Source organism: Variovorax restrictus (genome assembly GCF_051216715.1).
Classification (GTDB): Bacteria; Pseudomonadota; Gammaproteobacteria; order Burkholderiales; family Burkholderiaceae_C; genus Variovorax.
In genome coordinates, this window is record NZ_JBPJZH010000002.1 from 333,711 (window position 1) to 387,998 (window position 54,288).

At 67.2% G+C, this 54,288-nt stretch carries 57 protein-coding genes and 1 tRNA gene (1 of these 58 cut by a window edge); 27 read left to right on the forward strand and 31 right to left on the reverse strand.

What is annotated here, in order from left to right:
• Window positions 1-687, forward strand: the 3' portion of a protein-coding gene (gene selD, locus ACSFA0_RS16150) for a selenide, water dikinase SelD (protein ID WP_435451284.1). Its footprint begins 381 nt before the window's first position; 687 of the gene's 1,068 nt are visible here — the last part of the coding sequence; its start codon lies off the left edge, out of view; its stop codon occupies window positions 685-687.
• 509 nt (window positions 688-1,196) lie between these two features.
• Here selD and ACSFA0_RS16155 read toward each other — a convergent pair.
• The 5 genes from ACSFA0_RS16155 to ACSFA0_RS16175 form a co-directional block, all read right to left on the reverse strand.
• The gene (locus ACSFA0_RS16155; protein WP_435451285.1) at window positions 1,197-1,475 is read right to left on the reverse strand and encodes a TIGR02450 family Trp-rich protein; all 279 of its coding nucleotides are present in this window, start codon (window positions 1,473-1,475) and stop codon (window positions 1,197-1,199) included.
• 166 nt (window positions 1,476-1,641) lie between these two features.
• Complete coding sequence (locus tag ACSFA0_RS16160; RefSeq protein WP_435451286.1) at window positions 1,642-2,427, reverse strand: class II aldolase/adducin family protein; 786 nt, start codon at window positions 2,425-2,427, stop codon at window positions 1,642-1,644.
• 293 nt (window positions 2,428-2,720) lie between these two features.
• Entirely contained in the window at window positions 2,721-3,923 is a 1,203-nt protein-coding gene (locus ACSFA0_RS16165) for a CaiB/BaiF CoA transferase family protein (RefSeq protein ID WP_435451287.1), read from the reverse strand.
• Window positions 3,920-4,750: an HTD2 family dehydratase gene (locus ACSFA0_RS16170; protein ID WP_435451288.1), complete on the reverse strand. Its 831-nt coding sequence runs from the start codon at window positions 4,748-4,750 to the stop codon at window positions 3,920-3,922. The genes ACSFA0_RS16165 and ACSFA0_RS16170 overlap by 4 nt, the downstream gene beginning before the upstream one ends.
• A 70-nt stretch (window positions 4,751-4,820) precedes the next feature.
• Window positions 4,821-5,819 (reverse strand): Bug family tripartite tricarboxylate transporter substrate binding protein, encoded by a 999-nt coding sequence (locus ACSFA0_RS16175; protein ID WP_435451289.1) that lies wholly within the window; start codon window positions 5,817-5,819, stop codon window positions 4,821-4,823.
• Window positions 5,820-5,959: 140 nt separating this feature from the next.
• Between ACSFA0_RS16175 and ACSFA0_RS16180 the strand changes: the two genes are divergently transcribed.
• Entirely contained in the window at window positions 5,960-6,919 is a 960-nt protein-coding gene (locus tag ACSFA0_RS16180; protein WP_435451290.1) for a LysR family transcriptional regulator, read from the forward strand.
• Between the two features lie 118 nt (window positions 6,920-7,037).
• Here ACSFA0_RS16180 and ACSFA0_RS16185 read toward each other — a convergent pair whose 3' ends face one another.
• The 6 genes from ACSFA0_RS16185 to ACSFA0_RS16210 all read right to left on the reverse strand — a co-directional run bounded on the left by ACSFA0_RS16185 (window position 7,038) and on the right by ACSFA0_RS16210 (window position 10,393).
• The gene (locus ACSFA0_RS16185) at window positions 7,038-7,349 is read right to left on the reverse strand and encodes a P-II family nitrogen regulator (protein ID WP_435451291.1); all 312 of its coding nucleotides are present in this window, start codon (window positions 7,347-7,349) and stop codon (window positions 7,038-7,040) included.
• 7 nt (window positions 7,350-7,356) lie between these two features.
• A complete protein-coding gene (locus ACSFA0_RS16190) occupies window positions 7,357-8,295 on the reverse strand; it encodes a sodium-dependent bicarbonate transport family permease (protein WP_435451292.1) in 939 nt (312 codons plus the stop codon).
• Window positions 8,296-8,331: 36 nt separating this feature from the next.
• Window positions 8,332-8,595 (reverse strand): universal stress protein, encoded by a 264-nt coding sequence (locus tag ACSFA0_RS16195; RefSeq protein ID WP_435451293.1) that lies wholly within the window; start codon window positions 8,593-8,595, stop codon window positions 8,332-8,334.
• A gap of 25 nt (window positions 8,596-8,620) precedes the next feature.
• Window positions 8,621-9,124 (reverse strand): TerB family tellurite resistance protein, encoded by a 504-nt coding sequence (locus ACSFA0_RS16200; protein ID WP_435451294.1) that lies wholly within the window; start codon window positions 9,122-9,124, stop codon window positions 8,621-8,623.
• A gap of 266 nt (window positions 9,125-9,390) precedes the next feature.
• Window positions 9,391-9,897 (reverse strand): universal stress protein, encoded by a 507-nt coding sequence (locus ACSFA0_RS16205; RefSeq protein WP_435451295.1) that lies wholly within the window; start codon window positions 9,895-9,897, stop codon window positions 9,391-9,393.
• Between the two features lie 103 nt (window positions 9,898-10,000).
• The gene (locus tag ACSFA0_RS16210) at window positions 10,001-10,393 is read right to left on the reverse strand and encodes an HPF/RaiA family ribosome-associated protein (protein ID WP_435451296.1); all 393 of its coding nucleotides are present in this window, start codon (window positions 10,391-10,393) and stop codon (window positions 10,001-10,003) included.
• A 146-nt stretch (window positions 10,394-10,539) separates the two neighbouring features.
• Between ACSFA0_RS16210 and nhaR the strand changes: the two genes are divergently transcribed.
• The gene (gene nhaR, locus ACSFA0_RS16215) at window positions 10,540-11,466 is read left to right on the forward strand and encodes a transcriptional activator NhaR (RefSeq protein WP_435451297.1); all 927 of its coding nucleotides are present in this window, start codon (window positions 10,540-10,542) and stop codon (window positions 11,464-11,466) included.
• A 60-nt stretch (window positions 11,467-11,526) separates the two neighbouring features.
• Here nhaR and ACSFA0_RS16220 read toward each other — a convergent pair whose 3' ends face one another.
• A complete protein-coding gene (locus ACSFA0_RS16220; protein ID WP_435451298.1) occupies window positions 11,527-12,537 on the reverse strand; it encodes a TerC family protein in 1,011 nt (336 codons plus the stop codon).
• Window positions 12,538-13,293: 756 nt separating this feature from the next.
• Between ACSFA0_RS16220 and ACSFA0_RS16225 the strand changes: the two genes are divergently transcribed.
• Window positions 13,294-13,713 (forward strand): hypothetical protein, encoded by a 420-nt coding sequence (locus ACSFA0_RS16225; RefSeq protein ID WP_435451299.1) that lies wholly within the window; start codon window positions 13,294-13,296, stop codon window positions 13,711-13,713.
• 135 nt (window positions 13,714-13,848) lie between these two features.
• On the opposite strand, the gene ACSFA0_RS16230 is transcribed toward ACSFA0_RS16225, so the two are convergent.
• From ACSFA0_RS16230 to ACSFA0_RS16240, 3 genes are read right to left on the reverse strand one after another with little or no spacing between them, the layout of a single operon-like run.
• Window positions 13,849-14,193: a hypothetical protein gene (locus ACSFA0_RS16230; protein ID WP_435451300.1), complete on the reverse strand. Its 345-nt coding sequence runs from the start codon at window positions 14,191-14,193 to the stop codon at window positions 13,849-13,851.
• The gene (locus ACSFA0_RS16235) at window positions 14,190-14,504 is read right to left on the reverse strand and encodes a DUF3253 domain-containing protein (protein WP_435451301.1); all 315 of its coding nucleotides are present in this window, start codon (window positions 14,502-14,504) and stop codon (window positions 14,190-14,192) included. The genes ACSFA0_RS16230 and ACSFA0_RS16235 overlap by 4 nt, the downstream gene beginning before the upstream one ends.
• Window positions 14,505-14,531: 27 nt before the next feature.
• Entirely contained in the window at window positions 14,532-14,801 is a 270-nt protein-coding gene (locus tag ACSFA0_RS16240; RefSeq protein ID WP_435451302.1) for an SDR family oxidoreductase, read from the reverse strand.
• A 74-nt stretch (window positions 14,802-14,875) separates the two neighbouring features.
• On the opposite strand from ACSFA0_RS16240, the gene ACSFA0_RS16245 reads away from it, so the two are divergent.
• The gene (locus ACSFA0_RS16245; RefSeq protein ID WP_435451303.1) at window positions 14,876-17,392 is read left to right on the forward strand and encodes an ABC transporter permease; all 2,517 of its coding nucleotides are present in this window, start codon (window positions 14,876-14,878) and stop codon (window positions 17,390-17,392) included.
• Between the two features lie 18 nt (window positions 17,393-17,410).
• Here ACSFA0_RS16245 and ACSFA0_RS16250 read toward each other — a convergent pair whose 3' ends face one another.
• Entirely contained in the window at window positions 17,411-18,511 is a 1,101-nt protein-coding gene (locus ACSFA0_RS16250; protein ID WP_435451304.1) for a substrate-binding domain-containing protein, read from the reverse strand.
• A 115-nt stretch (window positions 18,512-18,626) separates the two neighbouring features.
• Here ACSFA0_RS16250 and ACSFA0_RS16255 point away from each other — a divergent pair, with 115 nt between their 5' ends.
• The 5 genes from ACSFA0_RS16255 (at window position 18,627) to ACSFA0_RS16275 (ending at window position 21,971) form a co-directional block, all read left to right on the forward strand.
• Window positions 18,627-19,367, forward strand: a complete 741-nt coding sequence (locus tag ACSFA0_RS16255; protein WP_435451305.1) for an ABC transporter permease — start codon at window positions 18,627-18,629, stop codon at window positions 19,365-19,367.
• The gene (locus ACSFA0_RS16260) at window positions 19,364-20,056 is read left to right on the forward strand and encodes an ABC transporter ATP-binding protein (RefSeq protein WP_435451306.1); all 693 of its coding nucleotides are present in this window, start codon (window positions 19,364-19,366) and stop codon (window positions 20,054-20,056) included. Before ACSFA0_RS16255 ends, ACSFA0_RS16260 begins: the two co-directional genes overlap by 4 nt.
• The gene (locus ACSFA0_RS16265; RefSeq protein ID WP_435451307.1) at window positions 20,053-20,895 is read left to right on the forward strand and encodes an ABC transporter substrate-binding protein; all 843 of its coding nucleotides are present in this window, start codon (window positions 20,053-20,055) and stop codon (window positions 20,893-20,895) included. Before ACSFA0_RS16260 ends, ACSFA0_RS16265 begins: the two co-directional genes overlap by 4 nt.
• Before the next feature lie 29 nt (window positions 20,896-20,924).
• Window positions 20,925-21,335, forward strand: a complete 411-nt coding sequence (locus tag ACSFA0_RS16270; protein ID WP_435451308.1) for a group II truncated hemoglobin — start codon at window positions 20,925-20,927, stop codon at window positions 21,333-21,335.
• Window positions 21,336-21,599: 264 nt separating this feature from the next.
• Window positions 21,600-21,971 carry a hypothetical protein gene (locus ACSFA0_RS16275; protein WP_435451309.1) on the forward strand — a complete coding sequence of 124 codons (372 nt, stop codon included), beginning with the start codon at window positions 21,600-21,602 and terminating at the stop codon, window positions 21,969-21,971.
• A 90-nt stretch (window positions 21,972-22,061) separates the two neighbouring features.
• Here the strand turns inward: ACSFA0_RS16275 and ACSFA0_RS16280 are convergent, their stop codons facing one another.
• The 3 genes from ACSFA0_RS16280 to ACSFA0_RS16290 all read right to left on the reverse strand — a co-directional run bounded on the left by ACSFA0_RS16280 (window position 22,062) and on the right by ACSFA0_RS16290 (window position 23,887).
• Window positions 22,062-22,721 carry a Smr/MutS family protein gene (locus ACSFA0_RS16280; RefSeq protein WP_435451310.1) on the reverse strand — a complete coding sequence of 220 codons (660 nt, stop codon included), beginning with the start codon at window positions 22,719-22,721 and terminating at the stop codon, window positions 22,062-22,064.
• A 103-nt stretch (window positions 22,722-22,824) separates the two neighbouring features.
• A complete protein-coding gene (gene radC / locus ACSFA0_RS16285) occupies window positions 22,825-23,505 on the reverse strand; it encodes a RadC family protein (protein WP_435451912.1) in 681 nt (226 codons plus the stop codon).
• A 19-nt stretch (window positions 23,506-23,524) separates the two neighbouring features.
• Window positions 23,525-23,887: a hypothetical protein gene (locus ACSFA0_RS16290; protein WP_435451311.1), complete on the reverse strand. Its 363-nt coding sequence runs from the start codon at window positions 23,885-23,887 to the stop codon at window positions 23,525-23,527.
• Window positions 23,888-24,015: 128 nt separating this feature from the next.
• Here ACSFA0_RS16290 and ACSFA0_RS16295 point away from each other — a divergent pair, with 128 nt between their 5' ends.
• The 6 genes from ACSFA0_RS16295 to shkS all read left to right on the forward strand — a co-directional run bounded on the left by ACSFA0_RS16295 (window position 24,016) and on the right by shkS (window position 29,495).
• A complete protein-coding gene (locus ACSFA0_RS16295) occupies window positions 24,016-24,453 on the forward strand; it encodes an FKBP-type peptidyl-prolyl cis-trans isomerase (protein WP_435451312.1) in 438 nt (145 codons plus the stop codon).
• Window positions 24,454-24,461: 8 nt separating this feature from the next.
• Entirely contained in the window at window positions 24,462-25,421 is a 960-nt protein-coding gene (gene ispH / locus ACSFA0_RS16300) for a 4-hydroxy-3-methylbut-2-enyl diphosphate reductase (RefSeq protein WP_435451313.1), read from the forward strand.
• Complete coding sequence (locus ACSFA0_RS16305; RefSeq protein WP_435451314.1) at window positions 25,418-26,392, forward strand: threonine/serine dehydratase; 975 nt, start codon at window positions 25,418-25,420, stop codon at window positions 26,390-26,392. Before ispH ends, ACSFA0_RS16305 begins: the two co-directional genes overlap by 4 nt.
• A gap of 50 nt (window positions 26,393-26,442) precedes the next feature.
• Window positions 26,443-27,774 carry a serine--tRNA ligase gene (serS, locus tag ACSFA0_RS16310; RefSeq protein WP_435451315.1) on the forward strand — a complete coding sequence of 444 codons (1,332 nt, stop codon included), beginning with the start codon at window positions 26,443-26,445 and terminating at the stop codon, window positions 27,772-27,774.
• Window positions 27,775-27,833: 59 nt separating this feature from the next.
• Window positions 27,834-27,921, forward strand: a tRNA-Ser gene (locus ACSFA0_RS16315).
• Between the two features lie 137 nt (window positions 27,922-28,058).
• The gene (gene shkS, locus ACSFA0_RS16320; protein WP_435451316.1) at window positions 28,059-29,495 is read left to right on the forward strand and encodes a surface-behavior sensor histidine kinase ShkS; all 1,437 of its coding nucleotides are present in this window, start codon (window positions 28,059-28,061) and stop codon (window positions 29,493-29,495) included.
• Window positions 29,496-29,541: 46 nt separating this feature from the next.
• On the opposite strand, the gene ACSFA0_RS16325 is transcribed toward shkS, so the two are convergent.
• From ACSFA0_RS16325 to ACSFA0_RS16350, 6 genes are all read right to left on the reverse strand, one after another.
• Window positions 29,542-30,156, reverse strand: a complete 615-nt coding sequence (locus ACSFA0_RS16325) for a response regulator transcription factor (RefSeq protein WP_435451317.1) — start codon at window positions 30,154-30,156, stop codon at window positions 29,542-29,544.
• A 59-nt stretch (window positions 30,157-30,215) separates the two neighbouring features.
• A complete protein-coding gene (locus ACSFA0_RS16330) occupies window positions 30,216-31,538 on the reverse strand; it encodes a tryptophan--tRNA ligase (protein ID WP_435451318.1) in 1,323 nt (440 codons plus the stop codon).
• Window positions 31,539-31,626: 88 nt separating this feature from the next.
• The gene (locus tag ACSFA0_RS16335; protein ID WP_435451319.1) at window positions 31,627-32,262 is read right to left on the reverse strand and encodes an L-threonylcarbamoyladenylate synthase; all 636 of its coding nucleotides are present in this window, start codon (window positions 32,260-32,262) and stop codon (window positions 31,627-31,629) included.
• Between the two features lie 3 nt (window positions 32,263-32,265).
• The gene (locus ACSFA0_RS16340; protein ID WP_435451320.1) at window positions 32,266-33,186 is read right to left on the reverse strand and encodes a DMT family transporter; all 921 of its coding nucleotides are present in this window, start codon (window positions 33,184-33,186) and stop codon (window positions 32,266-32,268) included.
• Window positions 33,183-34,037, reverse strand: coding sequence for a 3',5'-nucleoside bisphosphate phosphatase (locus ACSFA0_RS16345; RefSeq protein ID WP_435451321.1), 855 nt, complete (start codon window positions 34,035-34,037; stop codon window positions 33,183-33,185). The genes ACSFA0_RS16340 and ACSFA0_RS16345 overlap by 4 nt, the downstream gene beginning before the upstream one ends.
• A gap of 61 nt (window positions 34,038-34,098) precedes the next feature.
• On the reverse strand, window positions 34,099-35,109 hold the full coding sequence (locus ACSFA0_RS16350) for a transporter (RefSeq protein ID WP_435451322.1): 1,011 nt from the start codon (window positions 35,107-35,109) through the stop codon (window positions 34,099-34,101).
• Window positions 35,110-35,259: 150 nt separating this feature from the next.
• On the opposite strand from ACSFA0_RS16350, the gene ppk2 reads away from it, so the two are divergent.
• The 5 genes from ppk2 (at window position 35,260) to ACSFA0_RS16375 (ending at window position 40,633) form a co-directional block, all read left to right on the forward strand.
• Window positions 35,260-36,177: a polyphosphate kinase 2 gene (gene ppk2, locus ACSFA0_RS16355; RefSeq protein ID WP_435451913.1), complete on the forward strand. Its 918-nt coding sequence runs from the start codon at window positions 35,260-35,262 to the stop codon at window positions 36,175-36,177.
• Between the two features lie 40 nt (window positions 36,178-36,217).
• A complete protein-coding gene (locus ACSFA0_RS16360; RefSeq protein ID WP_435451323.1) occupies window positions 36,218-37,252 on the forward strand; it encodes an extracellular catalytic domain type 1 short-chain-length polyhydroxyalkanoate depolymerase in 1,035 nt (344 codons plus the stop codon).
• Window positions 37,249-38,160: a LysR family transcriptional regulator gene (locus ACSFA0_RS16365; RefSeq protein WP_435451324.1), complete on the forward strand. Its 912-nt coding sequence runs from the start codon at window positions 37,249-37,251 to the stop codon at window positions 38,158-38,160. Before ACSFA0_RS16360 ends, ACSFA0_RS16365 begins: the two co-directional genes overlap by 4 nt.
• Before the next feature lie 132 nt (window positions 38,161-38,292).
• Entirely contained in the window at window positions 38,293-39,615 is a 1,323-nt protein-coding gene (locus ACSFA0_RS16370; RefSeq protein WP_435451325.1) for an arylsulfatase, read from the forward strand.
• Window positions 39,616-39,655: 40 nt separating this feature from the next.
• Window positions 39,656-40,633, forward strand: a complete 978-nt coding sequence (locus ACSFA0_RS16375; protein WP_435451326.1) for a Bug family tripartite tricarboxylate transporter substrate binding protein — start codon at window positions 39,656-39,658, stop codon at window positions 40,631-40,633.
• A 19-nt stretch (window positions 40,634-40,652) separates the two neighbouring features.
• On the opposite strand, the gene ACSFA0_RS16380 is transcribed toward ACSFA0_RS16375, so the two are convergent.
• From ACSFA0_RS16380 to ACSFA0_RS16405, 6 genes are read right to left on the reverse strand one after another with little or no spacing between them, the layout of a single operon-like run.
• The gene (locus tag ACSFA0_RS16380; RefSeq protein ID WP_435451327.1) at window positions 40,653-42,026 is read right to left on the reverse strand and encodes an amidase; all 1,374 of its coding nucleotides are present in this window, start codon (window positions 42,024-42,026) and stop codon (window positions 40,653-40,655) included.
• Window positions 41,995-42,681, reverse strand: a complete 687-nt coding sequence (locus ACSFA0_RS16385; RefSeq protein WP_435451328.1) for a DUF2848 domain-containing protein — start codon at window positions 42,679-42,681, stop codon at window positions 41,995-41,997. Before ACSFA0_RS16385 ends, ACSFA0_RS16380 begins: the two co-directional genes overlap by 32 nt.
• Before the next feature lie 37 nt (window positions 42,682-42,718).
• The gene (locus ACSFA0_RS16390) at window positions 42,719-44,002 is read right to left on the reverse strand and encodes a TRAP transporter large permease (RefSeq protein ID WP_435451329.1); all 1,284 of its coding nucleotides are present in this window, start codon (window positions 44,000-44,002) and stop codon (window positions 42,719-42,721) included.
• A complete protein-coding gene (locus ACSFA0_RS16395) occupies window positions 43,999-44,637 on the reverse strand; it encodes a TRAP transporter small permease subunit (protein WP_435451330.1) in 639 nt (212 codons plus the stop codon). Before ACSFA0_RS16395 ends, ACSFA0_RS16390 begins: the two co-directional genes overlap by 4 nt.
• Before the next feature lie 7 nt (window positions 44,638-44,644).
• Window positions 44,645-45,694, reverse strand: a complete 1,050-nt coding sequence (locus ACSFA0_RS16400; protein WP_435451331.1) for a TRAP transporter substrate-binding protein — start codon at window positions 45,692-45,694, stop codon at window positions 44,645-44,647.
• Between the two features lie 59 nt (window positions 45,695-45,753).
• Window positions 45,754-46,944: a M24 family metallopeptidase gene (locus ACSFA0_RS16405; RefSeq protein ID WP_435451332.1), complete on the reverse strand. Its 1,191-nt coding sequence runs from the start codon at window positions 46,942-46,944 to the stop codon at window positions 45,754-45,756.
• A gap of 193 nt (window positions 46,945-47,137) precedes the next feature.
• Between ACSFA0_RS16405 and ACSFA0_RS16410 the strand changes: the two genes are divergently transcribed.
• From ACSFA0_RS16410 to urtD, 6 genes are all read left to right on the forward strand, one after another.
• Complete coding sequence (locus ACSFA0_RS16410) at window positions 47,138-47,770, forward strand: GntR family transcriptional regulator (RefSeq protein ID WP_435451333.1); 633 nt, start codon at window positions 47,138-47,140, stop codon at window positions 47,768-47,770.
• Window positions 47,771-47,829: 59 nt separating this feature from the next.
• Window positions 47,830-48,648 (forward strand): putative hydro-lyase, encoded by an 819-nt coding sequence (locus ACSFA0_RS16415; protein WP_435451334.1) that lies wholly within the window; start codon window positions 47,830-47,832, stop codon window positions 48,646-48,648.
• A gap of 414 nt (window positions 48,649-49,062) precedes the next feature.
• Entirely contained in the window at window positions 49,063-50,331 is a 1,269-nt protein-coding gene (gene urtA, locus ACSFA0_RS16420) for an urea ABC transporter substrate-binding protein (RefSeq protein WP_435451335.1), read from the forward strand.
• Window positions 50,332-50,465: 134 nt separating this feature from the next.
• Window positions 50,466-52,055 (forward strand): urea ABC transporter permease subunit UrtB, encoded by a 1,590-nt coding sequence (urtB, locus tag ACSFA0_RS16425; RefSeq protein WP_435451914.1) that lies wholly within the window; start codon window positions 50,466-50,468, stop codon window positions 52,053-52,055.
• Complete coding sequence (gene urtC / locus ACSFA0_RS16430; protein ID WP_435451336.1) at window positions 52,052-53,266, forward strand: urea ABC transporter permease subunit UrtC; 1,215 nt, start codon at window positions 52,052-52,054, stop codon at window positions 53,264-53,266. The genes urtB and urtC overlap by 4 nt, the downstream gene beginning before the upstream one ends.
• Window positions 53,263-54,138 (forward strand): urea ABC transporter ATP-binding protein UrtD, encoded by an 876-nt coding sequence (gene urtD, locus ACSFA0_RS16435; RefSeq protein WP_435451337.1) that lies wholly within the window; start codon window positions 53,263-53,265, stop codon window positions 54,136-54,138. The genes urtC and urtD overlap by 4 nt, the downstream gene beginning before the upstream one ends.
• Window positions 54,139-54,288: the final 150 nt, after the last annotated feature.

Genomic DNA, 54,288 nt, shown 5'->3' on the forward strand with positions numbered 1-54,288 from the left:
GTGCGCGGCGGCCAGGACGTGTGCCGCGCCGCCGGCATCCCCATTGCGGGCGGCCACACCATCGACTCCGTCGAACCCATCTACGGCCTCGTCGTGATGGGCCTGGTGCACCCCGACCGCGTGCGCCGCAACGCCGGTGCCCAACCCGGCGACGTGCTCATCCTCGGCAAGCCGCTCGGCGTCGGCGTGCTCTCGGCCGCGCTGAAGAAGGAACAACTGAGCGAGGCCGGCTACCGCCAACTGATCGACACCACCACGAAGCTCAACACCCCCGGCATTGCGCTGGCGCAACTCGACGGCGTGCACGCCCTGACCGACGTCACCGGCTTTGGCCTGGCCGGCCATGCGCTGGAACTGGCGCGCGGCGCGGGGCTGACGGCCGTGATCGAGTGGTCGAAGGTGCCGCTGCTGGACGGCGTGGAAGCGATGGTGGCCGAAGGGTTCGTCACCGGGGCTTCGGGGCGGAACTGGGCGGGCTATGGGGCCGATGTCGAACTGGCCGAAGGCTTGCCGTCGACGGCGCAGAGCCTGTTGAGCGATCCGCAGACTTCGGGGGGGCTGTTGGTGAGTTGCTCAGCCGACGCGGTCGATGCGGTGCTGGAAATTTTCAGGGGGGAAGGGTTTGGGGGCGCGAAGGTGATCGGGCGCGCGGAAGCAGGATTGCCGGGGCTGAACGTGCTGCTCTGAATGGACGTCTTCGCGTAAACGGACGTCGGCTTCAGAATGAATGCGGCTATTCGAAGGTGGTGGACAGAGGTCGGCTGTCGCCGAAACCTGCCGCTCGGAGCTGGTCAGGCGGTTGAGCGCCCTCTGTATTGAGCTGTAGATGCCGTAGCCGGACTCTTCCCGCAGCGATTGGCAGCGATGCACGTTCGCGAAGCCGGACTGCAGCTACCGTTGAGCGATCAGGCGAGCACGCCGAAGGGCAGCTGCCGGGTTTCGCGTCGAACCCATCGTTCCGACTTCGAAGCGGATGCCGATGGCCGTCCGGCTCAGGCGTTCGAAGGCATCCCGCGGAACACCCAGCGGGGCATCGGTACTTGATCTGGTGATCAACGACATTCCGTTTGCAGAGTCTGAAGTGTTGCGGGAATGCTGGCTCACCTGGGGCAAATGTCCAAGCTTCCGGCGTGCACCACGCCAGACAACACCCTGTCTTACAAGGAGGTCAGCGGCCGTCGCCTTCAGCCTGCAGGTCAGACCCAACCTTGGCGCCATAGCGTGGCGTCAGTCAGCTCGCGCCATTGCAGCAGATACACCTGCTTGGAATGCACGGCCTCCAGTTCGACCTGCTCGACGCGCATCGACGGCGGATCGGGCTCGATAACCCGCAGCACCACGAAATGCTTCTCGCTATTGCGCGGCGTCACCGCCGTCCACTTTGTCAGCAAAAGCTTTTTGGGGCTGAGCGGATTCTTTCGCGCGCAGTGATCGGGCGCTGGCGCAGCCGCCCCGGGTTCAGGAATCGATCTCATAGCGGGTGATGATGGGCCACGGTCAGTCTCTTTCCAAAGGGTCGGCAGCCAGTTCGATCTATTCACCAGCGCGCATTCGATAGGCCTTTGATGCGGAACGTGTCTGGCCGCGATTGGCCTGCATTCCAGGCCGTTCGCCGTCAGCAATGCCTGCATTCACCTTGGTTCACTCGGCATATCCTGGGTTGACCCGATCGAGAACTCGCATCATCGCCGCGAAGTAAAGCTGCTCGCGCTCCGATCGGGAGTGGCGGTCCTTCGGGTTTGGCGTGTCGACACGTTTCACCAGCTCATCGGACAGCAGGGCCAGCGGTCGCCCGGTCGACAGGGCCAGTACCTGCGCCTTGCAGACCTTCTCAAGCTTATACAGACGTCGATATGCCTGCGCGACCGTCTCTCCAACGACCAGCACGCCGTGATTTTTCATGAAGAGGATCTGCTTGTCGCCCAGGATCGCGGCGAGGCGCTCGCCCTCACTCAGCTGCGCCGCCAAGCCCGTGTAGCCGTCGTCGTAGGCCACGTTGCGGGCGAAGAACGCTGCGGTCTGGCTCCCTGGCAACAACCGATTGTCCTCAAGCATGTTCAACGCCAGGGCCCAGGTCTGGTGCGTGTGCAAGACGACCTTGGCCCCGGTGATTCTGTGTAAGGGGGCGTGTATGCAGAACGCGCTCAACTCCAGGTCGCCCTCGCCGACGAGCACCTTGCCCGTCTCGTCGAACACGATCAGGTCGCTCGCCCGGGCCTCCGACCAGTGCCTGCCGAAGGGCAGCACCATGAACCGATCGTCCCGCCCCGGTAAGGTCATCGTGAAATGGTTATCGATACCCTCCTCCAACTCGTCGTAAACCGCCAAGCGATTCGCGGCCGCCAGGTGGACGCGGGCGCGCCAGATTTCGTCCGAAGCGTCCAGGTCGGGTGAATCGAGGGCGTGAATCGATACGAGTGGGGACATCGCAAATTGCTCCGGTGAATGACTTGGATTCTTTACTGTAGCGACTGGAGAGGATCCGACCGCTTGCGCGGCCTGAAAAGGTCAGCGACACCAAGCTTTCAAGCTGTCGACGCTGACCAACCCTCCGCTCGGATCGACCGTCGGCATTCGCTGCAAAGCGGACATCCGTACCGGCCCTCACGTGGCGCTGGAGACCGCGCTCAGCAGCGGAGTCACCCGCACCGAAGTCACCCCGCCCGCACTCATAGTGCGCACGCCGTTCGGTAGTCGGCCTCGAAGATCGTCTGCTGCCCCTAGTTCGTTTGCGGGGCGGTCGCAATACCCATCATCCGCTCGATGCTTTCATCGGGTAGGCCAAGCTCCGAGAGAACGGCCGCGGTCTCCCAGCCGCGAGGTTGTGCGGGGCCGCGCAGCGGCAGGTAAGCGTCATCGACTCTTATCGACGCGCGAAGGACCTTCGTCATCCCCTCTGTGGGATGCTGCTCCTCCTGCAACAGTCCAACCGCCTGCAAATGGGGATCGCTCTGCAGTGATTCGAGGGTATGGCAGGGCTGCGCCGCGATGTCGGCGTCCTGCAGAAGTCTCAGCCACTCGTCGCTGCTTTTGTGGGTGAGCGGCGCGCCTCGGACCTCGAACCACTCGGCCACATGGCGTGCACGACCTGACACGCTGTCAAATCGCGGATCGTCCAGAAGCGCATGCCGCTCGGTGACGGCCAGGAAGGCACGCACCTGCGCGTCGGTGTTGACGGTGAACGATATCCATCCATCTGCCGTTGCAACGGGCTTGTTGTGCGGGCTGAGCAATCGGAGGTCTCCCGCCGGCCCTACCGGCGGATCGAAGGTGGCCTGCGCCAGGTGCTCCTGAAGTACGAACGCGGCCATGGTCTCGAACATGGGCACCTCGATGCTGCAGCCATTGCCTGTCTCGCCGCGTTCCACCAGCGCGGCAAGGATGGCCCCTGCGGCGATCTCGCCGGCCACGTGATCGCAGATGAGCATCGGCACGTAGGCAGGTGCACCGTCACGCCGCATCGCCAAGCCGGCCATCCCCGTTGCACCCTGGATGACGCTGTCGTAGGTGGGCTGCCCGGCGTAGGGGCCGTTGGTACCATAGCCAGTGATGAGGCAGTAGATCTTGTCCGGGTAACGCGCCCGTACCGTGGCCGGGTCCAGCCCCAGCCGCGCGAGCGCCTCCGGCCGCATGTTCGCGACAACGACATCCGCAGTGACCAACAGGCGGTCCAGCGCCTCCCGTGCATCCGGTGCCTTCAGGTCCAGGCACACGTTGCGCTTGCCCCGGTTGAGATGCAGGTAGGTTCCCGAATGCTGACCGGTCGGCGAAGGTCCGCCGAGGCCGCGCATCAGGTCGCCTCCAGGACTCTCGACCTTGATGATCTCGGCCCCGTACTGCCCGAGTCGCCAGGTGGATACTGGCCCGACTACGACGCTGGTGAGATCCAGGACACGGATCCCTTTGAGTGGTTCGAAGCTCATTGTGTTGCCACTTCCATCTTGGCGCATAGCACGCCTTGGTCGTCAAGCGCGCTCACCCGCCACGCCAGGCCGACTCTTTCGGCCACCATCGTGAGCGGTCGATCGCAATACAGCGGCGCGAGATGCCGCGTCTGCAGACGACGGGGCACTGCCGCCAATTCATGCGCGACGAACTCGGTCATCAGCAGCGTGATCAGGCCTCCGTTGACCACCAGATCGGGCAATCCTTCGACCTCCTGCGCGTACTGTCGATTGAGATGGATCTTGTGGGAGTTGAAGCCGAGCGCCGAGTACTGAAAGAGCAGCGTTTCGTCGGGCACGATTGTCCTTTGCACCTCGCCAGGCGATGGCGGGGACGCCACGTCGGCACGTCTCGACGCACGCTCGCGGTCCGCCGCGAGCAGCGCGTAGGTCTGTGTCTCCTTCAACACCGGTTGGTCACCAAGCTCGAGGCGGTGACCGACCGTGAGAAGCGCCATTGGCCCCGATGCGCCTTCCTTCTCGACGATGTCCTCGATCCAACTGTTTCGTCGAAGCGTCGCGCCGACAGGGATGTCCGCCAGGTAGTCGACCGTGCGTCCCGCCAGCATCAACCGCGGCAGGCCCAGATCGGGAAGCGGCACACCCAGGCCCGGAAAGCCATCGCTGCGCAATGCCTTCCGGGGCGTGTCGGCGCCGAGGAGGATGAACTGCCATCCGCGCGGCAGGGGAAGTCCCTCGTGCATCGAGTCCGGCTCCATGTTCAACATGGCGGCCACGCGTCTGACCGTCGACAGCGAACACACCTCGGACCGGGTCACGGTGCTTCGCGGGTCATTGCTCTGCATCTGGCGCCTCCCGGACCTCAGGCCGGAACCTCTTCCAGGCATGTGCTGCGGCCGCATCGCGCATCGCGCGTCACTCGCCTGCCTTCACGTCGGCCTTGCGAACGATCTCTTCCCACTTTGCACGCTCGGCCGTGATGTACTTGGTGAACTCTTCGGGTGTCGAGCCCACGGGCTCGGCACCCATGTCCACGTACTGCTTGTGCACGTCGGGTTGCTTGAGTGCCTGCGCGGCTTGCGTCGCGAGCTGATTCACGATGGACGCAGGGGTGCCGCGGGGCGCCCACAGGCCATACCACGTGCTGATGTTGAAGCCCGGCAAGCCCGATTCAGCCACAGTGGGAACGTTCGGCAAAGCGGTCGATCGCTTGGCGGTCGTCACGGCCACTGCGCGAAGCTTGCCTGACTTGATGAACGGCATGGCCGAGGGCATCGAGTCGAACATCAGCTGGATCTGGCCCCCCATGAGGTCAGTGAGGGCGGGTGCACTGCCTTTGTAGGGAACGTGCTGCAGCGGCACCTTGGCCGTCAGCTTGAACGACTCGCCGGCCAGGTGCTGTGACGACGCAGCGCCCGGAGATCCGAAGTTGAGAGGCTCGGGCTGGCTCTTGGCGAGCGCGATGAGGTCGGCGACAGTCCTGATCGGCGACGCGTTATTCACCACCAGAACAAGCGGGACATCAGCGAGCTGGGTGATGGGGGCAAAGTCCTTGATCGCGTCGTAGCGCATCTTGGGCTGCACGATCGGGGTGATGATGTGCAGCGACGCGTTGGAGAGGATCGTGTAGCCATCGGGTGCGGCGCGGGCCACTGCCTCGGCGCCGATCATCCCGCTGGCACCGGCTCTGTTGTCGATGACGAAATTCTGGCCCAACGCGTTGCCCATCTTGACCGACACAAGGCGCGTGAGAAGGTCTGTCGGCCCACCAGGCGGAAACGGAAGAACCAGCTTGATCGGCTGCTTGGGGTAATCCTGGGCGGCACTCGTGCCCGGCAGGGCGCTCAAGCCCACCAGCGCAGCACCAATCAGTAAGCAAGCCCGGCGCGCGGGGCGGAATCCAAAGTCGTTCATGAACAGTCTCCGTTTTTGTTACGTCTCAACGAGCCAGGCCAGGCGTGATTGCCACGCCAGCAGATCGAGGCTCCGTCGCAAATTCTATTTATGCACGAATCAGGCGACAATCACTGCTTCTGTGCCACCTGTGTTGATTCATGATTGACAATAGCCTGGACCTCAACCTGATGCGCCTGTACGTGACCATGGTGGAGTCGCCGTCGCTTACGGCCGCCGCTGCGAGCAGCGGCATGACGCGCTCCAACACGTCGAGGCGCCTGAAGATCCTTGAGAAGGCCGTTGGCGCACAGCTGATGCGGCGAACGACACGCCACGCGGAACTCACCGAGGCGGGGCAACTCCTGTATGCCCATGCGTTGAAGATGCTCGAAGAGCTTCGGGCAGCGACCGCATCGATCGACAGCCTCGGGAAGACCGTGCGCGGTGACGTTCGGGTTCGGCTGCCGACCGGCTTGGCTCACCTCTATCTCACACCGGTGCTGCTCGATTTCGCCCGCAAGCATCCTGAGATCTCGCTGCGGGTCGTGATCAACGACAGCATCGGTGATCTCATCTCTGCAGAGGTCGACGTCGCCCTCAAGGTTACCTCGCAGCCCCCGGAGGACCATGTCGCCCGACGGATCTGCGATGTCAGTTGGTGCTTGTGCGCGGCCGCGACTTACCTCGACGCGCGCGCGCCGATCATCGACATGGCCGATCTGGAAGGCTGCGACCTCATCACCCCGCAGTCGCTGGGAAGGCGCTTCAACCTGAAGCTCACGATCGCCGGCGCGCCCCAGACCATTCGTGTGAGCCCGCGAATTCAGTCGGGCGACTATCCCTTCCTGTTCGAATCCATGATGGCGGGGCTCGGGGTGGCGCTTCTGCCGCGCTACGCCGTCTGGCGGCAGATTCAGATGGGAACGGTCAGAGAGGCCCTGGAGAACTGTGATGCCGAGGGGGTGGGCGACAGCATTTACATGATCACGACGTCGACGCGCTTCCCCACCGTCGCGACGCGGACGCTGATGGGTTTCATTGGTGGGCATCTCGAGAGCCAAGCGCCCAATTGGCAAAAGCAGAGCTCGCAGGACAAATCAACGGCCGAGGGTCCTTGATCTGCTTTGAAGACGACACGCTCTCAGTCGTGGAGTGAATCGCCCCGGGTTTTCTAGACACCTTCGAGCCTCAAACCTGAGGCCCAATAGGAGGCGCCATAAGCAAGCAATGGAACAGTCAGAACTTCTCGGGTCGCAACACCTGGACGTCAGCCACGAACAGGACCATCGAGTAGTTGTCGTAGTAGCGCTCGCGCAGCGCCTCGCAGATGGCGCTGGCGGTCTGCACGTTGCACAGCACCTCGACGCGGATGTTGGCGTGCGGGCCCCAGGTGGCGTCGCGGCGGCCCCGGCTGCCCTTGCCGCGTGCGTCGGTCACCGTGTACCCATGCGCACCCATCGACTCCAGGTCACTCAGCAGCGTGGTCTCGAGGGCGGACTCGCTCACGATGGTCAGCAGTTTGCGCGCGCCTGACTCCGGGATTTGCATGGCGTCCTCACTGTATGGTTTGCAGTGCAAGCCGGTGGTACAGGGGGATGCCCACCAGCAGGTTGAACGGAAACGTGATTCCCAGGGCCGCGCCGATCGACAGCGCCGGATTGGCCTGCGGCACAGCCAGTCGCATCGCCGCGGGTGCGGCGATGTAGGACGCACTCGCATACAGCGTGGCCAGCAGCGTCACGCCGCCGACGGACAGGCCCAGCAACGCGCCGGTGGCCACACCCAGGCCGGCCGAAACCAGTGGCATGACGATGGCGAACACCGCCAGGAAGGGCCCGGCTCGCTGCAATTCGCCGAACCGGCTTGCCACCACCAGACCCATCTCCAGCAGGAAGAATGCGAGCACCCCCTTGAACAGGTCGAAGAACAGGGCGTCCAGCGGCACGATGCCGCCGGGGCCCGCGAACCAGCCGATCGCCAGCCCGCCCAGCAGCAGCACGATGCTCTTGCCGGCGAACACTTCATGGAGAACCTTGCCCCAGGGTGTGCCGATCTCGCCGCGGCGCGCCAGCAGCACGCCGATCACCAGGGCCGGGAACTCCAGCAGCACGAGCAGCACCGTCATGTAGCCTTCGGCCTCCTGTCCGACGCGGGCCAGGTAGGTCGTGCCGACCGCAAACGTGACCACGCTCACCGACCCATAGTGGCCGGCGATGGACCCGGCATCGGCTCGCGACAGCCGGCCGAGGCGGCGCAACACAGGGTAGGCCACCAGCGGGATCAACGCCCCCGCCGCCACTACCACCAGCGCCGGCAGCGCCACTGTGGCAAGCGGATGGCGCGCCAGTTCCACTCCGCCTTTCAGGCCGATGGCCAGCAGCAGGAAGATGCTCAGCGATTCGTAGAGGACGCCGGGAATGCGCAGGTCCGAACGCAGGAAGCCGGCCAGCGCCCCAAGCAAGAAGAACAGGATGACGGGCTCGAAGTACGGCATCGTGTGGCGAGTGCCCGGGGCAGGCGCCGTGCGCGATCAGCGCACGATCAGGGTCGGCACCTTGCCAAGGCGGACGACCTTGTAGGCCACCGAGCCGAGCAAGAGCGACTCGGTGGCCGTCAGGCCGTGCGAGTCGATGTCGATGCCTTGGCTGCCAAGTTCCCGGGCCAGCGCCACGATCTCCTCCGCCGTCTCGCCGAAGCGCAGATGCAGCCGCCAAGCAATGCCCGCTTCGTCCATGAGCGCGCACGCGGCGGAGGCCCGCGTGAACGCAGGCGGCGTTGCGAGGATCGCCGTCATGGGCTGTTTCTCGGCTGAAGAGATCTCAACGAAGGCGCAGCTTGTGGCCGATTTCGGTGGCGAGACCACGGGGACGCACTTGGAAGTCCGCGCCGTACAGCATGGGTTCGAGGAGGGCTTGGTCGTCGGGGTGCAGACCCCAACGCTCGATCGCCCCGAGCAGCACGAAGGACTCGCCTTCATCTATCTGCCGGTCGGCGTGCACGACGGCCGAGCACAGGCGCAGCACGAGGCGCCGGGTGGTGTCGTCGTCGACCTCGTCCAGCATGCGATCCAACAGCTCGCTAGGGATGCAGCCCTCGTCGCCGCAGCGGGCCGGACCCAGCAGGTCAGCGTACAGGTCACGAATCACGCCATGCCATTGCGCCCGGGTCAGGCCGAGTCGCTGATGGGCCTGGAGTGCGTCCAGCGCAGCGGTCTCGACCGCCTTGATGCGGCCGTTGGCGATCAGCGCGAGCGCGACGATCCGTGCCGCAGCGTCGGCACTGTTGCAGGGGTAAGGACGGATTTGCGGGTCGGAGGTATTCATGCGGGTGCTCAGGTACAAATGGAGGGCCTGCGTGTGGCCACGGGTCGTCATCGGCGGGTTCCGTCAAAGAGATCGAGGAAGAAGAGGTCGAGGATCGAAGGCGCGTCGGCGCGGGACGCGGGGCGCAAGCTGCGCCACCGGCGACGTGCCAAACGAGAGCCCTCCTTCGGACGCAGCGCTGACCGGGCGCGGTGGAGTCGCGCCATGCGAGTGGCGCCGTAGCAGGCACAGCGCAGCGAGCGTAGCCAGGGTGCGGCGATGTGCGCTCACAAGCCGTCCACCCACAGCAGCGCCATGCCAGCACCCACGCCGGCCGGAATGCCGACACGCTCCAACGCAGTGGCGGGAGCGCCGACAACCACCTCGACCGGCACCGAGCAGCGCTCGAGCAGCTGGCCGGTGAGCGAGTTTTCGACCGCGCGCACGAGCGCGCTCTTGCGCACCGTGCCGATGACGATCCGGTCGCAGCGCAGGCGGTGCGCTGCGTCGGTGATGCAGCGGGCCTTGTCTCCAACTTCCGTGTGCACGCGGTAGGAGACGCCGGCGGCGTCGAGCAGTTGCCGTGCCTCGGCGAGCGCCGCGTCAGCACGTTCGCGTTGGAAGTCGTGGCACGTCTCCCGGCTGATGTAGCGGGCCACGTGGGCCGAAAAAGGCGGCTGAACGTTCAGCAGGTGAACCGTGAGAAAGCCGTCAGTGCCGTACGCATCGACGGCATGACGCACGGCATGCAGTGCGGTGGGTGTTCCGTCGCACGGAAGGAGGAGCGTGGTCATGCAGATGTCTCCCGGCAAGGGTGGGTAGGCATCACCCGGTGGGTGCTTGTACGGCCCGGCGTGCCCCGGCGAGCAACGAGCAAGGTGCGGACGCTCTCTGCACTCATGCGATGCCCCCGTGGATGGGATCGGGTTCCAGGGTCTCGCGGCGGTTGCGCGCCGGCCGCGCACCATGACGGGCGGTGTCGCGCACGGGTTGTGTGCGATCGAGGTGCTTAACGACCACCCGGCCGACGCGCTCGGCGGCGCGGTCGATAGCGGCGTACAGCTCGGTGCCGACGTCCTCGACGATGGCAAATGGCGCGTCGAGCAGATTCACCTGGATGCGGCAGTATTTGTCGACCCCGCCGCGCGGCCCGTTCTCGTCGCCGACGCGGACGGCGACCCGCTGGATGTGGGCGCTGTGGCGCGTGAGCACAAAGCCCAGTCGGCGCCGCACGTGCACGGCCAATGCCGGCGTTACCGTGAATCCCTGAGCGTGAATGTCAACAATCATCTTGAACCTCTCGCTTTGCCGTCGTTGGTGTTGCACTGAATCTACGATCCGGTGTAGTCCGGGAAAAGCAGATTATTTTGTTGCGACCATCCTGATAAATCGGACAATTGGGTCGGCAACCTCTGGGCAGCGGAGGCCCAGAACACATGAACTACAAGCATCTCCACTACTTCCTGCAAGTGGCGAAAAGCGGCGGCGTGCTGCGCGCCAGTGAGCAGCTGCACCTCTCACCGCAGACCATCAGCGGGCAAATTCAGCTGCTCGAAGAAGCGCTCGGCACACCGCTTTTCTCCAAGAGCGGGCGCGGCCTGGTGCTGACTGAAGCGGGGCGCATGGTGGTCGGCTACGCCGAAGACATCTTCTCGACTGGCGCCGAGCTTGAGGAGGCCGTGCGCGACTACCCACGCAAGAGCAAGCTGCTCGAGTTCCGCGTCGGCGTGGCGGATGCCGTGCCGAAGACGATCGCCTGCCGGCTCATCGAGCCGGCCTCGAAGCTGACAGAGCCGGTTCGCATCGTCTGCCGCGAATGGAAGCTCGACACGTTGCTCGGCGAGCTCGCCCTGCACCGGCTCGACCTCGTGATCGCCGATGCGCCGATCCCCTCCGCCGTCAGCGTGCGCGCCTTCAACCACCGGCTGGGCAGTTGCGGCGTCAGCTTCTTCGCGGCACCGTCGCTGCTTGAGTCGTGCAAGGGACGCTTCCCGGCCTGCCTTGACGGAGCGCCGCTGCTGATGCCGGCCGAGGAGTCGGCCGTCGGCAAGCGCCTGCGCGCCTGGCTGCAGGCTCGGTCGCTGCACCCTCGGGTGGTCGGCGAGTGCGACGACAGTGCTCTAGCCAAGGAGTTCGGGCGGCGTGGAATGGGCATCTTTGTCGGCCCCACGGTGCTCGAGCGCGACATCGAGAAGCAGTACGGCGTGCGCGCGCTCGGCGCAACTCCCGAGGTTGTCGAAGAGTTCTTCGCGATCTCGGTGGAGCGCCGTATCACGCACCCCTGCGTGACGGCGATCACGGAGGCGGCACGCAACGAACTGTTTGCGCCGCCTGTACGGCGACGCGCCAGGCGTGTTGCCTGAGAGCGTCGCCAGCGCGCCGGGCCTAGCAGGGTGGTCGGTTCCACCCTGAAGACAGTGCCCCTATGACTGCTCGTCCTGCTTCTTCGCACCGAACGGATAGGCTCCGCCAGGTGTTGCCTTGGGCGGGATCTTGAGCGACAGGATCATCGTCACGGCCAGCGTGACCGCGGTGAAGCCAAGGGAATACACCACGGGAATTTTGTAGATGTCGATCAGCAACATCTTGGTGCCGATGAACACCAGGACGATCGCCAGACCATAGCTGAGCAGGTGAAAGCGCTCGTGCATGTTCGCCAACAGGAAGTACATCGCGCGCAGGCCCAGGATGGCGAACACGTTGGAGGTGAGCACGATGAACGGGTCGGTCGTGATCGCGAAGATTGCCGGGATCGAGTCGACCGCGAACACGATGTCGACGATGCCGATGAGCAGGATCACCACCAGCAGCGGCGTGGCCATCTTGACGCCGCCCAGCACGGTGAAGAACTTCTCGCCGTCGTAGTCAGGCGCGATCTTGAAGCGACCACGAATCCACTTCAGGGCGGGGTTGTTGTCGAGGTCAGGCTCCTGGCCGGCTGCCCACCACATCTTGATACCAGTGAACAGCAGGAAGGCGCCGAACACATAAAGGATCCAGTGGAACTGCGCAATCAGCCAGGCGCCCACGAGGATCATCACCGCACGCAGCACAAGCGCGCCCAGGATGCCGATCATCAGCACGCGTTTCTGGAACTCGGCGGGCACCGCGAAGTAGGTGAACAACATCAGGAAAACGAAGATGTTGTCGACTGCGAGCGCTTTCTCGATCAAGTAGCCGGTCAGGAACTCCAGCGCCTTGGCGTTGGCCAGCGAACGAGAGGACCCATCCGTGCCGGTACCCCCGAGGTACCACCACAGCCAGCCCATGAAGACGAAGGACACCCCGACCCAGACAACGGACCAGAGAGCAGCCTCGCGGGTGCTGACGCGGTGCGCCCCCTGCTTGCTCATCGCAAAGAAGTCAACCAGCAGCGCAACGAGCACAAACGCCGCGAACAATGACCACATGAGTGGAGAACCGATCGATTGCATGGTCGCCTTTGAAGTGAGTTCTGATGAGCCGATCAAATGTTGGACAACGACCTAGTCATCTCCCGATGCCCAAGCGTCGCAGCACGAAGCGCACGCGGCGCTCGGCCAGGCGCATAGTTCGGTGGCGTGCGGATGGCGGGACTTGGAGGGCATTGGCATCGAGGATCTCCGTCGGTTGAGCGACAAACGAAATGTGCGTCGCTCAGCCATCCTGAAAATGCAGGATTTTTAGAACAAGGACATCGGCAAAACCTGAACGCAAGAGGGAGGGGCCGAACGCACATGTCGGCGTTTTCTCTAACGAGTCACGACGGGATCGTATTTTTCCGAGTTGGAGTCTCGAAAAGACCGCTTCTTGCGAAGTTGCGGCGGGTGCATGTCTCAGTGCATCGACACTCTCCGACCCACAGCCATGAAGGCCTCTTTGCCTCCCGCGCCCTTCCCATTGCCCGGCTCCGGCAGAGCCTTCAATCGCCGCAGGAGTCGCTCAAGGGGTGGTGCCACGACTGCGCCGGTGCATGTGACTGTCCCAATCCTTGCCGACCGCCGTAAACGTGCGCCGGTCGGCCGACGTCCCTATCTGGACGGCTGAGCTCTTCTCCCGTGTTGCTCACCCCCGACTGACTTACTTCAGAGGAGCTTCAGCATCCGTCCTCCGGTGCGGAAAAACCGAATCGTCAGACAGAAAAACTATGGTTGTTCGAATCGTTGCCATCCCCAGACTCTGTGGAATTCCATCGCTGTAGGAGCCCCATCATGTTTTTCGCCCTCAACTGGTTTCTCGTTGCCGCGCTTCTGGCGCTCTGGTCTTTGGCGGCCTGGGCGCTGAATGCCGTGGCGGTATGGACCGTCTCGAATGTCGGTGGGCTGCCCAGTGCGGCATCAGGCGTCGGCACCCTTCGTCTGCCAGATTGGCTGGAGCCCTGGGTGTCGGCGGAGATCGCGCAGTCGGTCAGTCACATGCTGGCGGGCCTGGGGCCGGTCGTCGATAGCCTGCTGCAGGCTGCACCTGCTCTGGCTGGTGGCGTAACAGTAGCGACCTGGGTGGTCTGGGGCATCGGCAGCGTGATGCTCGTGCTGCTGGGCGCCTTGCTGCACCTGCTGGTTGCGCTATGGCGTCGCCGCGGCGGCAGTGGATCCGGCCCCAACCCAGGTTCCTCATTCAGCGCTGGCTGAGCACCCCGGCCGACGGGTGATTGATCCGCATCAATCCAGTGCTCGGAAACCTGAAGCCAGCAGTTCGCTTCCTGTTTGGGAAAGACGAGCCTTCGCTGTAGAGGTTCAGCGCCTCTGCATCGCGGATATTGCGCCTTACTGACGAACTCCCTTGCGATCAGGAACCTTGCGTGCCGGGGGTAACCGGGACATTTCCAGAACTCGAAATCTGCAGCCTTTTTTGCGGCTTGAACTCATGTCCCCGGGGTCCGCTGTGGGTCGGCACTGCGAGTTCGAGTTGAAGAGAAGCGGCCGCCGGTGCGATGCCGACCGACTTGCGAGGGCGAATGGTCCGCAGTAACGCTTGTAGCAGCCGTTCGAGCCATCGCCTGCCGCGGCGATCAACGACTGCTTGACGGCAGTCAGCGTAACCACGGGGCGGGCGGTGACCACCGGCGGCTGCCGCTGCACTGCGGACGTTTCAACGAAGATGTTGTTCATGCCCGTCGAATCCGAATGGGCCCACCTTTCGACAGCGCATTGACTTGCATCGCGCCCCGCGTGACCTTCACGCGTCCCTCCGTCGCAAGTTGCGCCGTCACGCGTCGGATGGCCGGCATCTGCGCCCGCCAGATGCGCTCGTCGGATGACAGCGCACGCGCGACGTCCGACGGGCAGATCGACGACGAGGGCGCTCGGGACGCCAGCAGCCTCAGGATCGCGTCCGCGATGGCCCGGTCTTCATGTGCGTTGGCTTCTGGCATCTGAACGTTGGTGCGCCGGGCGAATGTCATGGGAATGCCGGATGCCAAGCTGCGTGCATCACCGGCATGGCGACTTTAGAACACCATCCCACCCGCCACATCGATGGTGGTCGCCGTCACCCAGTTCGCATCCTCCGACACCGCATACGACACCGCCGCCGCGATGTCGCTCGGTTGCCCCACGCGGCCGAGTGGCGTCTTGCCCATCAGGTAGTCCGTCATGCCCTTGGCGGAGTCGGCGTTGCCCTCGGTCGCGACGAATCCGGGTGCAATGCCGACGACGCGGAGCTGGCGTGGACCGAGCATGCACATGCCGCGCAAGCTGCGGGTGTTCATCGACTTCATGCAGCAACGGTGGAATGGCTGAGCGCAATACCCCACAACCCTAGGCCCAACCCGCCTCGGCTATCGTCCAACCCATGACTTCCTCCCTCCGCCTCGGTTGGCGCACCCTCTGGCGCGATCTGCGCGCTGGCGAGCTGCGGCTTCTCATCGTTGCCGTGCTGCTCGCGGTCGCCGCGCTCACGGCTGTCGGCTTCTTCGCCGACCGGCTCAAGGGCGGGCTGCAGCGCGATGCGCGGCAGCTGCTCGGGGGCGACGCGGTGCTGGCCAGCGACAACCCGACGCCGCCGGCCTTCGTCGAGCGCGCCCGCTCGCTGGGCCTGGAGACGACCTCGACCTACGGCTTCCCGACCATGGCTCGCGCCTCCGACGCGCAGGGCGGGGCGAGCAAGCTGGTGTCGCTGAAGGCCGTGACCACCGGCTACCCGCTGCGCGGCAGCGTGCAGGTCGCGACCACGAGCGACGGCACCGGCCAGGCCACGCGGGACGTGCCGGCGCCCGGCGAAGCCTGGGTCGATGCGTCGCTGCTCGAATCGCTGGGCCTGAAGGTGGGCGACACGCTGCTGCTGGGCGACACCGGCCTGCGCGTGTCGCGCGTGATCACGCTGGAGCCGGACCGGGGCGGCGGCTTCGCGAGCTTCTCGCCGCGCGTGATGCTCAACCAGGCCGACGTGGCGCGCACCGGGCTCGTGCAGCCGGCCAGCCGGGTCAACTACCGCTTCGCGGTGGCGGGCGAGGAGGGCGCGGTGAAGCGCTTCAGCGACTGGGCCGACGCCTCGCTCAAGCGCGGAGAGCTGCGCGGCGCGCGGCTCGAATCCTTCGAGAGCGGCCGGCCGGAGATGCGCCAGACGCTCGACCGCGCCGAGAAATTCCTCAACCTGGTGGCGCTGCTCGCGGCGCTGCTGAGCGCGGTGGCGGTGGCGCTGGCGGCGCGCGGCTTCGCGGCCAGCCACCTCGACGACTGCGCGATGTTGCGCGTGCTGGGCCAGAGCCAGCGCACCATCGCGGGCGCCTACGCCTTCGAGTTCTTCATCGTCGGCCTGGTGGCGAGCGGGCTGGGGGTGGCGATCGGCTTCGGCGTGCACTACGCCTTCGTGCTGTTGCTGGCCGGCCTGGTCGAAACGGCGCTGCCCGCGCCCACGCTGTGGCCGGTGGCCTTCGGGCTGGGCATGGGGCTGGTGCTGCTGTTCACCTTCGGGCTGCCGCCGGTGCTGCAGCTCGCGCGTGTGCCGCCGCTGCGCGTCATCCGGCGCGATGTCGGCGGGCTCAAGCCAGCCTCGCTCGCGGTGCTGGGCGTCGGCGCGATGGGCTTCGTCGCGATGCTGCTGGCGGCCAGCAGCGATTTGAAGCTGGGGCTGATCGCGGTCGGCGGCTTCGCTGGTGCGGTGGCGGTGTTCGCGGTGCTGAGCTGGGTCGCGGTGAAGGTGCTGCGCCGCAGCGTCAACGAGACGACGGCGCCGCGCTGGCTGGTGCTGGCCACGCGGCAGATCTCTGCGCGTCCGGTGTATGCGGTGGTGCAGGTCAGCGCGCTGGCGGTCGGCCTGCTGGCGCTGGTGCTGCTGGTGCTGCTGCGCACCGACCTGGTGTCGAGCTGGCGCCGCGCGACGCCGCCCGACGCGCCCAACCGCTTCGTCATCAACGTGATGCCCGACCAGAGCCAGGCCTTCCAGAAGTCGCTGCGCGATGGCGGCGTCGCCAAGTTCGACTGGTATCCGATGATCCGCGGCCGGCTGGTCGCGATCAACGACAAGCCGGTCTCGCCCGACGACTACGCCGACGACCGCGCCAAGCGCCTGGTCGACCGCGAGTTCAACCTGAGCAACGCCGCCGAGGCACCACCGCACAACGGCATCACCGCCGGCGCATGGAAGCCCAACGCGCCGGGCGAAGTCAGTGTGGAAGACGGCCTGGCCGAGACGCTGGGCCTGAAGCTCGGCGACACGCTGCGCTTCGACATCGGCGGCATCCAGAACGACGCGCGCATCACCTCGCTGCGCAAGGTCGATTGGGGGTCGCTGCATGCCAACTTCTTCGTGATGTACACGGTGGCCGAGCTGCCCGACGTGCCCGTCACCTACATGGGCGCCTTCCGCGCGCCCGAGACCAAGGGCTTCGACAACGCGCTGGTGCGCGCCTACCCGAACGTGACGAACGTCGACATGAGCGCGACCATCGGCCAGGTGCAGCGGGTGCTCGACCAGGTGATCCGCGCGGTGGAGTTCTTGTTCGGCTTCACGCTGGCGGCCGGGCTGGTGGTGCTGTTCGCCGCCGTCACAGCCACGCGGGAGGAGCGCGCCCGCGAGTTCGCAGTGATGCGTGCGGTCGGTGCGCGTGCGTCGCTGCTGCGGCAGGTGCAGCGCGCCGAGCTGGTGGGCGTCGGCCTGCTGGCGGGCTTCCTGGCCAGCATCGCCGCATCGGCCATCGGCTGGGGCCTGGCGCGCTACGTGTTCGACTTCACCTGGACGGCGTCGCTGTGGGTGCCGGTCGCCGGTGCGCTGGCCGGCGCGGTGCTGGCGCTGGCGGCCGGCTGGTGGGGGCTGCGCGAGGTACTGCGGCGGCCGGTGGTCGCAACCTTGCGGCAGGCTGCGGAATAGACGAGAGGATGTCGCGCCTCACGCGGCGGGCTTGCGGTCCTTGAAGGTCCACCACGGCAGCAGCGCGCTGAGCGACTGCACCTCGCCGCTGGCCACGCTTTCGTAGCCGGGCAGGGTGCCCAGCTGGTGCTGCCACTGCGCACCGCGCAGCACGGTCAGCAGCGCCTTGATGGCCGGCTGCTTCAGCGCGTCTTTCAGGCAGGCCAGGTGGTAGCGCTCGCGCACCAGCGGCACGAAGCCCAGGCCCGCTTCGCGCGCGGCCGATTCGAGCCCGAGGCCCGCTTCCGCTTCGCCCGAAGCCACGGCATGCGCGACCGCCGCGTGCGAGGGCTCGATGCGGTCGTGGCCCTCGACGTCTTCGGGCGACAGCGACGCGCCGGCCAGCAGTTCGTCGAACAGCAGGCGCGTGCCGGTGCCGATGGCGCGGTTCACGTAGCGCGCCCGTCGCTGCACCACGTCGCCCAGCGAGCGCAGCGCCAGCGGGTTGCCGGCTGCCACGATCAGCCCCTGCGTGCGCCGCGCGAAGCCGATCAGCTTGTGCTGCCCCGGCTTGAGCAGTGGCTGGTAGGTGCGCTGCGCGAGCGAGCCGCGCGGCGGTTGCTCCAGCGTGTGGAAGCCGGCCATCACGCAGCGGCCCTGGTTCAGCGCGCGGATGGCGTCGACGCTGCCGGTGAACTGGATGTCGAGCTGTAGCCGCGCACCGGCCGCCTGCGTGCGCAGCAGCGTCAGCGCGTCGTCGTGGCTGGCCTGCAGGCTGAGCACATGCGTGCGCGGATCGAAAGCCACCGCGAAGGCGCGTTCGAGTTCGGCGTGCAGCGCCTCGATCTGCGGGGCGAGCCGCGCCTGCGCCTGTCTCTCGGCCCACAGCAGCTTGTCGCCGAATTCCGAGAGGTGCGCGCGCTGGCCCTGTTCGCTCATCACCAGCGCGTGGCCCAGTGTCTCTTCCCATCGCTTGAGCTCGCCCCACACATGGCGGTACGACAGGCCGACCGCGCGCGCGGCCGCCGAGATCGAGCCGTGGTCGCGCACGGCCTGCAGCAGCGTCATCAACGGGTTGCGCACCATCGCGCGGCCGCTGCGGCGCGGTGCGATGGCGTAGGAAAGTTCGATGGCGTGCACGAAGAGAAAGAGGAGAAGAGGGCGTGTCGATCTGCGGCGCGATTATGCGCACCCACCTATGCAAGGGCATGCATAGGTGGGCCCTTGCGCCACCCGATACTCGCCCGCACCCACGATGAACACATTCACCGACAGCGTCACATCCGCTGCGCACCTGATCGCGTCCGCCGATCCGGTGCTGCTCGCCATCGTCGGCCGTTCGCTGGCCGTCAGCGCCACGTCCTGCCTGCTGGCCTGCAGCCTCGGCCTGCTGCTGGGCGCCTGGCTCGCCGTGGCGCGCTTCAAGGGCCGCGCGGTGGTGCTGGCGGTGCTCAACACCTTCCTCGCGCTGCCGTCGGTGGTGGTGGGCCTCGTCATCTACCTGCTGCTGTCGCGCTCGGGGCCGCTCGGCTTCCTGGGCTGGCTCTTCTCCTTCAAGGCCATGGTGCTGGCGCAGACGGTGCTGGTACTGCCGATGGTCACCGCGCTCACGCGGCAGGTCATCGAGGACGCCGACCGCGGGCATGGCGAGCAGCTGCGTTCGCTCGGCGCCAGGCCGCTGCTGCGTTCGCTGCTGATCGCCGCCGACGAGCGCTATGCGTTGATCACCGTGCTCATCGCCGCCTTCGGCCGCGCCGTGTCGGAGGTGGGTGCGGTGATGGTGGTGGGCGGCAACATCGACGGCTTCACGCGTGTCATGACCACCGCCATCGCACTGGAGACCAGCAAGGGCGACCTGCCGCTGGCGGTCGCGCTGGGCATCGTGCTGCTGCTGGTGGTGCTGATGCTCAACCTCGCGATCGCGGTGCTGCGCGGCTGGCGCGAACGCGCCGACGGCGGCGTGGCCGAGGCGATGCGCGGGGGGCAGATCGCATGAGCGAGGTGCTTTTCACGTTGCGTGACGTCGAAGTCCGCTTCGGCCACGTGCTGGCGCTGCGCGGCGCGACGCTGTCGATCGGGCAGGGCGAGCGCGTCGCCCTCATCGGCGCCAACGGCAGCGGCAAGAGCACGCTGCTGCGCCTGCTGCATGGCCTGGTGCCGCATGCCTCGGGCGCGATGCTGCAGCGCGCGCCGCGATCGCGGCAGGCGATGCTGTTCCAGCGGCCACACATGCTGCGCGCGAGCGTGGCCACCAATGTCGCCCTTGCGCTGTGGCTGCGCGGCGGCGGCTGGCGTGCGGCCCGGCAGGCGGCGCACGAGGCGCTGGGCCGCGTCGGCATGACCGACCTTGCTGCGCGCAACGCCCGCACGTTGTCGGGCGGCCAGCAGCAGCGCCTCGCGCTCGCGCGTGCCTGGGCGCTGCACCCGGACGTGCTGCTGCTCGACGAGCCGACCGCCAGCCTCGACCCGACCGCCAAGCGCGAGGTCGAGGCGCTCATCGCCGAGGCCGCCGCAGGCCGCACGCTGATCTTCGCCAGCCACAACCTCGGGCAGGTCAAGCGCCTCGCCACGCGCGTCGTCTACCTCGAGCAGGGGCGCGTGGTGGCCGACCTGCCCGTGCACGATTTCTTTCACGGGCCGCTGCCGGAAGAGGCCCACCTGTTCGTCAAAGGAGAACTCGCATGACCTTGAAATTCCTCCAGCGCGCGCTGCGCCCCGTGGCCGCCGCCCTGGCCTTCCTCGCCCTGTGCACCGCGGCCCAGGCCGGCACCATCACCATGGCCTCGACCACGTCGACCGAGCAGTCGGGCCTGTTCTCGCACCTGCTGCCGGCCTTCAAGCAAGCGACCGGCGTCGACACCAAGGTGGTGGCCGTGGGCACCGGCCAGGCCATCGACATGGCACGGCGCGGCGATGCCGACGTGCTCTTCGTGCACGACACCGCGGCCGAGGAGAAGTTCGTCGCCGAAGGCTTCGCGGTCCAGCGGCTGCCCGTCATGTACAACGACTTCGTGCTGATCGGGCCGAAGAACGATCCGGTCGGCGTGAAGGGCAACGACATCGTCGCGGCGCTCAAGAAGATCGCCGGCGCCAACGCGCCCTTCGTCTCGCGCGGCGACAAGAGCGGCACCGACGCCGCCGAGCGCCGGCTCTGGACGCAGACCGGCGTGGCCGACGCCGGCCAGACCGTGCCCAACGACAAGAAGGGCAGCGGCTACAAGGAATGCGGCTGCGGCATGGGCCCGGCACTGAACATCGCGGCGTCGAGCGGCAGCTACGTGCTGGCCGACCGCGGCACCTGGCTGAGCTTCAAGAACCGGGCCGACCTGGCGGTGTTGGTCGAAGGTGACAAGCGGCTCTTCAACCAGTACGGCGTGATGGTGGTGAGCCCCAGCAGGTTTCCCAACCTCAACAGCACCGACGCGCAGAAGTTCGTCGACTGGGTGACGTCCCCGGCCGGGCAGTCGAGCATCGCGGGCTACAAGATCGGCGGCGAGCAGTTGTTCTTCCCCAACGCGAAGTAAGGGATGGGGCGCGCGCCGACAATCGGCCCATGCAGATCCAAGACAAACCGCCCGTCGACACGCCCTTCGAATGGATCGGCGGCGAGCCCGCCGTGCAGGCGCTGGTCGATCGCTTCTATGACCTGATGGACCTCGAGCCGGCGTACGCCCGCCTGCGTGCGGTGCACGGCAGCACGCTCGACAACGCGCGCCAGCGGCTCTTCTGGTTCCTCTGCGGCTGGCTCGGCGGCCCGCAGCACTACACCGACCGCGTCGGCCACCCGATGCTGCGGGCGCGCCACATGCCGCAGCGCATCGGCGGCCACACCATCGGCATCGCCGAGCGCGACCAGTGGCTGGCCTGCATGGACCAGGCGATGGGCGAGACCGGGGTCGACGAGGCGCTGCGTGCGCGGCTGCGCGATTCGTTCTTCAAAACGGCCGACTGGATGCGGCACTGACCCTCTGGCGAGGGGGCGGTACGAAGGTCGATTGCAGCGTCCTGTAGGCAAAGGGCCTGCGATTGTTTCAATTTCGTGAATAGCGTGGTTCATTTTGGCGAGGGTTTTCACCTAGATCCCGGCGCACAATTCATCCAACAGAGCAGCGAACACAACAAGTTGAAGACGCTGTTCTGGGTGAGCTAGGCACCGAGCGGTGGCCGCCATGAAGGCGGTGCCCCCGATACCGGTTCGAAAATCATCCAACCTAACGAAAGAAACGAAATGAAGACCTCCAAGATCATCGCTGCAGCAACCTTGTCCCTCCTGGCCGCCATGGGCGCCCAAGCCGAAACGTACGACGGCGTGCTGACCGTGAACTCGGTCGCCAGCCGCGCTGAAGTCGCCGCCCAAGCCCGTGATACGGCCCGTGCCGGTGACGTGTTCTCGGAGGCGTCGTTCGCTGGCGTGACCCCCGCGCTGACGGCCAGCACCGACCGCGCCACCGTGCAGAACCAAGCCGTGGCCATCGCCCGCCAAGGCAACGTTTACGGTGAAGTCGCTTCGGCCGGCGTTCTGTCGGTCGGTGGCAACTACGTCGACCGCGGCGCCGTGCGCGCCCAAGCCATCGAAGCTGCTCGCAACCCGTCGCTGTAATCGCGCCACGCCGGCTTGCCGGCGTCAGGACAAAGGCCCGCTACCGCAAGGTAGCGGGCCTTTTCGTTGGGGCGTTGCGGTCGGTGTGGCTCAGCGCTTGACCGGCGCCAGCAGCACCACCAGCGCCCCGGCCCCGCCTTCGGCCGGCTTGGCCTGAACGAAGGCCAGCACCTCGTTCTTCTGGATCAACCAGCGCTGCGTCTTGGTCTTGAGCACGGGCTGCTTGCCGGGCGAGCCGAGGCCTTTACCGTGGACCACGCGCACGCAGCGCACGCCCTGCTTGTGCGCGCTGCGGATGAAGGCGCCGAGCGCCTCGCGCGCCTCGTCGCTGCGCAGACCGTGCAGGTCGACCTGCTTCTGGATCGTCCATTCGCCCGCGCGCAGCTTGCGCGTCACGTCGGTGCCGATGCCGGGGCGACGAAAGCTCATGGCGTCGTCGACGTCGAGCAGGGTCGTCACATCGAATTCGTCGGACAGCGATTCGCGCAGCACGCGCTGCTCGTCGAGCTGATGCTGCACAGGGATCGGCGCCGGCGGCTCGGGCGCCAGGGCCACCACGGCATTGCGGCGGGGCAGCGGCTGGGTGGCGCCGATGGCCCGGGTGAAGAGGTTCTGCTCGGCCTGCCGTTTCTTCTCGGCCGCCGCGCGCTCCGCAGCCGCCGCCGCTTCGCGCGCACGCGTTTCGGCGAGCGCGCGCTGCACCTGCTGCAGGTCGGAGAGGCTCTTGAGGGGTGGGGAGGAGCGGGGCATGGCGTGAGGTCTTGCGGCAGACCGGCCGTTGGAGCGGCCGGGTCCAGGCGCACAGGTTAACGCGTCGCCGTGAATCCGGGCCGACCCGTGGGCCTTTGCGCCTTCAGACCAGCCCGCGCTCCGCCATCGACAGCGTCTGGCCGCGCGCCACGATGATGTGGTCGAGCACCCGCACATCGACCAAGGCGAGCGCGGCCTTCAACGTCTGCGTCAGCACCTCGTCCGCACGCGAGGGCTCGACGCCACCGCTCGGGTGGTTGTGGGCCAGGATCACCGCGGCGGCGTGGTGGTGCAGGGCGCGCACCACGACCTCGCGCGGGTACACGCTCGTTTGACTCAAGGTGCCGCGAAACAGCTCTTCCATCGCGATGAGCCGGTGCTGCGCATCGAGGAAGAGCGCCGCGAATACCTCGTGGGGCCGGGAGGCGATATGCAGTTGCAGGTAGTGGCTCACCGCGGTCGGCGAATCGAACACGGTGCGTTCACGCAGCTGCTCGGCCATGGCGCGGCGTGCGAGTTCGAGCACGGCGGTCAGTTCGGCCCGCTTGGCCGGCCCGCCGAGGCCCTTGACCTGGCGCAGGTCGTCGACGCCGGTCTGCAGCAGGCCGGCGATGCCGCCGAAGGTGTCGAGCAGTTCCTGCGCCAGTTGCAGCACGTTCTTGCCGGCCATGCCGGTGCGCAGCAACAGCGCGAGCAGCTCGGCATCGCCCAATGCGCCCGCCCCGCGGGCGAGCAGCTTCTCGCGCGGTCTCGCTTCTGCCGGCAGATCCTTGAAAGACGTCAGATCAATGCCCCGAGCATGCTCAGCGCAGCGCCATCGCTCGTGCTATCGCGGCCCGCGCTTCATCCACGGTGGCTTCTGGCTCGGCGGATATGAGCGTGTATGACTCCCCGCCTACCCATGCGAACAGATCCTTCCGGCCCCAGTGGTACCAAATGACCGTTGCGGCTACCGAAGCCAATGCCAGGCCGGCCACCAGTGAAACCTTCCAAGAAATTAGGAGGCCTGCGCCGAGCGCGAACCACTGAATGTATTCGGGCCCCGATTTACTTGTGTGGATGGAATCTATTGAACGCACCTGGACGGTGGTATCGGTGCAAGTTTTGACCAATGTGCGGCTGACGCTCAGCAAGCGTGTGCTGAGCAGTAACTCATCTTTTGACATGGCGCTCCCTATTTTTTTTGGGATTGTGCATGTGAACTGCGTAAGACCGTCTTCGAAGCACTGTCATCCCGAGCAAATAAAATCTCGACTTCTTCCCATCGGTAAAACTTTTGAACGCAACACCCGTCATGGTCGTCACCGCCGGCTCCTTTCTCACGCTGCACTACCGGCTGGCCGGGCCCGCGGGCGACATCATCAACACGTTTGCCGACAAGCCGGCCACGCTGTCGCTGGGCACCGGCGAGCTGTCGCCGGCCATGGAGCAGAAGCTGATGGGCCTGGAAGAGGGCACGCACACCACCTTCGAGCTGCCTGCCGGCGAAGCCTTCGGCGAGCGCAACGCCGAGATGCAGCAGTGGGTCGCGCGCAGCCTGCTGGCGAAGATGGGCGATCCCGACGAGCGCTACGCCGTCGGCGACGTGGTGGAGTTCCCGACGCCCGACGGCATGGGCAGCTACGCCGGTGCCGTGGTCGCATCGAGCGACACCGCGGTGCAGTTCGACTTCAACCACCCGTTGGCCGGCCAGCCCGTCACCTTCGAAGTGCGGCTGATCGGCGTGCTGTGACCGGCCCGATGGAAAAGGAAATCCTGCTGGCCGAGCCACGCGGCTTCTGCGCGGGTGTGGACCGCGCCATCGAAATCGTCGAGCGCGCCATCGCCAAGTTCGGCGCGCCGATCTACGTGCGCCACGAGATCGTGCACAACACCTACGTGGTGAACGAGCTCAAGGCCAAGGGCGCGATCTTCATCGAGGACCTGGCCGATGTGCCGCCGGGCTCGACGCTCGTGTTCAGCGCGCACGGCGTGAGCAAGGCGGTCGAGGCCGAGGCGCAGGCCCGCGGCTTCGACGTGTTCGACGCCACCTGCCCGCTGGTGACCAAGGTGCATGTCGAGGTCGCCAAGCTCGCGAAAGAGGGCTACGAATTCATCATGATCGGCCACAAGGGCCATCCCGAGGTCGAGGGCACGATGGGTCAGTTGTCGAGCGGCATCCACCTGGTGGAAGACGTCGCGGACGTGGCCACCGTGCAACCGGGTCAGACCGACAAGCTCGCTGTCGTGACGCAGACCACGCTGTCGGTCGACGACGCCGCCGAGATCGCCGCTGCCGTGCGTGCGCGCTTTCCCAAGGTGCGCGAGCCCAAGCAGCAGGACATCTGCTACGCCACGCAGAACCGCCAGGACGCGGTGAAGATCATGAGCCCGCAGGTCGACATCGTGATCGTGGTCGGCAGCCCGACCAGTTCCAACAGCAACCGCCTGCGCGAGCTCGCGCAGCGCCTGGGCACCGAGAGTTACATGGTCGATTCGGCCGATGAACTCAAGCCGGAATGGTTCGAGGGCAAGACGCGCGTCGGCCTCACCGCCGGCGCGTCGGCACCCGAGGTGCTGGTGCGCGAGGTGATCGACCGCGTGAAGGCACTCGGCGCGGTGTCGGTCCGCAAGATGGACGGCATCGAAGAGACGCTGAAGTTCCCGCTGCCCAAGGGCCTGAAGCTCGATCACATTCCCGCACCCGGACACATCTCTTGAACCTGAACGACATCGACTGGCGCGCCGATATCGAGCGCGCCGCCCAACGCCTGGCCGCGCACCGCGGCGCCTACCTGCGCGAGACCCCGCTGTGGAAGCTCTCGCCCGACGCCTTCGGGCTGCCAGCCGAACTCGCTGCTTCCGGCGTCGAGGTCTGGCTCAAGCTCGAGCACCTGCAGATCGCCGGCAGCTTCAAGGCGCGCGGCATGATGAACCGGCTGCTGGCCCACGACATTCCCGCCGCGGGTGTGGTGGTTGCTTCCGGTGGCAACGCCGGCATCGCCACCGCCGCCGCAGCGCGCGCCCTGGGCGTGCGCTGCGAAGTGTTCCTGCCCGGCGTGTCGCCCGAGGCCAAGCGGGCGCGGCTGCGCGCGCTGGGCGCCGAGGTCACGGTGGTGGGCGAGGCGTACGCCGATGCACTCGCCGCCTGCCTGGCGCGCCAACGCGAGAGCGGTGCGCTGCTGACGCACGCCTACGACCAGCCCGAGGTCGTGGCCGGTGCCGGCACGCTCGGCCGCGAGATCGAGGCGCAGGGCGGGCTGCCCGGTTCGGTGCTGGTGAGCGTCGGCGGCGGCGGCTTGATCGGCGGCTTGGCGGCCTGGTTCGGCCAGCGCAGCCGCGTGGTCGCGCTCGAACCCGAGCGCGCGCCGACGCTGTTCCGCGCCCGTGAAGCCGGTGCGCCGGTGGATGTCGAGGTCGGCGGCATCGCGGCCGATTCGCTCGGCGCCAAGCGCATCGGCGAGCACGCCTGGGCCATCACGCAGCGCAAGGTGCGCGATGCGCTGCTGCTGTCCGACGACGCGATCCGCGCCGCGCAGGTGTGGCTCTGGAAAGAGATGAAGCTGGCCGTCGAACCGGCGGCGGCGCTTCCGCTGGCGGCGCTCCAGACCGGCGCCTACGTGCCGCGTGCGGGCGAGAAGGTCTGCCTCATCGTCTGCGGCGCGAACGTCGATCCCGCCACGCTCGCCTGAGGCACCGCGCGGCAGAGCAGGTGGGCCGGGCGGGCACCTAAAATCGCCCGATGCTCGATATCACCATGCTGCGCAAGGACCTGGCTTCGGCCGTGGCCCGCCTCGAAACGCGCAAGAAAAACCAGACCTTTCTCGACGTCCACGCCTTCACCGCGCTGGAGGCCGAGCGCAAGACGCTGCAGATCCGCACCGAGGAACTGCAGGCGCGCCGCAACACGCTCAACAAGCAGATCGGGCCGCTGAAGGCCAAGGGGGAATCGGTCGATGAGCTGATGACCGAAGTCAACGCGCTCAAGGCCGAGCAGGAATCGCAGTCCGCGCGGCTCGAGGCGATCCAGCCTGAGCTGCAGGCCCTGCTGCTGGCGGTGCCCAACCTGCCGCACGAGAGTGTGCCGGTCGGCGAGGACGAGAACGGCAACGTCGAGGTGCGTCGTTGGGCGCCTCAAGGCGGCACCGGTGCCGACGCCACGCCGCTGGCCTTCGCGCCCAAGGACCACGTCGACCTCGGCGCGCCGCTGGGCCTGGACTTCGAGATGGGCGCCAAGCTCGCCGGCTCGCGCTTCAGCGTGCTGAAGGGGCCGATCGCCCGCCTGCACCGCGCGCTGGCGCAGTTCATGATCGACACGCAGACCGAGCGCCACGGCTACACCGAGTGCTATGTGCCCTACATCGTCAATGCCGACTCGATGCGCGGCACCGGCCAGTTGCCGAAGTTTGAGGGCGACCTGTTCGCCGCGAAGAAGGGCGGCCAGGACGGCGAGCCCGTGCCCGACAACCAGGCGCTGTACCTCATCCCGACCAGCGAGGTACCGCTGACCAATTTCGTACGCGACGAGGTGGTGGCCGAGTCGCAGCTGCCCATGAAGCTCACTGCGCATTCGCCGTGCTTCCGTTCCGAAGCCGGCAGCGCCGGGCGCGACACGCGCGGCATGATCCGCCAGCACCAGTTCGACAAGGTCGAGATCGTGCAGATCACGCACCCCGAGAAGAGCTACGAAGCGCTCGAAGCCATGACCACGCACGCCGAGGCGGTGCTGCAGGCGCTAGAACTGCCGTACCGCGTGGTGCTGCTGTGCACCGGCGACATGGGCTTCGGCTCAAGCAAAACCTACGACCTGGAGGTGTGGCTGCCCGCGCAGAACACTTACCGCGAGATCAGCTCCGTGTCGAATTGCGAGGCTTTCCAGGCGCGCCGGCTGCAGGCGCGCTTCAAGAACGCACAGGGCAAGAACGAGCTGGTGCACACGCTCAACGGCTCCGGCCTGGCCGTGGGCCGGGCCCTCGTCGCGGTGCTGGAGAACCACCAGAACGAGGACGGGTCGATCCGCGTGCCGGTTGCGCTGCGCCCGTACCTGGGCGGGCTCGAGACGTTGCGCGCCTGAGACGTTTCACGCGCAGGCCGCCGAATTCTGCTGCTAGAATCGAAGGCTCGACAGACACCGGAGAGGTGGCAGAGTGGTCGAATGTACCTGACTCGAAATCAGGCGTACGGAAACGTACCGAGGGTTCGAATCCCTCCCTCTCCTCCAAGATAGCCCCATCCAGGGGCTATTTTTTTGCCCGATTCAAAGGCCAGCGAAACCCGAGGCTGCCCCTAGAATCAGGCGCATGCCAACGCCCTTCGGAGGGCCGTTCCAAAGGGGTCAGTTGACACAGGTTTTGCGCCATGAAGGGTAATTCGTCGTTCGTGGGTCTCGGCAACTCGTCGTTCGCGAGTTTGACGCCGGCCCCCGCGACGGCTGACGAGGCCGAGCCGTGGGTACGCGGGGAGCTGATCCGCAGCCTGATGCGCGCGGCGCGGGGCTCCTACCTGCTGGCCGCGGCGCTCATGCCGGCCATGATCGGCCTGAGCTGGGGCCATGTGCCGCGCTGGCAGTTGTTCGCCTGGCTGGCGATCGGCATCACCGCCACCGGTTGCCGCGTCTGGGGTGAGCGGCTCTACGTGCGCGACTACGCCGACAAGGATTCGGTCTCGCAACAGGAATTCGTCGACCGCTACCGCTTTCTGTGGGGCACCAGTGCCTTCGCCTGGGGCCTGTCGATCCTGATCTTTTTCGAGCGCACGCCGCTGGTCAACCAGTTCATGAGCTGGCTCATCGTGGCCGGTGTCGCCACCTTCCCGCTCAACGGCCTGGCGCTCTACCCGCCGCTGCTGCGCCGCTATGTCAACGTGCTCTTCATCACGATGATGACGGCCGTGGCCTTCCGCGTGGTCGAGCTCAACTTCCAGCGGCCGCATTTCCATTACGGCTTTCTGATGCTGCCGGTGTTGCACTGGTGGCTGCTGCTGCGGGCCGGCCGCCGCATCCACGAGACGGCACGCAACAGCTTCGAGCTGCTGTTCCACAACCACATCCTGATCAACTCGCTGACCCAGCAGCGACAGGCCGCCGTGTCGGCGGTCGCCATGAAGAACCGCTTCCTGGCGAGCGCGGCGCACGACATGCGCCAGCCCGTGCTGGCGCTCTCGCTCTATGCCGACTGGCTGCGCAACGAGCCGGAGCTGGTCCAGGAGATCGCGCCGAAGATCGTCCGCGCGACGCATGCGGTGAACGCGTTGTTCGACTCGCTCTTCGACCTGGCACGCATCGATTCGGGTCAGGTGCGGCTGCACATCGAGCGGGTCGACGTGGCCCAGCTGCTGCACGACCTCGAGCTGCAATACCGGCCGGTGGCCGAGGCCAAGGGCCTGCGCTTTCGGGTGCACATCAGCCGCGGCACCGTGCTCACCGACCCGATCCGGGTGCGCCGCATGATCGGCAATCTGCTGGCCAACGCCATCAAGTACACGGTCGAGGGCGGCATCCTGCTCGCGTCGCGGCAGACCAAGGACGGGCTGCGCGTGGAGGTGTGGGACACCGGCATCGGCATCGCCCGCGAACACCTGCGCGACGTGTTCCTGGAGTTCTACAAGGTGGCCGACCATGCCGGCACGTCGGACGGCTTCGGCCTGGGGCTGGCCATCGTGGCGCGCCTGTCGCACGCGCTGGGCCATCCGGTGAGCGTGCGCTCGCGCCTGGGGCGCGGCAGCGTGTTCCGCGTGGCGCTCAACGACGCCGACGAGTCGCAGGCTCAGACCCGCATCTCCGGCGCGGTGGGTTGACGCTGCCCGCGGTGGGCGGCGTCAACCGACGATCACATCGAGACGATCACATCGACCCTGAGGTCGACAGCAGGCCGTGGTTGCGCGCGTGGTGCAGGGCCTGCGTGCGGCTCTTGACACCCAGGCGGCGGAACAGGCGCCACAGGTGCACCTTGACGGTGTGCTCGCTGATTTCGAGTTCCGTCGCGATGTCGCGGTTGCTCATGCCCTTGTCGAGCATGGCGATGAGCTGGGTCTGGCGCTTCGATAGCTTCCCGCTGTTGGCGGCGGTCGAGACCGGCTCCTCGGCATCGGTGTCGGCCATGAGCAGCCCGCGCAGCACGGCGGTGAGTTCGGCCGAGCTGGCCGACTTCTCGATATAGGTGTCGGCACCGGCTTCGATGCAGGCCTCTTCCATGTCGGCGGCCGGCGAGGCTGAGTACACGGCGATCGGCACGTCCGGATAGATCTGCTTCACCGCGATGACGCCCGAGCAGCCAGTCGTGTCGGGCAGCTTCAGGTCGAGGCAGAAGAGGTCGGGCGCGCCATGCTGTTTGACCGCACTGGTGAGCTTGTCCAGCCGTTCCAGTTCGACAATGTTCTCCGCGGGTCGCAGGCGCCGCAGCACCATCACGATGGCGTCGCGCATCAGGGGGTGATCGTCGATGACGTAAATGCTCATGGTCTGCTTTCTGAGTGAACGCTCGGCCGGCAGATGCTGGCCATGGATGATTCTGTTCCCTAACCGCCGCTGGCCGCCAGAGTCGCTGTCGCCAATGCTTCCAGGGCCTCCGTCGCGGCACGCATCCTGTCATTGTCGGCGGGTTCGAGCTGTTCGGCGAGTGCCGGGAGCGCAGCGCCGCGTTCCTGCTGAAGGCGCCCGATGGCGCGGCCGGCGTCCTGCGGCGATGCGAAGGCGCGGCTTTGCAGCAACAGCTCGCCCTGGGCGTCGAGCAGCTTGAAATAGAACTGGCCGTCGCTGTCGCGGTATTGCTTGAAGCTGGGGCGGGCCGCTTTGGCGGCCTTGCGGGTGGTGGCGGCGGCAGGCGCCTCCAGGCGGCGCAGGCCGACGGCGTGGCGCAGCCGGCCGATGAAGGGCTGCGACAGCGCGCGGGCCTTCTCGGCGCCCGCCAGCAAGATGCGCTCGATCTGTGCCGGGTCGTTGATCAGCGCCTCGTAGTGGGCGCGCATCGGTGCGATCTCCCGGTCGATGCGCTCGAACACCAGCTGCTTGGCGTCGCCCCACGCGATGCCGTCGGCGTAGGCCTGGCGCAGCGTGGCGGTTTCCTGCGCGTCGGCGAAGGCCTGGTAGATCTGGAAGAGGGCGGAGCCCTCGGTTTCCTTGGGTTCGCCGGGCGCGCGCGAGTCGGTGACGATGCTGCCAATGAGCTTCTGCAGCTGGGCGCGGGGCGTGAAGAGCGGGATCGTGTTGTCGTAGCTCTTGCTCATCTTGCGGCCGTCGAGGCCGGGCAGCGTGGCCACCGCGTCGTCGATCTCGGCCTCGGGCAGCGTGAAGTGCTCGCCGTACAGGTGGTTGAAGCGCTGCGCCATGTCGCGCGCCATCTCGATGTGCTGCACCTGATCGCGGCCCACCGGCACCTTGTGTGCGTTGAACATCAGGATGTCGGCGCCCATCAGCACCGGGTACATGAAGAGGCCGGCGCTCACGTCGGCGTCCGGGTCTTCGCCCTTGGCCACGTTTTTGTCGACCGAGGCCTTGTAGGCGTGCGCACGGTTCAGGATGCCCTTGCCGGTGACGCACGTGAGGAACCAAGTGAGCTCGGGGATCTCGGGGATGTCCGACTGGCGGTAGAACGTGACCCGCTCCGGGTCGAGCCCGCAGGCCAGCCAGCTGGCGGCGATCTCCAGCGTCGAGCGCTGGATGCGCACCGGGTCGTCGACCTTGATGAGCGCGTGGTAGTCCGCCAGGAAATAGAAGCTCTGCACATCGGCGCGGCGGCTGAAGCGCACCGAGTGGCGCACCGAGCCCACGTAGTTGCCCAGGTGCGGCGTGCCGGTGGTCGTGATGCCGGTGAGGAAGCGGGTGGGAGAAGGCGACGTCATGACGATCGAAAGGCAGGCAGGGTGGGCGCGCTGACACGCACCCGGGAGATGTTCCACATTGTGTCAGACGTATTCTGCAAGGGGCGATTCACAGCCCCAGCACCGAGACCGGGCCGCGACCGAGGCGTACCACCACCGGTTCGCCGCCCTCGCCCAGGGGCGTGAGGTCGACCACGGTGGTCGGCTCCGACGCGCAGGCGCCGGCGTCGATCACGGCACCGATGAGCTTTTCAAAGCGGGCGCGAATCTCCTGCGCGTCGTTCATCGGCTCGGTTTCGCCGGGCGGGATCAGCGTGGTCGCCAGCAGCGGTGCGCCGTGCAGCGCCAGCAGCTCCGACAGCACCGCGTGGTCGGGCACCCGCAGGCCGATGGTCTTGCGCTGCGGGTGGCTCACGCGTCGCGGCACCTCCTTGGTGGCTTCCAGCAGGAAGGTGTAGGGCCCGGGCGTCGCCGCCTTGAGCAGCCGGTACTGCTTGTTGTCGACCTTGGCGTAGTTCGCCAGCTCGCTCAGGTCGCGGCACAGCAGCGTCAGGTGGTGCTTGTCGTCGACCTGGCGGATGCGGCGCAGCCGATCGACCGCGTCCTTGTCGTCGAGGTGGCAGGCCAGCGCGTAGCTGGAGTCGGTCGGCACGGCGATGACCTCGCCGCGCTCGAGCAGCACCACGGCCTGCTTGAGCAGCCGTTGCTGGGGGTTCTCGGGATGGACTTCGAAATATTGAGCCATGGGTCAGCCTTCCGCGGGTTCGATGGGGACGCGGCGCTCGCGCACCGTCAGCCAGGCGCCGGCCGCGCCGCAGGCCGCGATCATGCCCATGCCGATCAGCGAGACGGCGTCGGGCACCTGCGAGAACATCACCCAGCCGCACAGTGTGGCGAAAGCGATCTGCGCGTACAGGTAGGGTGTGAGCGTGGACGCGGGCGCGCGTTGGTAAGCAAGGATCAGCATGAAGTGGCCGATGGTGCCCATAAGCCCCATCAGGCACAACAAGGCCCACCAGTGCCAGGACGGCAGGCTCTGCCACACGAAGGGCAGGGCCACCGACGCGATCAGCGTGCCGGCCCAGCCGGAATAGAAGTGCATCGTCAGCGGGTTCTCGGTCTGCGCCAGCTTGCTGGTCAGCACCTGGAAGCAGGAATTGGTCACCACCAGGCCGAAGGGCAGCAGCATGGCCCAGGTGAAGGCGCCGCCGCCGGGGCGAAGGATCACCAGCGTGCCGGCGAAGCCGCCGGCCACCAGCGCCCAGCGCAGCGGCGACACCTGCTCCTTGAGCACGGTGGCGGCCATCAGGGTCACGGCCAGGGGCGCGATCAGCACGATCGACGTGAACTCGGCCAGCGGCATGTAGCGCAGGCTGAAGAAGGCGAAGAGGCTGGTGACCAGCAGCAGCGCGCCGCGCAACGCGTGGTAGCGGGGGTGCGCGGTGCGCAGCAGCGCCGTGCCGTGGCGCGGCAGCAGCACCAGCGACGTAGCCACGGCCTGGAACGCGTAGCGGAACCACACACCCATGAGGATCGGCACCGTGGTCACGGAAATCTTGGTGGCGGTGTCGAGCGTTGCGAAGCAGGCGACCGACAGCACGACCAGCCCGATGCCGGCGAGGATGCGTTCGGACTCGCGGTCGCGCGTGCCTGCTGGCGCGTCGCTCACTGGATGCGGTCTTCGAGCAGTTCCCAGACCGGTGTCAGGGTGCCCGGCAGCCAGGGCAGCTTGCCCAGGTCGACATGGCTCTCGTCGGGGCTGTGGAAATCGCTGCCGCGCGACGCGGCGAAGCCGTATTCCAGCGCCTTCTCGGCGTACTCGACGTATTCGGCGGGGGCATGGCTGCCGGTCACGACCTCGATCGCACGGCCGCCGTGCGCCTGGAATTCGATGAAGAGCGCGTGCTCCTCGTTGGCGGTGAAGTTGTAGCGCCCCGGGTGCGCCACCACGGCGATGCCGCCGCCGGCGGTGATCCAGTGCACCGCGTCCTTCAACGTGGCCCAGCGGTGCGGCACGTAGCCGGGCTTGCCTTCGGTGAGGTACTTGCGGAACACCTCCGAGGTGTCGCGGCAGACGCCGCTTTCGACCAGGAAGCGTGCGAAGTGGGTGCGCGAGATCAGTTCCGGATTGCCGACGAACTTCAGCGCACCTTCGTAGGCACCTTCGATGCCGACCCGTGCCAGGCCCGCCGACATCTCCTGCGCCCGTTCGCCCCGGCCGCCGCGCGTGGCCTGCAGGCCGGCCCGCATGCCAGCGTCGTCGGGGTCGAAACCCAGGCCGACGATGTGCACCGTCTCGCCCGCGAAGGTCACGGAAATCTCGCAGCCGGTGAGGTAGCGCATGCCGTTCGCCTTGGCCGCGGCCAGGGCGCGGTGCTGGCCGCCGACCTCGTCGTGGTCGGTGAGCGCCCACAGCTCGACACCATTGGCGGCGGCACGCGCGGCCAGCGCCTCGGGCGTGAGCGTGCCGTCGGACACCACGGAGTGGCAATGGAGATCGGCATTGAGGATGGAAGGCACGCAACGATTTTAAGTGCTCGCCCCGGAGGGCGTCGGCCGCCCAGGCGACAACCCTCTGCGGCTATCGATCCTTGCGGCGCCGCGCCACCCAGGCCGCGATGGCGGTGAAGCCGCCGATGATGGCCACCACGATCCAGAAGCCATGCCGGTCCTCGGCCAGCGGGATGCCGCCGACGTTCATGCCGAACAGGCCGGCCAGGATGTTGATCGGCAGGGCCAGGACGGTCACCACCGTCAGCACGAACAGGCTGCGGTTGTTGTCCTCGTTGACGCTGGCCGCGATCTCTTCCTGCAGCAGCTTGATGCGCTCCTGCAGGCCCTGCATGTCGCGCAGCACGACCGAAAATTCCTCGGTGGCGCCGCGCAGCTCCTGCACGTCGTCTTCGGCCATCCAGGCGGGCGGGTGCTGCAGCAGGCGGAACAGGGCCGCCGGCTCGGGCGCCAGCAGCCGTTGCAGCCGCACCAGCAGCCGGCGCAGCACGCCCAGCCGGGCTCGCTTGTTGTCGAGCCGGCCGCTCAGCAGTTCGTCCTCGACCTGGTCGATGCGGGTGGTCACGCCGCGCACGATGCCCACCAGGCCGTCGGCCTGGGTGCGCATCAGCTGCTCCAGCAGCGCGACGCTCGAACGCGGCGATTCGCCGTGTCGCACCGCGGTACGCAGGGCATCGACGCTGCGCAGCGGCTGCGTGCGCGCCGTCACCACCAGCCGTGGGCCGACGGCGATCCAGAGCGTGGCGATGTCCGACGGCTCGAAGCCGAAGTCGAAGTGCACGTCGTTCACCACGGCGATGAGCGCGTCCTCGTCGCGCTCGATGCGGGTGGAGTGCGAGCCGTCCTTGAGCGTTTCGTAGAAGGCGTCGGACAGGTTGGCGTGCCGCTGCAGCCAGCGTTCGGCCTGGGCATGGCTCAGGTTGAAGTGCAGCCAGAGGAAGCCGTCGGGCGTGTTCGTGTCGGCCAGCCAGCGGGCCGATGCATCGAGGTCGATCGGGCGGGCCGCGCCGGCCTCGAGGCGGTCGAACAGGTAGCCGCAGATCAGGCCCGCGTCGTCCTGGCCGGGGGCGGGCGTGGTCATGGTGGGCAAGCGGGAAGCGTCTGTCGTACAGGGAGGAGCGGCCGATGCTGGCTCGGGCGCATGACGGCCGTGTGTCAACGTCATGTCTTTGTCATGCCGCCGTCATCCGGCCGCGGCAGCATCGCCACCACCTTTTCGAGCCCCTTCACCATGACGCTGCCGAACGCCCACCCCGACCACGACGAACTGATGCGGCGCATCGCGCGCGACCTGGTCGACAGCTACGACGAAGAGCTCGAGCTGGAGATCGAGGACCGCAACGTCGACGAGGACGGCGCACCGGTCGGTGTCGACAAGGCGGCCCGCGCCGCGTACTTCACCGAACTGTTCCGCCTGCAGGGCGAACTCGTCAAGCTGCAGGACTGGGTGCAGCACAGCAAGCAGAAGGTCGTCATCTTGTTCGAAGGCCGCGACGCGGCAGGCAAGGGCGGCGTCATCAAGCGCATCACACAACGGCTGAATCCACGCGTCGCCCGCGTGGCCGCGCTGCCGGCGCCGAACGACCGGGAGCGGACCCAGTGGTATTTCCAGCGCTATGCCGCGCACCTGCCGGCGGCCGGCGAGATGGTGCTGTTCGACCGCAGCTGGTACAACCGCGCCGGCGTCGAGCATGTGATGGGCTTCTGCTCCGACGAGGAGTACGAAGAGTTCTTCCGCAGCGTGCCGGAGTTCGAGAAGATGCTGGTGCGATCGGGCATCAAGCTCATCAAGTACTGGTTCTCCATCACCGACGACGAGCAGCACCTTCGCTTCCTCGGTCGCATCCACGATCCGCTCAAGCAGTGGAAGCTCAGCCCGATGGACCTCGAAAGCCGCCGTCGCTGGGAGGAATACACCAAGGCGAAAGAGACGATGCTTGAGCGCACGCACATCCCCGAGGCGCCGTGGTGGGTGGTGCAGGCGGTCGACAAGAAGAAGGCACGCCTGAACTGCATCGCGCATCTGCTCGACCAGTTGCCGTACCACGAGGTCACGCATCCGCCGATCGACCTGCCGGCGCGGGTGCGCAACCCCGACTACCTGCGCCAGCCCGTCCCCGCGAACATGTACGTGCCCGAGCGCTACTGAGCGTCACCCCGCGCGGCGCGGAAGCTGCTACCGTGCGCCCATGGTCCGCCGTTCCACCACCTCCGCGCTGACGCGTGCCTACGCGCGCAACCTGCGCGCGTTGACCAAGGTCACCTTCGGCGCCGGCAAGCGCGTGGCGGCGAAGATGAAGCAGGCGACGGTCCAGCAGCACAAGCCCCCGCCCGGTCCGGGCGAGTGGCTCAGCGGCATCGCGGTCGGCCCGGCCGGCGCGCGGCGCTACCACCTCTACAAGCCGCCGGGCCTGGCGCTCTCGCCGGGCGAGAAGCTGCCGCTGCTGGTGATGCTGCACGGCTGCGGTCAGACCGGGCGGGACTTGGCCGAGAGCACCCGCATGAACCGGCTTGCCACGCGCGAGCGCTTCCTCGTGCTCTACCCCGAGCAGGACCGCATGGTGAACCCTCACGGTTGCTGGAACTGGTACGACACCCGCACCGGCAAGGCCCGCGCCGAAGCCGCGACGTTGATGGCCGCGGTCGACCAGGTCTGCCTGTTCCACCCCGTGGACCGTGATCGCATCGCCGTCGCCGGGCTCTCGGCCGGCGCCAGCATGGCGGTGCTGATGGCGACGCACTTCCCCGGCCGCTTCAAGGCCGTGGCGATGCATTCGGGTGTCGCGCCCGGTGCCGCGCAATCGTCGGCGACGGCGCTGGGGGCCATGCGTGGCAGGCGCACGCCGGTGGTGCCGGTGACGGCCGTCGGCAAGGCCATGGGTGCGGCTGCGGTGGGTGCGTCGTTGCCGCCGCTGCTGGTGCTGCATGGCGACGCCGACACGGTGGTCACGGCGGGCAACGCCACCGACACCGCCGCGGTGTGGGCGACCGCCACCGGCGCGCGGCCGGGCGTGCCGCGCATGCTGCAGCGCGGGCAGCGCCGGCCGATGCGTGTCACCGACTTCACGCGCGACGGCCGCACGCGCGTGCGGCTCTGCGAGATCGGCGGCCTGGGGCATGCCTGGAGCGGCGGCACCTTGCGGCAGGCCTTCAGCGATCCGGCGGGGCCCGACGCGTCGAAGCTGATCTGGGCCTTCGTGTCGAAGCAGTTTCAGGGCCCATGAGCTTTTCGCCGACCGACATCGCCTACTTCCTCGAAGTGGCCCGGCAGGGCCATGTCGGCCGTGCGGCTGATGCCGTGGGCGTGACGCAGCCCGCCGTCTCGAAAGCGATCCGCCGACTGGAGGATGCCGTCGGCGTCGCCCTGTTCGAGCGTGGCGCGCACGGCGCGCGCCTCACCGCCGAGGGCCAGCTCTTTCTCGAATCGGCCCGGCGCTTCGACGCCGAGCATGTCGCGCTGATGCGTTCCGCCCTGGAACTGCGTGCGCAGCATGCGGGCCTGCTGCGCGTCGGGCTGACCAACGCTGCCAGCGACGGTCCCGCCATCCGTGTGCTCTCGGACATGGTGCGCCACCGGCCGGGCCTGCGGCTGACGATGGTCATCGGCAAGTCCGACGCGCTCAACGAGGCGGTGGTAAAGGCCGAACTCGACGCGGCCGTGGTGCCGTCCTACCCCGGCATCTCCTTCACCTGCGACCAACTGGCCTTGAGCGAAGACACGGTGCGCGTCGCCGCCCGCACGGAGCACCCGCTCGCGCGACGGGCCGTGCTGACGCTGACCGACCTGGCTGATTGCGCGTGGGCAATGCCCAGTCGCCAGAGCGCCGCGCGTCGCCTGGTGACGCAGATCCTCGAGCAGGCCGGTGAGCTGCCGCCGCGCGTCACGCTGGAAGTCGACTACACGTCGGAAGCTGCGATGGGCCTGATCGCCAGCACCGACCTGGTGGGGCTGGTGCCGACCTCGGTGCTGCGTGCCTGGCGTGGCCGTGTGGAAGCGCTGCCTTTGCCGATGCTCGAACTGCGGCGAACGCTGGTGCTGCTCACCCGGCCGCAGGGAACGTGGTCGCCGCTGATGACGGCGTTCCGCGATCAGTTGTTGGCAGATTGCACGCCGCCTTCCGCGGCCTCCTGAGAATCAGCGCTGCCGACGCACGGCGCAAGGCCCCGCATTCCTGCGGGTTATCGGAATCTGCATCGACGGGAATGGCATCGGGCACTGGTCTGGCTAGATTGAAGCGCTCACCAGCTTCAACGAGAACCGACCGTGAATTCACCCAACATCGTCCTGATCGTCGCCGACAACCTCGGCTGGGGCGAACTCGGCTGCTACGGCGGCGGCGCCTTGCGCGGCGCACCCACGCCACGCATCGACGCGCTCGCCCGTCAAGGCCTGCTGCTGCAGAACTTCAACGTCGAGAGCGATTGTGTGCCCACCCGGTCCGCCCTGATGAGCGGGCGCCATCCGATCCGCACCGGTTGCCTGCAGTCGGTGCCGCCGGGCCTGCCGCAGGGCCTCACGCGCTGGGAGGTGACGTTGGCCGAACTTCTGTCGGCGCAGGGCTATGCGACGGCGCATTTCGGCAAGTGGCATCTCGGCGATATCGAGGGCCGCTATCCGTCGGACCGCGGCTTCGACGAGTGGTACGGCATCCCGCGCACCACCGATGAAAGCCAGTTCACCTCGACGGTCGGCTTCGATCCGTCGGTCGCCGACATCCCGCACATCATGCGTGGCCGCCGCGGCGAACCGTCGGAGATCGTGAAGGTCTACGACCTCGACAGTCGGCGCGGGATCGATGCCGAACTGGTCGAGCATTCGCAGGCCTTCATGCAGCGCCACCATGCGGCGCGCAAACCCTTCTTCCTCTACCTGCCGCTCGTGCACCTGCACTTTCCGACGCTGCCGCATCCGGACTTCGCAGGGCGCACCGGCGCCGGTGACTTCGCGGATTCGATGGTCGAGATGGACCACCGCGTCGGCCAGATCGTCGACGAGGTCGAGCGCCTGGGCATCGCGGACGACACGCTCTTCATCTTCTGCAGCGACAACGGCCCGGAGTTTCGCGCGCCGTACCGAGGCACCGCAGGCCCGTGGCGCGGCACGTACCACACGGCGATGGAAGGCAGCCTGCGCGTGCCCTTCATCGCGCGCTGGCCGGGCCGGATCGCGCCCGGCCGCATCAGCAATGAGCTGGTGCACGTGACCGACCTCTTCACCACGCTGGCGGCCGTGGCCGGTGCACCGCTGCCGGACGACCGTCCCATCGATGGCGTGGACCAGCGCGCCTTCCTGTTCGGCGAAGAGGAGAAGTCGGCGCGCGAGGGCTTTCTTTTCTACATCAAGAACGATCTGCGTGCGGTGAAGTGGCGCGACTGGAAGCTGCACTTCTACTGGGAGCCCGAGGTGAACGAAGGCAAGGGCAAGCTCGAGTCGCCCTACCTCTTCAACATCACCCGCGACCCGAAGGAAGAGACCGATGTGCTGGTCTACAACACCTGGGTGCTCGGCCCCGTCCTGCGCGTGGTGCAGGCCTTCAACAAGAGCTGTCAGCAGTTTCCCAACACGCCGCCGGGCAAACCCGACTGAGCGCCGTCGTTCGTCCATTCATCACCTTCAGGAGTCCCGCATGTCCACACCGTTCTTTCCTCGTCGCGCGCTCGTGGCCGCGGCCGCCGCCTTGTGCCTGCCCGCAGCGGTGTTCGCCGCCGGCGACCCCGGCGCCTGGCCCAACGTCAAGCCCATCACCTGGATCGTCGGCTTCCCGCCCGGCGGCACCGTCGACGTGCTCACGCGCGTCGCGGCGCGCAAGCTCGGCGAGAAGACCGGGCAGTCGGTGGTGGTCGAGAACCGACCCGGCGCATCGGGCGCCATCGCGCTGCAGGCCGCGGCCAAGGCCGCACCGGACGGCTACACGCTCATCACCGTGCCCGGCCCCGTGCTTTACACGACGCAGCCGCCCGAGATGGGCAAGGAACTGACGGCCGTCGCCATGCTGGCGCAAGGGCCGATGGTGCTGGTGAGCGGCATGCCGAACGCGCCCGCGCAGTTGAGTGACCTGATCCAGGCGATGAAGAAGAACCCGGCGGCGTGGAGTTATGCGACGTCCGGCAACGGCACGTCGCAGCACCTGGCCGGCGAACTCTTCAACGTGAGCGCGGGCACGGCCATGACGCATGTGCCGTACAAGGGCGGCGGCCAGGCGGTGATCGACGTGGTGGGCGCGCAGATCCCGCTCGGCATGCTCGGCGTGACACCGGTGCTGCAGCAGATCAAGTCCGGCAAGCTCAAGGCCTACGCGGTGACCACCAGCTACCGCATCGAGAGCCTGCCCGACGTGCCGACCATGAAGGAAGCCGGGCTCAAGGACTACGACGCCGCACAGTGGTACGTGGTCGCGGCCCCGAAGGGCACGCCGGGGGCGCAGGTGCAGCAACTCAACACGTGGGTCAACGAGATCGCCGCATCGGCCGAGCTTCAACCGGCGCTGGTGGCCAGCGGTTCCATCGCGGGCAAGGGCAGCGCGAAGGATGCGCAGCAGTTCATCGAGGCCGACACCCGCAAGTGGAAGGAGCTTGCGACCAAGGCGAAGCTCGACATCAACTGACGAGCGACGCGCCGGCCGGTCAGGAGGCGGCCGCCAGCACCTTCTCGATGGCCGCACCCACGGCCAGCAGTTCGCGGTCGCGCCCGCGCCGGCCGACGACCATCAGGCCGACCGGCAGCCCGCCGGCCACGGGCAGCGGCAGCGACAGCGCCGGCAGGTCGTAGAAGTTGAAGACCGAGGGGTTGCGCAGCAGCAGGGCGTTGATCTTCATGAACGCTTCTTCGGTCTGCACGTCGGCGATGCGCGGCGCGAGCACCGGCACCGTCGGCAGCACGAGCACATCGAGGTCGGCCAGGCGCGCGTCGAGCTGTGGCAGCAGCGCGGCGCGCGCCTGCTGCATGCCGACGTAGCTGGCCGCGTCGATCGTCTGGCCCTTGCGGATGCGCGAAAGGACGAGCGGGTCGTACGCATCGGCCTGTGCGCTCACGGTGGCTTGATGGATCCAGGCGGCTTCGGCAGCGACCAGCGTGCCGCGCTCCTGCACGCGGAAGGGCTCGCCCAGCAGGTCGTCGAGCGCTTCGTCGCGAACGTCTGCGCCGGCCTTCGACAGCGTGCCGAGCGCCTTCTCGACGGCCGCCAGCACCTCGTCCTGCGCCTGCGTGAACAGCAGGCCGCGCGGCACGCCCACGCGCAGACCGCGCGTGGTGCGCGCCTCGAGCGGCATGGCGTCCTGCCCGGCCAGCACGGCATCGGCGGCGGCGGCATCGGCCACGCTGCGGCACAGCGGCCCGACGGTGTCGAGCGTGTACGACAGGGGATAGGCACCGTCGCGGCTCACGCGCGACTGGGTGGGCTTGAAGCCGACCAGGCCGTTCAGCGCGGACGGAATGCGCACGGACCCGCCGGTGTCCGAGCCGATGGCGATCTCGACCAGTCCGCGCCCCGCCGACACACCGGCGCCCGACGACGAACCGCCGGGAATGCGCGTCACGTCGTGCGCATTGCCGGGCGTGCCGTAGTGCGGGTTGACGCCCACGCCCGAGAAGGCGAACTCGGTCATGTTGGTCTTGCCGACGATGACGGCGCCCGCCGCGCGCAGCCGGCGCACGACGACGGCATCCTGCGTCGCCGTCGCGGCATCGCGCCGCACGACCGAACCGGCGGTGGTGGCTTCGCCCGCCACGTCGAACAGGTCCTTGATGGACACCAGCCGGCCGTCCAGCGGGCCGAGCGGGCGGCCGGCGCTGCAGCGGGCGTCCGACGCGCGTGCCGCTTCGCGTGCCGCGTCGGGGTAGAGGCGCGTGAAGATGCGCGTGCCTTCGTCGCCCAGGCGGGCGATCTCGGCCAGGGCGGCTTCGAGTTTCTGGGTCGATGTGGCGTCGGTCATGGTCATGGGGCGGCGTTGGGCATGGAGGAGGGTGTCAGGCGATTTCCGGCAGGATCTCGACGACATAGCGATGATGCAGCGAGCGGCCCAGCTTCGGGTCGTGCAGTTCCATCTCGAACACCTGCGACGGCCGGATGCCGCCTTGCACGGCCACCGTGCCGCAGGTCATGCCGGTGCCTGCGGGCAGTGCCGACGCACCGGCCGTGTAGCCGGCGATCAGGTCGAGCGGCGTGCGCAGCGTGGCGAGCGGGCCTTCCTGGTAAGGCACGCGCTGGCCGTTCTCTTCGATGGTCGAGCGGATGATGAGCTCGTCCCAATGGTCTGCCACATCGGCGAAGCGCCAGGCGCTGCAGGCGACCGGCTTGATGCAGATCTGCTTGGAGAGCGCCACGCTGTGCGATTCGAGCTTGCGGTCGGTGTGGTCCGACGCGATGCTGACCATCAGCTCGCCGTCGAGGTCGAACACGAAGGCCTCCACCTCGCCCGACGAATGCGGGCCGACCGCCTGCACGCGCTCCGCCTGCGTCAGCTGGTTGTCGGCGATGCGGTAGTACAGCGGCACGGCGCTCGGGCGCGGTACGCCGATGGCGGCCAGCTCTTCGATGTGGTGCTCGATGGCGGCGTGGTCGCGGCCGGCCCAACCGGCCACCACCACCTGGGAAATGTCGACGGTGGCGGCGTGCGCGCCGTCTTTCGCTTCGATGCGGAATTCAAGTTTCATGGGAGTCTCTGTGTGAATGGGGGAATGTTGTGGTCTGTCAGCCGAACACTTGCGGCAGCCACAGCGCAATGGCGGGGAATGCCGCCAGCAGGGCCAGCATGACGAACATCGCGAACACGAAGGGCAGCGAACCGACGATGACCGCGTTCATCGAACCGGTCTTGCGCAGGCTCTGCACCACGAACAGGTTCAGGCCCACGGGGGGCGTGATCAGCGCGGCCTCGACCAGCACGATGATCACGATGCCCAGCCAGATCGGGTCGTAGCCCAGGCCGATCATGATGGGCGCGACGATCGGGATCGTCGTGATCATCATCGACAGCGTCTCCATGAAGCAGCCGAGCACCAGGTAGAACACCACCACCACCAGCAGCATCCAGGCCGGCGACAGGCCCAGCCCCTGGATGGAATTCGTCAGCGCGGTGGTCAGCCCGGTGGCCGACATGACGAAGTTCAGGAAGCTCGCCGCGATCACGATCAGCATGATCATCGCGGTCGAACGCATCGTGCCTTCGATCACCTCGCGCAGCATCGACCAGGTCAGCCGGCCGTAGCAGGCGGCCAGGATGAAGGCGCCCAGCACGCCAAGCGCCGCGGCCTCGGTCGGGGTCGCGAGGCCGGCGTAGATCGAGCCCACCACCAGCAGGAAGATACCCATGGGCGGCGCCAGATGCTTCAGGCTCGTCAGGCGTTCGCTCCAGCGGGCGTGGATCTTCTTGCCGCCCCAGGCCGGCTTGACCACGCAGGCCACGATGATCATGAGCATGAACAGCGCGGCCATCGCGAAGCCGGGGATGATGCCGGCCAGGTACAGCTTGGGCACCGACGAGTTGGTCAGCACGCCGTAGATCACGAGATTGATCGAGGGCGGGATCAGGATGCCCAGCGTGCCGCCGGCGGCCAGGCTGCCGAGGAACAGCGGCTCGTTGTAGCCGTAGCGCTTGATCTGCGGAATGGCCACGGTGCCGACGGTGGCCGCAGTGGCCACGCTGGAGCCCGAGGTGGCCGAGAACAGCGTGGACGCGCCGATGTTGGCGTGCATCAGGCCACCGGGCAGCCACGACAGCCACAGGCTCATGGCGCCGTACATGCGTTCGGCGAAGCCGGCACGCAGCAGCACTTCGCCGAGCATGATGAACAGCGGGATCGCGACCAGCAGGAACTCGTTGTTCGCGCTCCACGACAGTTCGCCCATCGCGCGCGACAGCGGCAGCATCGAATAGAGCGGGTCCAGCACGAGGCCGAGCACGCCGAGGGCTGCGCCGACCGGAATGCTCAAGCCGATCAGCACCAGCAGGAGGGTGATGGCGACGGCGATCATGCGGCGCTCCCGCGGACCAGGCGCTCGCCGGTGGCGGCTTCCTCGTCGGCTTCTTCCTGCGCCGTGCGCACGCCGCACAGCGCCTTGACGCGTGCGATGTCGCCGGTGACGAGGGCGAGCGAGGCGCGCAGCAGCATCACGGCGAGCACCACGCACATCCAGACCAGCCCGAGGAACCACAGGCCCTGCGGAATCCACAGCGGCGTGGCGAGCGTCGTGTTGGCCGTGGACTTCTGCGCCCACGAGGTGCCGACGACGTCGTAGGCGTACCAAGTCAGGAAGACCATGAACACGCCGAGCGCCACGAGCGAGATCCAGTCCAGCACCGCCGACAGTCGCGTGGGCAGCAGGCCGTAGAGCACGTCGACGCGCACGTTGGCGCGCTGCAGCGTGGCGAAGGCCAGCGCCCACGAGGTGCTGATGGCGAAGGCGTAGCTCGACAGTTCGTCGGCGCCGCCCGTGGTGAAGCCGAGAAACTTGCGCGCCAGCACATCGAAGGAGATGAGCAGCACGCTGGCCACGGTCAGCGCACCGCCGACCCAGACGGCGCCCAGCGACAGCGCTTCGGCGCTGCGCAGCACGCGCCCCAGCACCGCGAAGCGGTCCGGCGGCAATGAAGAATCGACGGTGTGCATGGCAGGCTTACTTGCGTGCGGTCAGGCCGACGGTCTTGCCGATGGTCTCGTTGAAACTCGTCACGCAGGCGGCCGAGCAGCGAGCGGCCCACTTCGGCAGCACCGACTCGTCGAGCACCTTCTTCAGCAGCACCTTGTCGGCCGCGCTCGGTGTCACCAGGGTCATCTTGCCCTTGACCGGCAGCGTGCAGGCGGCGGCGCCGGTGTTGCAGTCGTAGCCCTGCTGGGTCTGTTCGGCGGCGGCCTTCCAGATGTCGTCGGTCATCTTCTTGACGTTGGTTTCCAGGAAGGCGCGGACTTCGGGCTTGAGGTTGTTCCAGCTCTTCTTGTTGACCGCGTGGACCTGCTGGTTCCAGTTGATCGGCAGCGCGACCAGGTGCGTCGACACCTCGTACCACTTGGCCGAGTAGCCCGACAGCGAGCCGGTGATGGCGCAGTCGACCACCTTGTTCTGCAGCGCCGGCACCACTTCGCCGAAGGCCATGGTGACGCCCGTGCCACCCAGGGCCTCGACGAATTCGGCCTGCGTGCGGCTGCTGGTGCGGACCTTCTTGCCCTTCATGTCGGCCAGGCTGGTGATCGGCGCATTGCAGAACAGCACCTGCGCGGGGTAGGTCGAGAAGCCCAGCACCTTGACGCTGGAGCTCTCGTCGTAGAACTTGGCGTAGACGGGTGCGAAGGCATTGGTGACGTCACGTGCCGTCTTGACGTCGGGCGCCAGGCCGGCCAGGTCGATGGCTTCGTTGATCGGGTTGTCGCTCGCGAAGTAGGACAGCGTGGCGGTGCCGAACTCGACCACGCCCTGCGACATCAGGCGCATGAGTTCGGGGCCCTTCAGGCCCATCTCGTTGAAGCCCTTGACCTCGGCCGTGACCTGGCCCTTGGACAGCTCGGGAATGGTCTTGGTCCAGAACGGCTTCTCGTAGTCGTTGTAGGCGCTGAGGTTGCTCAGGCCGCCGACGACCTTGAGCTGCGTCTTCGGAAGTTCCTGCGCCTGGGCGGCGCCGAAGCCGGTGGCTGCGGCCAGCAGCAGGGGGAGGGTGAATCGCTTGTTCATGTCAAAGACTCCTTAGGGAAAAACAACGGGAAGGGACGGAAAGCAGGGCGGTCGGTCAGTCAAGACCAATCCGCCAGGTCACGGGGGAAAGCGAGCAGGCATTCGGCATGGTCGTCGTGCACCAGCACCATCTCGCCGATGGCAGCGCCGCCGTGGCCGGGCACGAAGATGTTCGGATGCAGTTCGAGCAGCATGCCGGCGTGCACCGCCGGGGCCGATGGCGCCACGCCCGGCGCGGCGCCGAACCATTGCGGAAAAGCCGCGGTCGCGTGCGCCTCTTCGTAGGAATGGCCGAGCCCATGGCCGTAGCGGAAATGCGTGCTGCCGCCGCCGCCGACCGGCAGTTCGGCCTGCATGGCGGCTTCGACCGCGCCCAGCGGCGTGCCGCAACGCAGCGCGCCGAGCGCGGCGTCCAGGGCCGCCACGGTGCGCGCGTGCAGTTGCGCCAGCGCCTGGCTCGGCCGGCCCAGATGCCCCATGCGGATGCCATGGCCCCAGTGGCCGTCGACCGTGAGCATGACGCCGAAGAGCACCTGGTCGCCGGCCTGCGGGACGTGCAGGCACTCTTCCTTCCAGTAGCGCGGGTAGTCGGCCTGCGGCCCGGCGGTCAGCCAGGTGCGGCAGTAGTCCGCGCCCAGTTCGAGCGCGCGCTGCGACAGCGCGAGCTGGATGCGCCAGGCCGGCAGGCCGCGGCGAAGCGCCGGGCCCAGCGCCTCGAACAGGTGATCGCAAACGGCGGCTGCTTCACGGTGCACGGTCTGCTGGGTCGCGTCGAGCACGCTGCGGGCGGCGTCCAGCCAGCCGTCGAAGGAATGTTGGGTCCGTGCGGCGAGGCCGACTTGCATCGACGCCCAGGCCGCCTGCGGCAGTTCGTCGAAGCCGATCGTGGCCACGCCTTCCACGCCGCCCAGCAGCCCGGACAGGTGCGCGCCCCAGGTGGCGGGCGGCGCGTCGACGACATCGAATTCAGGGTGTTGCTGTCGTGCCAGTGGCACCAGAAAGGGGCTTCCGACCAGCAAGGTGCACGCCGATGGGGTGCACACCAGCAACGACAGGCTCTCGTGCCCGTCCCACTGCGTGAGGTAGCGCAGGGCGCCGTGCGCGCGTGAACCCGCACCCAGCGCGCTGCCATGCCCGAACACCAGCGCGGCCTGCAAACCCAGACGCGCCGCCTGCGCCAGCAGCGCGCGCCGCCGCGCGGCGCATGGGGCGGCGAAGCGGCTGGCAGGGACGGAATGAGTGGCGGGCATGGGGGACGGAGGCGGCTCGAAAAAGTGCAACTTTAAAGTTGTTGTGAAATTTCACATCAGTATTAACGTGATGGCAAGCGAATTTCATGCCAATATCTGTGCTGCGCTACAGTGCATCTTTTGCCACCTCGGAAGTTCCGTGCCCGTCACCTCGCGTCCCCGCAAGCCCCGCACCCCGGTCGCCCGACCGGCCGTGGATGTCTCTCAGAACGAGCAGGCTTACGCGCTGCTCAAGGAGCGCTTGACGACGCTGGCTTACAAGCCCGGGGACTACCTCAACACCGCCGCGCTGATGGGCGGGCTCGGGCTGGGCCGCACCCCGATCAACCACGCGTTGCACCGGCTGTCCAACGAGGGCCTGGTGCAGATCATTCCGCGCAAGGGCGTGATGGTGTCGCCGCTGTCGATCGACGACGCGCTCGACTTGATCGATGTACGCGTGGTCAACGAGGCCCTGTGCGTGCGGCTCGCTGCGGCGCGGGTCACCGCCCCCGAGCTGCAGCACATCCGTGACCTGGCGGCGGATTTCGACGCGGCCGCGGCCGAGCGCGACATCACGCGCCTGATGAACTGCGACCGACTGTTCCACGAAGCCATCGCCGCCGCTTCACGCAACCAAGTGCTCATCGAGATCCTCAAGGTGCTGCATGCGCGTTCGCAACGCTTCTGGGCCATCTCGCTGTCGGCCGAAGGCCATCTCGCCGAAGTCAGCGCCGAGCACCAGGCCATCATCGCCGGGCTGGAAGCGGGCAACGCCGACGGGGTGGCCGAGGCGGTGCAGTCGCATGTCGAATCGTTCCGCCGCTCGTTGCTGCAGCGGCGCTGAGGCGCCACCTGCCTTTTCAGGCCGCCTTCCCGGATTCCAGCTTTCCTTCACCGATCACCATGACCTTGCCCACTGCACGCACCGTCGCCACGCCCGCTTTCGTCGACGCCGCCCAGGCGCGCGCGGCCATCCGCCGCGGCGACTGGACCGGCCACACCAGCGGCCTGGCACCGGCCAACGTGCAGGGCAACGTCGCGATCCTGCCGGCCGCGCAGGCCGCCGACTTCCTGCGCTTCTGCCAGGCCAACCCCAAGCCCTGTCCCTTGCTGGCCGTGTCCGAGGTGGGCCAGCCGCTGCTGCCCACGCTGGGCCATGACGTCGACATCCGCACCGACGTACCGGCCTATCGCGTGTACCGGGACGGCGTGCTGGCGCAAGACGGCATCACCGACATCCGTGCGCTCTGGCGTGACGACCTTGTGACCTTCGTGCTCGGCTGCTCCTTCTCGTTCGAGCACGGGCTCATCGAGGCGGGCATCCCGCTGCGTCATGTCGCGCAGGGCCGCAACGTTGCCATGTACAAGACGAACATCCCGACCGTGCCGGCCGGCCCGTTCCACGGACCGATGGTTGTGTCGATGCGTCCGATGAAGGCCGCGGACGTGATCAAGGCCGTGCTGGTGACCGCGCGAACGCCGCGGGTTCATGGCGCGCCGGTCCACATCGGCAACCCCGCTCTCATCGGCATCACCGATCTGGGCACGCCGGACTTCGGCGACGCGGTCGAGGTGATGGACGACGAGCTGCCCGTCTTCTGGGCCTGCGGCGTGACACCACAGGCGATCGTGATGGCGGCCAGGCCGGCCTTCTGCATCACGCATGCGCCGGGCCACATGCTCATCACCGATCTGCTCAACAGCGAACTCCCCTTCGCCTAGGGCCTGTTAACGCTATTTCCGGAGATTGCGTTGCCCGGCCCAGGGGCTGGATGCAAGGCGCCCGCGCGCAGCAAGGCTGAAGCCTTGCAAGCGCGGGCAACGCCGCAGACGGCCCCTGGGCCGGGCAACCCGAAGGGAAGGCGCGCCCCGGCCGGCCACTCGGCGTTGCGCTCCTTGCATGTGCCGACGCACATGCGGCGTCACGCGCCTTGATTGGCCAGCCGGGGCATGCCTTCGCAACTCCGGAAATAGCGTTAACAGGCCCTGATCGACCGCGCGCGGCGTGCCGCGCCTTCGTACGCCACCCGGCGTATTGGTGACTTTCTCCCCACCGAAGAGACTTCGCTCCATCGCTGCACATCGACCCGATGCATGCAGCGGTCGCAGTCAAACCACACAGGAGCAGGAGTCACCATGCAACGTCGTTTCACCCTCAAGGCGCTCACCGCCGCCGTCGCGCTGGCCAGCATCTCCGCTGCGCCGGCATTCGCCGCCGACACCATCAAGGTCGGCGTGCTGCACTCGCTGTCCGGCACCATGGCCATCTCGGAAACCGTGTTGAAGGACACCGTGCTGATGGCCATCGAGGACATCAACAAAAAGGGCGGCGTGATGGGCAAGCAGCTCGAGCCCGTGATCGTCGACCCGGCCTCCAACTGGCCACTGTTCGCCGAGAAGACGAAGCAGCTGCTCGGCCAGGACAAGGTCTCGGTGATCTTCGGCTGCTGGACCTCGGTGTCGCGCAAGTCGGTGCTGCCGGTCGTCGAAGAAATGAACGGCCTGCTGTTCTACCCCGTGCAGTACGAAGGTGAAGAGCTGAGCAAGAACGTGTTCTACACGGGTGCCGCGCCCAACCAGCAAGCCATTCCGGCCGTTGACTACCTGATGAGCAAGGAAGGCGGCGGCGCCAAGCGCTGGGTGCTGCTGGGGACCGACTACGTGTACCCGCGCACCACCAACAAGATCCTGCGCGCCTACCTGAAGAGCAAGGGCGTGAAGGAGTCTGACATCGACGAGAAGTACACGCCCTTTGGCCACAGCGACTACCAAACCATCGTCGCCGACGTCAAGAAATTCTCGGCCGGCGGCAAGACGGCCGTGGTGTCGACCATCAACGGCGACTCCAACGTGCCCTTCTACAAGGAACTGGGCAACGCGGGCCTGAAGGCCAAGGACGTGCCGGTCGTCGCCTTCTCGGTGGGCGAAGAAGAACTGCGCGGCGTGGACACCAAGCCGCTGGTGGGTCACCTGGCCGCATGGAACTACTTCATGTCGATCAAGAACCCGACCAACACCGCCTTCATCAAGCAGTGGAGCGACTACGCCAAGGCCAAGAAGATCCCCGGCCACATGGACAAGCCGCTGACCAACGACCCGATGGAAGCCACCTGGATCGGCATCCACATGTGGAAGCAGGCCGTCGAGAAGGCCAAGTCGACCGACACCGACAAGGTGATCGCCGCCATGGCCGGCCAGACCTTCAACGCACCGTCGGGCATCGTCTCGAAGATGGACGAGAAGAACCACCACCTGCACAAGAGCGTGTTCATCGGCGAGATCAAGGCCGACGGCCAGTTCAACGTGGTGTGGAAGACGCCCGGCCCGGTCAAGGCCAAGCCATGGAGCCCGTACATCGAAGGCAACGACAAGAAGCCCGACCAGCCCGCCGGCAAGTCGATGTAACTGGTTTTGCTCGCCCCCAGGATGCGGCGCACTGCGTGTCGCCTCCTCCCACCCCCTACCGGGGGCAACACCTGCGGCCCGGCGAAGCCGGTTCCGCGGTGTTCCCACATCAGAGAGACGCCGTGCGACCACCCATGCGCTTCATCCATTCCTGCGCGGCGGCATTCGCGCTCCTCGCGGCCTTCTCGGCTTTGCCCGCCCACGCGCTGACCGCCGACGAGGCCAAGGCCATCGCCTCGGGCGACACCGAGGCGCGCATCGCCGCGCTCGACAAGGCGGTGCTCACCGCCGACGAGAAGACCGCGGCCTTCATCCAGGCGATGGCCGACGACGCGGTCAAGTACACCGCCGACAAGGTCTTCGTCATCAAGGACGACAAAGGGTACGACCCGGTCACCGGTGTCGAGGCGAAGGTGCCCGACGACGCCGAGGATGTCGTCAACAACAACCTGATGCGCGGCGCCTTCGACGCCGCGCAGGCCGTGCTCAAGCTGACCAGCAAGGACGACAAGGCCCGCGCCGACGCGGCCCAGGCCCTGCTGAAGGAGCCGAGCGAATCGCGCTTGCCGGCCGTCGAGCGCGCGCTGGCGGCCGAGACGAATCCGTCGATCAAGGCCCAGCTCGAACTGGTACGCGCCGCCTCGATGCTCAACAGCGCCGACGCTGCAAAGCGCATCGACGCCGCCAAGGCGCTGGCCGAGCGCAAGAGCCCCGACACCAAGCTGCTGCTCAACCAGCGGCTGGCCGACGAGACCGATGCGGGCGTGAAGCGCGCCATCGTGGCCTCGATCGCCAGCATCGACGGCGCGCTGGTCTGGGGTGACCGCATCAACGCGATCTTCAGCGGCATCAGCCTGGGCTCGGTGCTGCTGCTGGCCGCGCTGGGCCTGGCCATCACCTATGGGCTGATGGGCGTGATCAATATGGCGCATGGCGAGCTGATGATGATCGGCGCCTACGCCACCTACGTGATGCAGGGCATCTTTCAGCGCTACGTCCCGGAATCGATGTTCGGCCTGTACCTGGTCGCCGCCATCCCGGTGTCGTTCCTCGCTTCGGCGCTGGTCGGCGCGGTGCTGGAGCGCGGCGTGATCCGCTTCCTGTATGGCCGGCCGCTCGAGACGCTGCTGGCCACCTGGGGCATCAGCCTGATGCTGCAGCAGATGGTGCGCTCGATCTTCGGCGCGCAGAACGTCGGCGTCGAGAACCCCGGCTGGATGAGCGGCGGCTTCACCATGCTCAGCAACGTGACGCTGCCGTGGAACCGCATCGGCATCATCGTCTTCGCGGTACTGGTGCTGCTCGCGATGGGCTGGCTCATCGGCCGCACGCGGCTCGGCCTGTTCGTGCGCGGCGTCACGCAGAACCGGCCCATCGCCTCGTGCATGGGCGTGAACACCGCCCGCATCGACACCTACGCCTTCGCGCTGGGCTCAGGCATCGCCGGCCTGGCGGGCTGTGCTCTGAGCCAGATCGGCAACGTCGGCCCCGACCTCGGCCAAAGCTACATCGTCGATTCATTCATGGTGGTGGTGATGGGCGGCGTCGGCCAGCTCGCCGGCACGGTGTATGCGGCCATGGGCCTGGGCATCCTCAACAAGTTCATCGAAGGCTGGGCCGGTGCGGTGCTCGCGAAGATCGCGGTGCTCGTCTTCATCATCATCTTCATCCAGAAGCGCCCGCAAGGGATCTTCGCGATGAAAGGCCGGAGTGCCGAGGCATGAGCAAAGTCGTATTACCTACCAAAGGCCCGCTGCTCAGCGGCAAGGGCTGGACGGTGTTCTTCGTCGCGCTGATCGTCGTGTGCGCCGTGGCGCCGATGCTCAACCTGCTGGTGCCGCGCGAGAGCATGTTCTATATGAGCGACTACGCGGTGGCGCTCGTCGGCAAGATCATGTGCTATGCCATCTGCGCGCTGGCCATGGACCTGATCTGGGGATACACCGGCATCCTGTCGCTGGGCCACGGCATGTTCTTCGCGCTGGGCGGCTACATGATGGGCATGTATCTCATGCGCCAGATCGGCCGCGACGGCAACTACAAGAGCGACCTGCCGGACTTCATGGTGTTTCTCGACTGGAAGACGCTGCCCTGGCACTGGACCTTCAGCGACAGCTTCGTGATGACGCTGATCCTGATCGTCGCGGTGCCCGGCCTGATCGCCTTCGTGTTCGGCTTCTTCGCCTTCCGCTCGCGCATCAAGGGGGTGTACTTCTCGATCATCACGCAGGCCATGACCTTCGCCGCGATGCTGCTGTTCTTCCGCAACGAGACGGGCTTCGGCGGCAACAACGGCTTCACCGACTTCAAGCGCATCCTGGGCATCCCGATCGCGACGCAGGAGATGCGCATGACGCTCTTCGCGCTCACCGGCGCAACGCTGCTGGGCTTCTTCCTGTTCAGCAAGTGGCTCATCGGCAGCAAGTTCGGCCGGGTGCTGCAGGCCATTCGCGACGCGGAAACGCGCGTGATGTTCTCGGGCTACAACCCGCTGCCCTACAAGCTCACCATCTGGGTCATCTCCGCGATCATGTGCGGCGTGGCCGGCGCGCTGTACGTGCCGCAGGTCGGCATCATCAACCCCGGCGAGATGAGTGCGGCCAACTCGATCGAGATCGCCGTGTGGGCCGCAGTGGGTGGGCGCGCCACGCTCATCGGGCCGATCATCGGTGCCTTCATCGTCAACGGCGCGAAGAGCTGGTTGACGGTGGCCTACCCCGAGTACTGGCTGTATTTCCTCGGCGCGCTCTTCATCGCCGTCACGCTCTTCCTGCCGAACGGCATCGTCGGGCTGGTGCGCAAGTGGCGGTCGAAGGACAAGAACGCGCCGAGTGACGGCCGGCTCGAAGCGCAGCGCGCACTGGCCGCATCGGAAGGCGTGGAGCCGAGCGCCCTGGCGCCGCTCGCCGCAGAACCGAAGGGAGCGCGCGCATGACGCCCGACCTGATGGAAGAGGGCGCGAAGCGCATCGCTCTGCACGACGGCATTGCACTGCCCGGCAACACCGAGTCGGGCGGACGTGCTGCAGGCTTCGGCCGCCACGCGACGCCCGGCGAGGTCGACATCACGCACGGACGCATCCTCTACCTCGAAGACGTGTGCGTGAGCTTCGACGGCTTCAAGGCGATCAACAACCTGAGCCTGGACATCGCGCCCGGCGAGCTGCGCTGCATCATCGGCCCGAACGGCGCCGGCAAGACCACGATGATGGACATCATCACCGGCAAGACGCGGCCCGACAGCGGCACCGTGTTTTTCGGCAGCACCATCGACCTGTTGCGCCACAAGGAGGCGGATATCGCCCAGCTCGGCATCGGCCGCAAGTTCCAGAAGCCGACGGTGTTCGAGCAGCTCACGGTGTTCGAGAACCTCGAGCTGGCGCTCAAGACCGACAAGGGCGTGAAGCGCTCGATGCTGTTCAAGCTCGATTCGGCGCAGAGCGACCGGTTGGCCGAGATCATCGAGACCATCCACCTGGCCGACAGCGTGTCGCGCATGGCGGGCAACCTGAGCCATGGTCAGAAGCAGTGGCTGGAGATCGGCATGCTGCTGATGCAGGATCCGAAGCTGCTGCTGCTCGACGAGCCGGTTGCGGGCATGACGGACGAGGAAACGGCGCGTACGGCGGAACTGTTCCTCACGCTGAAGGGCAAGCACTCGTTGATGGTGGTGGAGCACGACATGAGCTTCATCCGGACCATCTCGGAGATCGTGACGGTGCTGTGCGACGGGTCCGTTCTCGCGCAGGGAACCCTCGATGAAGTGCAGGCGGACGAGCGGGTGATCGAGGTTTATCTTGGACGCTGAAGTTTTCTTTGTGCGCGGGTGTCAGCGATCACAGCGATTGCGCCACCCCAAGCCCGGCAGGCGGTGCGGGCCGGGCGATCCCCTGTGCACCGCAGGGCAGCCGCGAAGCGGCCGGCGCACCGGGGTCGCCCGGTCCGCACCGCCTGCCGG

Excerpts from the sequence above, each read along its gene's own strand:
- ACSFA0_RS16280 (WP_435451310.1), bottom strand. The coding sequence starts at position 22,721 with ATGCCCCGCTCCTCCCCACCCCTCAAGAGCCTCTCCGACCTGCAGCAG.
- shkS (WP_435451316.1), top strand. The coding sequence starts at position 28,059 with ATGAAGGGTAATTCGTCGTTCGTGGGTCTCGGCAACTCGTCGTTCGCG.
- ACSFA0_RS16185 (WP_435451291.1), bottom strand. The coding sequence starts at position 7,349 with ATGCAAATCCCGGAGTCAGGCGCGCGCAAACTGCTGACCATCGTGAGC.
- ACSFA0_RS16295 (WP_435451312.1), top strand. The coding sequence starts at position 24,016 with ATGGTCGTCACCGCCGGCTCCTTTCTCACGCTGCACTACCGGCTGGCC.
- urtC (WP_435451336.1), top strand. The coding sequence starts at position 52,052 with ATGAGCAAAGTCGTATTACCTACCAAAGGCCCGCTGCTCAGCGGCAAG.
- ACSFA0_RS16275 (WP_435451309.1), top strand. The coding sequence starts at position 21,600 with ATGAAGACCTCCAAGATCATCGCTGCAGCAACCTTGTCCCTCCTGGCC.
- ACSFA0_RS16170 (WP_435451288.1), bottom strand. The coding sequence starts at position 4,750 with ATGCAGAGCAATGACCCGCGAAGCACCGTGACCCGGTCCGAGGTGTGT.
- ispH (WP_435451313.1), top strand. The coding sequence starts at position 24,462 with ATGGAAAAGGAAATCCTGCTGGCCGAGCCACGCGGCTTCTGCGCGGGT.
- ACSFA0_RS16260 (WP_435451306.1), top strand. The coding sequence starts at position 19,364 with ATGAGCGAGGTGCTTTTCACGTTGCGTGACGTCGAAGTCCGCTTCGGC.
- ACSFA0_RS16265 (WP_435451307.1), top strand. The coding sequence starts at position 20,053 with ATGACCTTGAAATTCCTCCAGCGCGCGCTGCGCCCCGTGGCCGCCGCC.
- ACSFA0_RS16390 (WP_435451329.1), bottom strand. The coding sequence starts at position 44,002 with ATGATCGCCGTCGCCATCACCCTCCTGCTGGTGCTGATCGGCTTGAGC.
- ACSFA0_RS16155 (WP_435451285.1), bottom strand. The coding sequence starts at position 1,475 with ATGAGATCGATTCCTGAACCCGGGGCGGCTGCGCCAGCGCCCGATCAC.
- ACSFA0_RS16360 (WP_435451323.1), top strand. The coding sequence starts at position 36,218 with ATGGTCCGCCGTTCCACCACCTCCGCGCTGACGCGTGCCTACGCGCGC.
- ACSFA0_RS16290 (WP_435451311.1), bottom strand. The coding sequence starts at position 23,887 with ATGTCAAAAGATGAGTTACTGCTCAGCACACGCTTGCTGAGCGTCAGC.
- ACSFA0_RS16200 (WP_435451294.1), bottom strand. The coding sequence starts at position 9,124 with ATGAATACCTCCGACCCGCAAATCCGTCCTTACCCCTGCAACAGTGCC.
- ACSFA0_RS16400 (WP_435451331.1), bottom strand. The coding sequence starts at position 45,694 with ATGAACAAGCGATTCACCCTCCCCCTGCTGCTGGCCGCAGCCACCGGC.
- ACSFA0_RS16380 (WP_435451327.1), bottom strand. The coding sequence starts at position 42,026 with ATGTCGTCGAGATCCTGCCGGAAATCGCCTGACACCCTCCTCCATGCC.
- ACSFA0_RS16195 (WP_435451293.1), bottom strand. The coding sequence starts at position 8,595 with ATGACGGCGATCCTCGCAACGCCGCCTGCGTTCACGCGGGCCTCCGCC.
- ACSFA0_RS16395 (WP_435451330.1), bottom strand. The coding sequence starts at position 44,637 with ATGCACACCGTCGATTCTTCATTGCCGCCGGACCGCTTCGCGGTGCTG.
- ACSFA0_RS16335 (WP_435451319.1), bottom strand. The coding sequence starts at position 32,262 with ATGGCTCAATATTTCGAAGTCCATCCCGAGAACCCCCAGCAACGGCTG.
- ppk2 (WP_435451913.1), top strand. The coding sequence starts at position 35,260 with ATGACGCTGCCGAACGCCCACCCCGACCACGACGAACTGATGCGGCGC.
- ACSFA0_RS16240 (WP_435451302.1), bottom strand. The coding sequence starts at position 14,801 with ATGAAGTCGATGAACACCCGCAGCTTGCGCGGCATGTGCATGCTCGGT.
- ACSFA0_RS16180 (WP_435451290.1), top strand. The coding sequence starts at position 5,960 with ATGATTGACAATAGCCTGGACCTCAACCTGATGCGCCTGTACGTGACC.
- ACSFA0_RS16325 (WP_435451317.1), bottom strand. The coding sequence starts at position 30,156 with ATGAGCATTTACGTCATCGACGATCACCCCCTGATGCGCGACGCCATC.
- urtA (WP_435451335.1), top strand. The coding sequence starts at position 49,063 with ATGCAACGTCGTTTCACCCTCAAGGCGCTCACCGCCGCCGTCGCGCTG.
- ACSFA0_RS16245 (WP_435451303.1), top strand. The coding sequence starts at position 14,876 with ATGACTTCCTCCCTCCGCCTCGGTTGGCGCACCCTCTGGCGCGATCTG.
- ACSFA0_RS16175 (WP_435451289.1), bottom strand. The coding sequence starts at position 5,819 with ATGAACGACTTTGGATTCCGCCCCGCGCGCCGGGCTTGCTTACTGATT.
- ACSFA0_RS16405 (WP_435451332.1), bottom strand. The coding sequence starts at position 46,944 with ATGCCCGCCACTCATTCCGTCCCTGCCAGCCGCTTCGCCGCCCCATGC.
- serS (WP_435451315.1), top strand. The coding sequence starts at position 26,443 with ATGCTCGATATCACCATGCTGCGCAAGGACCTGGCTTCGGCCGTGGCC.
- ACSFA0_RS16365 (WP_435451324.1), top strand. The coding sequence starts at position 37,249 with ATGAGCTTTTCGCCGACCGACATCGCCTACTTCCTCGAAGTGGCCCGG.
- ACSFA0_RS16165 (WP_435451287.1), bottom strand. The coding sequence starts at position 3,923 with ATGAGCTTCGAACCACTCAAAGGGATCCGTGTCCTGGATCTCACCAGC.
- ACSFA0_RS16210 (WP_435451296.1), bottom strand. The coding sequence starts at position 10,393 with ATGATTGTTGACATTCACGCTCAGGGATTCACGGTAACGCCGGCATTG.
- ACSFA0_RS16350 (WP_435451322.1), bottom strand. The coding sequence starts at position 35,109 with ATGACCACGCCCGCCCCCGGCCAGGACGACGCGGGCCTGATCTGCGGC.
- ACSFA0_RS16330 (WP_435451318.1), bottom strand. The coding sequence starts at position 31,538 with ATGACGTCGCCTTCTCCCACCCGCTTCCTCACCGGCATCACGACCACC.
- urtD (WP_435451337.1), top strand. The coding sequence starts at position 53,263 with ATGACGCCCGACCTGATGGAAGAGGGCGCGAAGCGCATCGCTCTGCAC.
- ACSFA0_RS16220 (WP_435451298.1), bottom strand. The coding sequence starts at position 12,537 with ATGCAATCGATCGGTTCTCCACTCATGTGGTCATTGTTCGCGGCGTTT.
- ACSFA0_RS16255 (WP_435451305.1), top strand. The coding sequence starts at position 18,627 with ATGAACACATTCACCGACAGCGTCACATCCGCTGCGCACCTGATCGCG.
- ACSFA0_RS16225 (WP_435451299.1), top strand. The coding sequence starts at position 13,294 with ATGTTTTTCGCCCTCAACTGGTTTCTCGTTGCCGCGCTTCTGGCGCTC.
- ACSFA0_RS16270 (WP_435451308.1), top strand. The coding sequence starts at position 20,925 with ATGCAGATCCAAGACAAACCGCCCGTCGACACGCCCTTCGAATGGATC.
- ACSFA0_RS16160 (WP_435451286.1), bottom strand. The coding sequence starts at position 2,427 with ATGTCCCCACTCGTATCGATTCACGCCCTCGATTCACCCGACCTGGAC.
- ACSFA0_RS16415 (WP_435451334.1), top strand. The coding sequence starts at position 47,830 with ATGACCTTGCCCACTGCACGCACCGTCGCCACGCCCGCTTTCGTCGAC.
- urtB (WP_435451914.1), top strand. The coding sequence starts at position 50,466 with ATGCGCTTCATCCATTCCTGCGCGGCGGCATTCGCGCTCCTCGCGGCC.
- ACSFA0_RS16385 (WP_435451328.1), bottom strand. The coding sequence starts at position 42,681 with ATGAAACTTGAATTCCGCATCGAAGCGAAAGACGGCGCGCACGCCGCC.
- ACSFA0_RS16230 (WP_435451300.1), bottom strand. The coding sequence starts at position 14,193 with ATGAACAACATCTTCGTTGAAACGTCCGCAGTGCAGCGGCAGCCGCCG.
- ACSFA0_RS16375 (WP_435451326.1), top strand. The coding sequence starts at position 39,656 with ATGTCCACACCGTTCTTTCCTCGTCGCGCGCTCGTGGCCGCGGCCGCC.
- nhaR (WP_435451297.1), top strand. The coding sequence starts at position 10,540 with ATGAACTACAAGCATCTCCACTACTTCCTGCAAGTGGCGAAAAGCGGC.
- ACSFA0_RS16190 (WP_435451292.1), bottom strand. The coding sequence starts at position 8,295 with ATGCCGTACTTCGAGCCCGTCATCCTGTTCTTCTTGCTTGGGGCGCTG.
- ACSFA0_RS16205 (WP_435451295.1), bottom strand. The coding sequence starts at position 9,897 with ATGACCACGCTCCTCCTTCCGTGCGACGGAACACCCACCGCACTGCAT.